The 55969-nt window shown below is 68.5% G+C and carries 56 protein-coding genes and 8 tRNA genes (2 of these 64 only partly in view); 34 read left to right on the forward strand and 30 right to left on the reverse strand.

Annotated elements, in window-relative coordinates:
* Positions 1-719, forward strand: the 3' portion of a protein-coding gene (locus tag B0293_RS08710) for a SigB/SigF/SigG family RNA polymerase sigma factor (RefSeq protein ID WP_005149757.1). Its footprint begins 55 nt before the window's first position; 719 of the gene's 774 nt are visible here — the last part of the coding sequence; the start codon falls outside the window, past its left edge; its stop codon occupies positions 717-719.
* Positions 720-798: 79 nt separating this feature from the next.
* The gene (locus tag B0293_RS08715) at positions 799-1224 is read left to right on the forward strand and encodes an ATP-binding protein (RefSeq protein WP_005149756.1); all 426 of its coding nucleotides are present in this window, start codon (positions 799-801) and stop codon (positions 1222-1224) included.
* On the opposite strand, the gene B0293_RS08720 is transcribed toward B0293_RS08715, so the two are convergent.
* Positions 1193-1669 (reverse strand): MarR family transcriptional regulator, encoded by a 477-nt coding sequence (locus tag B0293_RS08720; RefSeq protein ID WP_005149754.1) that lies wholly within the window; start codon positions 1667-1669, stop codon positions 1193-1195. The genes B0293_RS08715 and B0293_RS08720 overlap by 32 nt on opposite strands.
* Before the next feature lie 55 nt (positions 1670-1724).
* On the opposite strand from B0293_RS08720, the gene B0293_RS08725 reads away from it, so the two are divergent.
* Positions 1725-2360 (forward strand): nitroreductase family protein, encoded by a 636-nt coding sequence (locus B0293_RS08725; protein ID WP_005149753.1) that lies wholly within the window; start codon positions 1725-1727, stop codon positions 2358-2360.
* Here B0293_RS08725 and B0293_RS08730 read toward each other — a convergent pair.
* Positions 2338-2994 carry an alpha/beta fold hydrolase gene (locus B0293_RS08730; protein WP_005149752.1) on the reverse strand — a complete coding sequence of 219 codons (657 nt, stop codon included), beginning with the start codon at positions 2992-2994 and terminating at the stop codon, positions 2338-2340. The two genes, B0293_RS08725 and B0293_RS08730, sit on opposite strands and share 23 nt — an antisense overlap.
* A gap of 28 nt (positions 2995-3022) precedes the next feature.
* Complete coding sequence (locus tag B0293_RS08735) at positions 3023-3691, reverse strand: HNH endonuclease family protein (protein WP_005149750.1); 669 nt, start codon at positions 3689-3691, stop codon at positions 3023-3025.
* A 157-nt stretch (positions 3692-3848) separates the two neighbouring features.
* On the opposite strand from B0293_RS08735, the gene B0293_RS08740 reads away from it, so the two are divergent.
* A complete protein-coding gene (locus B0293_RS08740) occupies positions 3849-4856 on the forward strand; it encodes a tetratricopeptide repeat protein (RefSeq protein WP_005149746.1) in 1008 nt (335 codons plus the stop codon).
* Here the strand turns inward: B0293_RS08740 and B0293_RS08745 are convergent.
* Both B0293_RS08745 and B0293_RS08750 read right to left on the reverse strand, forming a co-directional pair.
* Complete coding sequence (locus B0293_RS08745; protein ID WP_005149742.1) at positions 4853-5746, reverse strand: SWIM zinc finger family protein; 894 nt, start codon at positions 5744-5746, stop codon at positions 4853-4855. The two genes, B0293_RS08740 and B0293_RS08745, sit on opposite strands and share 4 nt — an antisense overlap.
* A gap of 4 nt (positions 5747-5750) precedes the next feature.
* The gene (locus B0293_RS08750; protein ID WP_077241276.1) at positions 5751-6419 is read right to left on the reverse strand and encodes an SDR family oxidoreductase; all 669 of its coding nucleotides are present in this window, start codon (positions 6417-6419) and stop codon (positions 5751-5753) included.
* 36 nt (positions 6420-6455) lie between these two features.
* On the opposite strand from B0293_RS08750, the gene B0293_RS08755 reads away from it, so the two are divergent.
* The 3 genes from B0293_RS08755 (at position 6456) to B0293_RS08770 (ending at position 9520) form a co-directional block, all read left to right on the forward strand.
* Positions 6456-7019, forward strand: a complete 564-nt coding sequence (locus tag B0293_RS08755) for a TetR/AcrR family transcriptional regulator (RefSeq protein WP_039914918.1) — start codon at positions 6456-6458, stop codon at positions 7017-7019.
* 387 nt (positions 7020-7406) lie between these two features.
* Positions 7407-8759, forward strand: a complete 1353-nt coding sequence (locus tag B0293_RS08765; RefSeq protein ID WP_077241277.1) for a DNA cytosine methyltransferase — start codon at positions 7407-7409, stop codon at positions 8757-8759.
* Between the two features lie 392 nt (positions 8760-9151).
* Positions 9152-9520, forward strand: coding sequence for a very short patch repair endonuclease (locus B0293_RS08770; RefSeq protein ID WP_209437234.1), 369 nt, complete (start codon positions 9152-9154; stop codon positions 9518-9520).
* Positions 9521-9561: 41 nt separating this feature from the next.
* Here the strand turns inward: B0293_RS08770 and B0293_RS43010 are convergent, their stop codons facing one another.
* On the reverse strand, positions 9562-10428 hold the full coding sequence (locus tag B0293_RS43010; protein ID WP_157376410.1) for a GIY-YIG nuclease family protein: 867 nt from the start codon (positions 10426-10428) through the stop codon (positions 9562-9564).
* Between the two features lie 870 nt (positions 10429-11298).
* Here B0293_RS43010 and B0293_RS08780 point away from each other — a divergent pair.
* The 5 genes from B0293_RS08780 to B0293_RS43505 all read left to right on the forward strand — a co-directional run bounded on the left by B0293_RS08780 (position 11299) and on the right by B0293_RS43505 (position 11756).
* Positions 11299-11372, forward strand: a tRNA-Arg gene (locus B0293_RS08780).
* A 34-nt stretch (positions 11373-11406) separates the two neighbouring features.
* A tRNA-Pro gene (locus tag B0293_RS43500) sits at positions 11407-11480 on the forward strand.
* 16 nt (positions 11481-11496) lie between these two features.
* Positions 11497-11585: transfer RNA gene (locus B0293_RS08785), tRNA-Ser, on the forward strand.
* 3 nt (positions 11586-11588) lie between these two features.
* A tRNA-Arg gene (locus B0293_RS08790) sits at positions 11589-11660 on the forward strand.
* 21 nt (positions 11661-11681) lie between these two features.
* Positions 11682-11756: transfer RNA gene (locus B0293_RS43505), tRNA-Cys, on the forward strand.
* A gap of 70 nt (positions 11757-11826) precedes the next feature.
* Here the strand turns inward: B0293_RS43505 and B0293_RS08795 are convergent.
* The 8 genes from B0293_RS08795 to B0293_RS08830 all read right to left on the reverse strand — a co-directional run bounded on the left by B0293_RS08795 (position 11827) and on the right by B0293_RS08830 (position 18832).
* Positions 11827-11900, reverse strand: a tRNA-Arg gene (locus tag B0293_RS08795).
* A 42-nt stretch (positions 11901-11942) separates the two neighbouring features.
* Positions 11943-12032, reverse strand: a tRNA-Ser gene (locus B0293_RS08800).
* Between the two features lie 65 nt (positions 12033-12097).
* A complete protein-coding gene (locus B0293_RS08805; protein ID WP_005149734.1) occupies positions 12098-13753 on the reverse strand; it encodes a phosphatidylglycerol lysyltransferase domain-containing protein in 1656 nt (551 codons plus the stop codon).
* A 30-nt stretch (positions 13754-13783) separates the two neighbouring features.
* Positions 13784-15760, reverse strand: coding sequence for an acetoacetate--CoA ligase (locus B0293_RS08810; protein WP_005149732.1), 1977 nt, complete (start codon positions 15758-15760; stop codon positions 13784-13786).
* A 19-nt stretch (positions 15761-15779) separates the two neighbouring features.
* Entirely contained in the window at positions 15780-16541 is a 762-nt protein-coding gene (locus tag B0293_RS08815; protein WP_005149730.1) for an ESX secretion-associated protein EspG, read from the reverse strand.
* The gene (locus tag B0293_RS08820; RefSeq protein ID WP_005149726.1) at positions 16541-17674 is read right to left on the reverse strand and encodes a PPE domain-containing protein; all 1134 of its coding nucleotides are present in this window, start codon (positions 17672-17674) and stop codon (positions 16541-16543) included. The genes B0293_RS08815 and B0293_RS08820 overlap by 1 nt, the downstream gene beginning before the upstream one ends.
* Positions 17674-18153, reverse strand: a complete 480-nt coding sequence (locus B0293_RS08825) for a hypothetical protein (RefSeq protein WP_245191800.1) — start codon at positions 18151-18153, stop codon at positions 17674-17676. Before B0293_RS08825 ends, B0293_RS08820 begins: the two co-directional genes overlap by 1 nt.
* 46 nt (positions 18154-18199) lie before the next feature.
* Positions 18200-18832 carry a dienelactone hydrolase family protein gene (locus tag B0293_RS08830; RefSeq protein WP_005149722.1) on the reverse strand — a complete coding sequence of 211 codons (633 nt, stop codon included), beginning with the start codon at positions 18830-18832 and terminating at the stop codon, positions 18200-18202.
* A 97-nt stretch (positions 18833-18929) separates the two neighbouring features.
* Here B0293_RS08830 and hisC point away from each other — a divergent pair, with 97 nt between their 5' ends.
* The gene (gene hisC / locus B0293_RS08835; RefSeq protein ID WP_005149721.1) at positions 18930-19985 is read left to right on the forward strand and encodes a histidinol-phosphate transaminase; all 1056 of its coding nucleotides are present in this window, start codon (positions 18930-18932) and stop codon (positions 19983-19985) included.
* 48 nt (positions 19986-20033) lie between these two features.
* Here the strand turns inward: hisC and B0293_RS08840 are convergent, their stop codons facing one another.
* Both B0293_RS08840 and B0293_RS08845 read right to left on the reverse strand, forming a co-directional pair.
* Complete coding sequence (locus B0293_RS08840; RefSeq protein WP_039914914.1) at positions 20034-20795, reverse strand: sulfite exporter TauE/SafE family protein; 762 nt, start codon at positions 20793-20795, stop codon at positions 20034-20036.
* A gap of 142 nt (positions 20796-20937) precedes the next feature.
* Positions 20938-21564 (reverse strand): GNAT family N-acetyltransferase, encoded by a 627-nt coding sequence (locus tag B0293_RS08845; RefSeq protein ID WP_005149711.1) that lies wholly within the window; start codon positions 21562-21564, stop codon positions 20938-20940.
* A 74-nt stretch (positions 21565-21638) separates the two neighbouring features.
* Here B0293_RS08845 and B0293_RS08850 point away from each other — a divergent pair, with 74 nt between their 5' ends.
* Entirely contained in the window at positions 21639-22331 is a 693-nt protein-coding gene (locus tag B0293_RS08850) for a FadR/GntR family transcriptional regulator (protein ID WP_005149708.1), read from the forward strand.
* 77 nt (positions 22332-22408) lie between these two features.
* Positions 22409-23224, forward strand: a complete 816-nt coding sequence (locus B0293_RS08855) for a class I SAM-dependent methyltransferase (protein WP_005149706.1) — start codon at positions 22409-22411, stop codon at positions 23222-23224.
* Positions 23225-23421: 197 nt separating this feature from the next.
* Here the strand turns inward: B0293_RS08855 and B0293_RS08860 are convergent, their stop codons facing one another.
* Positions 23422-23922 carry an FBP domain-containing protein gene (locus B0293_RS08860; RefSeq protein ID WP_005149702.1) on the reverse strand — a complete coding sequence of 167 codons (501 nt, stop codon included), beginning with the start codon at positions 23920-23922 and terminating at the stop codon, positions 23422-23424.
* 84 nt (positions 23923-24006) lie between these two features.
* Here B0293_RS08860 and B0293_RS08865 point away from each other — a divergent pair, with 84 nt between their 5' ends.
* Complete coding sequence (locus tag B0293_RS08865) at positions 24007-25491, forward strand: adenylate/guanylate cyclase domain-containing protein (protein ID WP_039914989.1); 1485 nt, start codon at positions 24007-24009, stop codon at positions 25489-25491.
* Here B0293_RS08865 and B0293_RS08870 read toward each other — a convergent pair.
* Complete coding sequence (locus B0293_RS08870; RefSeq protein WP_005149696.1) at positions 25478-26476, reverse strand: beta-ketoacyl-ACP synthase III; 999 nt, start codon at positions 26474-26476, stop codon at positions 25478-25480. The two genes, B0293_RS08865 and B0293_RS08870, sit on opposite strands and share 14 nt — an antisense overlap.
* 193 nt (positions 26477-26669) lie before the next feature.
* Between B0293_RS08870 and B0293_RS08875 the strand changes: the two genes are divergently transcribed.
* Complete coding sequence (locus B0293_RS08875) at positions 26670-27143, forward strand: Lrp/AsnC family transcriptional regulator (protein WP_005149695.1); 474 nt, start codon at positions 26670-26672, stop codon at positions 27141-27143.
* Positions 27144-27361: 218 nt separating this feature from the next.
* Entirely contained in the window at positions 27362-27766 is a 405-nt protein-coding gene (locus tag B0293_RS08880) for an SsgA family sporulation/cell division regulator (RefSeq protein ID WP_005149694.1), read from the forward strand.
* 114 nt (positions 27767-27880) lie between these two features.
* Here the strand turns inward: B0293_RS08880 and B0293_RS08885 are convergent, their stop codons facing one another.
* Positions 27881-28984 carry a S1 family peptidase gene (locus tag B0293_RS08885; RefSeq protein WP_005149693.1) on the reverse strand — a complete coding sequence of 368 codons (1104 nt, stop codon included), beginning with the start codon at positions 28982-28984 and terminating at the stop codon, positions 27881-27883.
* Between the two features lie 473 nt (positions 28985-29457).
* Between B0293_RS08885 and B0293_RS08890 the strand changes: the two genes are divergently transcribed.
* From B0293_RS08890 to B0293_RS08915, 6 genes are all read left to right on the forward strand, one after another.
* Complete coding sequence (locus B0293_RS08890) at positions 29458-32397, forward strand: ATP-binding protein (RefSeq protein WP_005149692.1); 2940 nt, start codon at positions 29458-29460, stop codon at positions 32395-32397.
* 212 nt (positions 32398-32609) lie between these two features.
* Entirely contained in the window at positions 32610-33461 is an 852-nt protein-coding gene (locus B0293_RS08895) for an ESX secretion-associated protein EspG (protein ID WP_005149690.1), read from the forward strand.
* Positions 33462-33491: 30 nt separating this feature from the next.
* Complete coding sequence (locus B0293_RS08900; protein ID WP_005149689.1) at positions 33492-33935, forward strand: hypothetical protein; 444 nt, start codon at positions 33492-33494, stop codon at positions 33933-33935.
* A gap of 10 nt (positions 33936-33945) precedes the next feature.
* Entirely contained in the window at positions 33946-35964 is a 2019-nt protein-coding gene (locus B0293_RS43905; protein ID WP_005149687.1) for a hypothetical protein, read from the forward strand.
* A complete protein-coding gene (locus B0293_RS08910) occupies positions 35961-36293 on the forward strand; it encodes a type VII secretion target (protein WP_005149685.1) in 333 nt (110 codons plus the stop codon). Before B0293_RS43905 ends, B0293_RS08910 begins: the two co-directional genes overlap by 4 nt.
* Positions 36290-36820: a YbaB/EbfC family nucleoid-associated protein gene (locus B0293_RS08915; protein WP_039914905.1), complete on the forward strand. Its 531-nt coding sequence runs from the start codon at positions 36290-36292 to the stop codon at positions 36818-36820. The genes B0293_RS08910 and B0293_RS08915 overlap by 4 nt, the downstream gene beginning before the upstream one ends.
* A gap of 85 nt (positions 36821-36905) precedes the next feature.
* On the opposite strand, the gene B0293_RS08920 is transcribed toward B0293_RS08915, so the two are convergent.
* The 4 genes from B0293_RS08920 to B0293_RS08935 form a co-directional block, all read right to left on the reverse strand.
* Positions 36906-38042, reverse strand: a complete 1137-nt coding sequence (locus B0293_RS08920; protein ID WP_005149680.1) for a GGDEF domain-containing protein — start codon at positions 38040-38042, stop codon at positions 36906-36908.
* Between the two features lie 293 nt (positions 38043-38335).
* Positions 38336-39598 carry an MFS transporter gene (locus B0293_RS08925; protein WP_005149678.1) on the reverse strand — a complete coding sequence of 421 codons (1263 nt, stop codon included), beginning with the start codon at positions 39596-39598 and terminating at the stop codon, positions 38336-38338.
* Between the two features lie 106 nt (positions 39599-39704).
* Positions 39705-40394, reverse strand: a complete 690-nt coding sequence (locus tag B0293_RS08930) for a hypothetical protein (RefSeq protein WP_245191798.1) — start codon at positions 40392-40394, stop codon at positions 39705-39707.
* Positions 40395-40509: 115 nt separating this feature from the next.
* On the reverse strand, positions 40510-41334 hold the full coding sequence (locus B0293_RS08935) for an SDR family NAD(P)-dependent oxidoreductase (protein WP_005149674.1): 825 nt from the start codon (positions 41332-41334) through the stop codon (positions 40510-40512).
* A 142-nt stretch (positions 41335-41476) separates the two neighbouring features.
* On the opposite strand from B0293_RS08935, the gene B0293_RS08940 reads away from it, so the two are divergent.
* Together B0293_RS08940 and B0293_RS08945 are read left to right on the forward strand one after the other, a co-directional pair.
* On the forward strand, positions 41477-42238 hold the full coding sequence (locus B0293_RS08940) for a trypsin-like serine peptidase (RefSeq protein WP_005149667.1): 762 nt from the start codon (positions 41477-41479) through the stop codon (positions 42236-42238).
* Positions 42239-42245: 7 nt separating this feature from the next.
* Complete coding sequence (locus B0293_RS08945; RefSeq protein ID WP_005149665.1) at positions 42246-42464, forward strand: RNA-binding S4 domain-containing protein; 219 nt, start codon at positions 42246-42248, stop codon at positions 42462-42464.
* Here the strand turns inward: B0293_RS08945 and B0293_RS08950 are convergent.
* Positions 42461-43405, reverse strand: coding sequence for an Ldh family oxidoreductase (locus tag B0293_RS08950; RefSeq protein ID WP_039914900.1), 945 nt, complete (start codon positions 43403-43405; stop codon positions 42461-42463). The genes B0293_RS08945 and B0293_RS08950 overlap by 4 nt on opposite strands.
* A 113-nt stretch (positions 43406-43518) precedes the next feature.
* Between B0293_RS08950 and B0293_RS08955 the strand changes: the two genes are divergently transcribed.
* The 3 genes from B0293_RS08955 (at position 43519) to B0293_RS08965 (ending at position 44356) form a co-directional block, all read left to right on the forward strand.
* The gene (locus B0293_RS08955) at positions 43519-43806 is read left to right on the forward strand and encodes a DUF2277 domain-containing protein (protein ID WP_005149661.1); all 288 of its coding nucleotides are present in this window, start codon (positions 43519-43521) and stop codon (positions 43804-43806) included.
* Positions 43807-43834: 28 nt separating this feature from the next.
* Positions 43835-44209: a DUF4190 domain-containing protein gene (locus B0293_RS08960; RefSeq protein ID WP_005149659.1), complete on the forward strand. Its 375-nt coding sequence runs from the start codon at positions 43835-43837 to the stop codon at positions 44207-44209.
* A gap of 58 nt (positions 44210-44267) precedes the next feature.
* Positions 44268-44356 (forward strand) — tRNA-Ser (locus B0293_RS08965).
* Between the two features lie 71 nt (positions 44357-44427).
* On the opposite strand, the gene B0293_RS08970 is transcribed toward B0293_RS08965, so the two are convergent.
* The gene (locus B0293_RS08970) at positions 44428-46203 is read right to left on the reverse strand and encodes an RICIN domain-containing protein (RefSeq protein WP_005149657.1); all 1776 of its coding nucleotides are present in this window, start codon (positions 46201-46203) and stop codon (positions 44428-44430) included.
* 121 nt (positions 46204-46324) lie between these two features.
* On the opposite strand from B0293_RS08970, the gene B0293_RS08975 reads away from it, so the two are divergent.
* Together B0293_RS08975 and B0293_RS08980 are read left to right on the forward strand one after the other, a co-directional pair.
* Positions 46325-46732, forward strand: coding sequence for a YciI family protein (locus B0293_RS08975; protein WP_005149656.1), 408 nt, complete (start codon positions 46325-46327; stop codon positions 46730-46732).
* 8 nt (positions 46733-46740) lie between these two features.
* Entirely contained in the window at positions 46741-47883 is a 1143-nt protein-coding gene (locus B0293_RS08980; protein ID WP_039914985.1) for an RNA polymerase sigma factor, read from the forward strand.
* On the opposite strand, the gene B0293_RS08985 is transcribed toward B0293_RS08980, so the two are convergent.
* Positions 47873-48376: a MarR family winged helix-turn-helix transcriptional regulator gene (locus tag B0293_RS08985; protein ID WP_039914899.1), complete on the reverse strand. Its 504-nt coding sequence runs from the start codon at positions 48374-48376 to the stop codon at positions 47873-47875. The genes B0293_RS08980 and B0293_RS08985 overlap by 11 nt on opposite strands.
* A gap of 535 nt (positions 48377-48911) precedes the next feature.
* Here B0293_RS08985 and ypfJ point away from each other — a divergent pair.
* On the forward strand, positions 48912-49832 hold the full coding sequence (ypfJ, locus tag B0293_RS08990) for a KPN_02809 family neutral zinc metallopeptidase (protein ID WP_005149643.1): 921 nt from the start codon (positions 48912-48914) through the stop codon (positions 49830-49832).
* An 84-nt stretch (positions 49833-49916) separates the two neighbouring features.
* On the opposite strand, the gene B0293_RS08995 is transcribed toward ypfJ, so the two are convergent.
* Positions 49917-51464, reverse strand: coding sequence for a M28 family metallopeptidase (locus B0293_RS08995; protein WP_005149641.1), 1548 nt, complete (start codon positions 51462-51464; stop codon positions 49917-49919).
* Between the two features lie 80 nt (positions 51465-51544).
* Here B0293_RS08995 and B0293_RS09000 point away from each other — a divergent pair, with 80 nt between their 5' ends.
* Positions 51545-52522 (forward strand): NAD(P)H-quinone oxidoreductase, encoded by a 978-nt coding sequence (locus B0293_RS09000; RefSeq protein WP_005149640.1) that lies wholly within the window; start codon positions 51545-51547, stop codon positions 52520-52522.
* Here the strand turns inward: B0293_RS09000 and B0293_RS09005 are convergent.
* A complete protein-coding gene (locus tag B0293_RS09005; protein ID WP_005149639.1) occupies positions 52519-53718 on the reverse strand; it encodes a cysteine desulfurase-like protein in 1200 nt (399 codons plus the stop codon). The genes B0293_RS09000 and B0293_RS09005 overlap by 4 nt on opposite strands.
* A 134-nt stretch (positions 53719-53852) precedes the next feature.
* Between B0293_RS09005 and B0293_RS09010 the strand changes: the two genes are divergently transcribed.
* Positions 53853-54458, forward strand: a complete 606-nt coding sequence (locus tag B0293_RS09010; protein WP_005149638.1) for a bacterial proteasome activator family protein — start codon at positions 53853-53855, stop codon at positions 54456-54458.
* A gap of 6 nt (positions 54459-54464) precedes the next feature.
* Here B0293_RS09010 and B0293_RS09015 read toward each other — a convergent pair whose 3' ends face one another.
* Both B0293_RS09015 and B0293_RS09020 read right to left on the reverse strand, forming a co-directional pair.
* Positions 54465-55556 (reverse strand): epoxide hydrolase family protein, encoded by a 1092-nt coding sequence (locus B0293_RS09015; protein WP_039914894.1) that lies wholly within the window; start codon positions 55554-55556, stop codon positions 54465-54467.
* 64 nt (positions 55557-55620) lie between these two features.
* Positions 55621-55969, reverse strand: partial view of a polysaccharide pyruvyl transferase family protein gene (locus B0293_RS09020; RefSeq protein WP_005149636.1) — the 3' end only. It continues 893 nt past the right edge of the window; 349 of the gene's 1242 nt are visible here — the last part of the coding sequence; its start codon lies off the right edge, out of view; it ends in the stop codon at positions 55621-55623.

A 55969-nucleotide genomic window follows, 5' to 3' on the forward strand; every position in this document is an offset into this window, starting at 1 on the left:
TGCACGCGTTGCCCCCGAACGCCCCGGAACGGGAGCGGCTGAGGGACGAGCTGGTGCGCGCGCATCTGGAACTCGCGCGCAACCTGGCGCGGAAGTTCCGTAACCGGGACGAGTCGATGGAGGACCTGGTCCAGATCGCGACGATCGGGCTGATCCACGCCGTCGACCGGTTCGACCCCGGCCAGGGCAGCGACTTCCTGGCGTTCGCGGTCCCGACCATCTCCGGCGAGCTGCGGCACCACTTCCGCGACAACAGCTGGTCGGTCCGCGTCCCGCGGCGGCTCAAGGAGCTGAACGCGAACATCTCGGCCGTGCGCGAGGAGCTGACGGTCCGCCTCTCGCGCGCGCCGAAGCCCAGTGAGATCGCCGTCCATCTCGGCATCCCGATCGACGAGGTCTACGAGGGCCTCCGCGCGGGCCAGGGCCGGTACGGGGCTTCGCTGGACAACCTCCTGGAGAACTCGGCGCACACCCGCTTCGGCGAGGCGGACGCCAACCTGAGCCAGGCGGAGCTGCGCGAGGCGCTGCGGCCGATGCTGGAACGACTGCCCGACCGCGAACGCAAGATCGTCGCGCTGCGGTTCGGGTCCGGGATGAGCCAGTCGGACATCGCGCGCCGTGTCGGTGTTTCGCAGATGCAGGTGTCGCGGTTGCTGGCCTCCACGCTCAAGAAACTGCGGGAAGGATGGACCGAGACCGAACTCACCGACGGACCCTGATTCGACCTTGACCCTTGTGGGTATCTGGGAGACGGACAGCGGATCTGAGAGTCTCTCGCGTGAGGGGAGGTGCGGAACCATGACGATGTCCAAGACGCGATCGGAGGGCACGTTACCGGTGGTCTCCCTGCCCCTGCCGGTGGATGTGACGGCTCCCGCGGTCGCGCGGCAAGCGGTTCGGGCGACCCTGGCGAGCCTCGGCCTCGACGGCCCCGACGTCGACGACGTCCTGCTCGCCACCTCGGAACTGGTCACGAACGCTTTCGAACACGGTGAGAAGCCGGACAGGCTCGACGTCGAGTACGCCGATGGCAGGCTCACCTTGCGGGTCTACGACTCCGGCTCGAACCGGCCGAAGCTGAAGGAGCCGTCGCCGATGGCGGCGCGCAGCCGCGGCCTGCAGCTCGTGCACGCTCTGTCCGACGACTGGGGACACGAGCTGTGCGAAGGCGGTAAGTACGTCTGGGCTGTGTTCAGCCTTCGGCGGGCCGACGCGTCAGCCTGAGCGCGGCGTCCGTTTCGGCGATCCGGTCCCGGAGCGATTTGCGCTCCAACGCCTCGACGGCGGCGACCAGTACCTCCCTGAGCGGGTACGGCAGTTCGGCTTCCAGCTGTTCGGCCGCGGCGCTGGTCGCCGCCCACTCGGCTTCGAGCGTCGGCATCAGGCCGAGCGTCTTCTCGGTCAGTGACACGATCCTTTGCCGCGCGTCGCGTCCCGGCCTGAGCGAGACGAGGTCCTGACGCGCCATCTGCGCGATAGTCTGGCTGGCCGCGGAATGCGTCACGCCGACTTCGGCGGCGAGCTCGCGGATGGCCAGCGGCCCGTGCGCGACGATCGCGCGGACGAACGGGGTGAACCGCGGCCGGTAGTCCCCCAGCCCGATGTCCTCGAAGAACGCGGAGACGTCCGCTTCGGTCGTTTCGAGGACATGTCGCAGCAGAGTGCCCATCCCTCGTTCGCGCGGCGGCCTCCCCACCAGCGGATCATAACGACATAATCCTCGGATGACGCCCGAAGAGCTGCTGACGACCACCCGAACCGTCCGCAAACGCCTGGACCTGACCCGGCCGGTACCTCTCGAACTGGTGAAACACGCCCTGCAGGTCGCGCTGCAGGCGCCGAGCGGGTCCAACACGCAGCGCTGGCACTGGCTCGTGATCACCGACCCCGGCCAGCGGGCCGAACTCGGGAAGCTCTACCAGCGGGCGTGCCGCGAGTACCTGGATTCCCCACGGGCGGCGGGGAAACTGTTCGCGGACGACCCACAGCGCTCGAAGGTGCAGAAGCGCGTCGGCTCCAGTGTCGAGTACCTGGCCGACAAGATGGGCGAGGTCCCGGTGCACGTCGTCCCGTGCCTGGAGACGACGGAGGCCGAGCTGCCCGCCGGCAACCAGGCCGGGCTGTGGGGGAACCTGCTGCCCGCCGTGTGGAGCTACATGCTGGCGGCGCGGGCTGTCACGCTCGGCACGGCGTGGACGACGCTGCACCTCGCGTACGAGAAGGAGGCCGCCGAGATCCTCGGCCTGCCGGACAACGTGCACCAGGCCGCGCTCATCCCGACGGCGTTCTACACCGGCGACACCTTCAAGCCCGCCGCGCGTCAGCCGCTCGAAGAGGTCATGCGGCTGGACCGCTGGTGAGGTAGGACTCGAGCCGGTCCGCGAGAAGTTTGGGGTGGCTCAAGGGAACGGAGTGCGAACCGTCGATCTCGTCGGGCGCGATTCCGAGCCTGTCCTGGACGACCCGGCGCTGGAACTCGGGCGGGAAGAACTGGTCTTGCCGCGCGATGAGCACCTTCGTCGGGACGTCCGGCCACTTGTCCAGCGGCCACGGCTGGCCCCATTCGGCGCTGACCTGGTTCCGCGCGTGCGAACCGGCCTCCGCGACGATTTCCGCGGGGACGCCGTTGTAGAACTGCTCTTCCTCGCTGAGGCTCTCGTCGGACTTGAAGCCCGTGTTGCCCCACCAGTCCCCCGGTGACTCGCCCGGTTTCGGGATCATCGCGGTCAGCATCACGAGCAGCCGCGCCGAGAGCTTCCCGGCGACGATCGGCGCGGTGAAGCCGCCGTAGGAATGGCCCAGCACCACCAGGTCGTCGCGGTCGCCGATCGCGTTCACGACGGCGTCGACGTGTTCGGGGAAGCCCGCGTTCTCGTCTTCGATCGGCAGGTTCACCGCGACGACGTCGTGGCCGCGTCCGGTCAGTTCCGCCTCGAGGAGGTGGAAGTCCCAGGCGCTGCCGCCACCGCCATGGATCAGTACGAAGGTCGCCATCGCCCCACCTAAGCCGAAGCTCGGGAGATCAGCAACGACCGAGCATGTCGCTGAGCGCGGTTTTCTCGGCGGTGGTGATCGTGAGGCCGTAGTAGTGCTTCACGGTGATCCAGTCGGTGGCGTAGGTGCACCAGAACGAGACGAGCGGCGGCTTCCACTGGTCCGGCGCCTTGTCGCTCTTCTCCTGGTTGACGTTGTCGGTGACGGCGAACAGCTGTGGCCGGGTCAGGTCGTTCGCGAACTGGCGCCGCTTCTCGTCGGTCCATGATTTCGCGCCGGAGACCCAGCTTTGGGCGAGCGGGACCATGTGGTCGATGTCGACGTCGGTCGGCTTGGTCCAGGTCTCGCCGTCGTAGATGCTCGTCCAGCTGCCCGAGGTCGGGGCGCAGTCGGAACCGGCCTTGACGTCCTTGCCGTCCCGCTTGAGCACGAACTCGCGGGTGTTGCAGTTGTTCCCCTGGTTGTCCCAGTGCGGGTACTTCTTGCGGTCGTAGCCGTCCATCGAACCGCGTGGCGCGACGGTGAGTTCGTCGAGCTGCTTGCGCGCGTCCGCGGCGCTGGCGGTGTTCGCCGGCTTCGGTTGCAGCGCGTCGCCCTTGCCGCTGACGAACCAGAACACCGCGAGCACGACGGCGCCGAGGGTGATCAGCAGGAGCAGTCGCTGGGCCGTGGTCATCTGCCGGGTACGCGTGGCCACCGCGCGGTTCCTCTCGACGGGGATTGGGGAGTGTCCCAGTATCGCCGGGCCGCGCGGGGAAACCGGGAGCGACACGACGATGACGCCAGGTAGTTGTTGTCACATCGGGGTCCTGAGCAGCGACTACCCCTTGGACGCTGCCGGAAGGAGCGGGCTCGTGGGCGCCGAAAAACGTAAGTGGAACACCCGGATCGACGACTATCTGAACCGGAAGGCCGCGGAACGCGGACATGTGATCGCCATGGCACGGATGGGATCCACCGCGCTGGAGCGCGGGGATCTCGACGAGGCGGAGGCGTGGTTCCGGAAGGCCGCCGCGGGCGGGGACAGGGTCGCGATGGGCAACCTGGCGCACCTCCTGCGCGAACGCGGCGTACCCGAACAGGCCGAACGCTGGTACCGCGAAGCGGCGACGGCCGGTGATTCGCATGCCATGGCGCAGCTGGGAAATCTCTGTGCGCGACGCGGCGACACGGACGCCGCCGAGGACTGGTGGCGGCGGGCCGCCACCGAGGGCCGGGTCGAGGCGATGGCGGAACTCGGGCGGTCGCTGCACCGGCACGGCGAGGTCGAGGAGGCCGAACGCTGGGCGGGCGAGGCCGCGGAGGCGGGCAACCTCGAAGGGATGATCACGCTCGGCGCGCTGCTGTGCGACACCGGCCGGACGGACGAGGCGGAACCCTGGTGGCGCGAGGCCGCCGCCGAGGCCGACGCGCCGTCGCTGGTCAAACTCGGTCTGGAGGCGGAACGGCGGGAAGACCTGACGCGCGCGGAAAGCTGCTACCACGCGGCCGCGGCCGCCGGTGCCCCCGAAGCCGCCGTCCGGCTGGGGTTGGTGCTGCACCGGCGCGGCGAGCTCGACGCGGCCGAACGCTGGTATCTCAAGGCGGCCAAACGGGGCGACGCCGCGGCGATGACGAACCTGGGTGTGCTGGCCAACGACCGGAACGACCCCGGCGAGGCCACCGCCTGGTACCGGAAGGCCGCGGAACTCGGCAGCGTCCCCGCGTACACCAACCTCGGCAGGCTCGCCGCCGACCACGGCAACTTCCAGGAGGCCGAGCACTGGTTCCGCGCGGCCGCCGACACCGGGGACCAGGCGGGGCGACGGGATCTGGAGGAGCTGTACCGCAATTCGGGCGTCCGGCACCGGCGAGGGTATTAGCCCTGCCAGTTCCGCATCGCCGCGAATCCCTCGCGCAGCCGCTGGAGTTTGCGGCTGCGGTACGGGTCCTCGCCGTCGTCGAGCCGCCACCGTTCCTCGACGCCGGCGCGGAACACCGCGAGCCCCTCGAAACCGAGCCCGGCGGTGAAGTCCGCGATGCTCACGTCGACGCGCCCGGACCCGTCGAGATCCAGGCGTAGCAACCATTCCGCGAGTTCCTTGGGCTCCGGCGGCGTTTCGGCGCAGGCCTCGGCGTACAACGCGAGCGCCGCGCGGACTTCCGTTCCGAGCGCGCCGAACGAGTCCTCGACGAAGTCCAGCGCCTCGACGACGAGTTCGACGACGCGGCACAGCAGCGGCGCGTCCATGAGTTCCTTGGCGGTGGCGAGCACCTCGCGGACCTTCTCGGTGTACGCGAGCGTGCCCTGGAACCCGACGAAACCGCGCAACCGCAACGTTCCCTCGACGTGCCGTCGCAACGCGTCGAGGTCCTCGCGGCCCGCCTTGAGCGAGAGTTTGCGGAACAGGACCGGGTCCTCGTTCGCGTGCCCGACGAGCAGCTCGACCAGCTCGTCGCGGGTGAGCGTTTCGACGTACCCGCGGATGTCGGCCGCGCCGCCGTCCGCGACGCCTTCGAGGACCAACAGCCCGACGGCCACGCAGTGTTTGCAGAAGAAGCCGTCCGCCGCGTGCGGGCAGGAGCACTCGCCGACGAGTTCGCCGCCGACGTTGCGCAACCGGACCGTGTACCGGTCGGTGCCGCTGACCACCGCCGCGACCCCGCCCGCGACGTCGTCCAGCGCCTCGACCGACTCCAGGTACCTGGCCCCGCGCGCGAACGAGACGTCACCGGCCTGCCTGCGGAGTTCGTCCTCGCTGAACCACGTCACCGCCCTATTGAACCCCTTGCGCCGGAGGACCGAGGAACAACCCGCCGCTCGCCTCGATGACCTGCCCCGTCACCCAGCGGGCGTCGTCGGAGGCGAGGAACGCGACGACGTCCGCGATGTCGTCTTGGTCGCCCAGCCTTTGCTGCGCCGTGAAGGTCGTGATCGCGGTTGTTAATTCGGGCGTGAAGACGTCTTTGTTCGCTTCGGTCTTCGTGGCGCCGGGCGCGACGACGTTGACCGTGATCCCGCGGGGTCCGAGCTGGTGGGCGAGGGTGCGGCTCATCGTCTCGAGCGCGCCCTTGGTCATCGCGAAGGACGTCTGCGCCGGGTTGGCCATGCGCGTGGCGACCGAGGAGACGTTGATGATGCGGCCGCCGTCGTTGATCGGTGCCCGCTGGATGAGGAAGTACGGCGCTCTGACGTTGACCGCGAAGAGGTGGTCGAAGCTTTCGGGCGTGTCCGTCTCGATGGGCCCTGCCGGCTGGGCGGCCGCGTTGTTGACCAGGATGTCGAGGCTGTCTATGCCTTCGAGGGCTTTGTCGATGCCTTCCATCTGTGCCAGATCCGCTTGGCTGCTTGATCGTCTGATCGTTCGTATGCCGCCCCTCTCGAGCCTCCGCGCGATCGCCGCCCCGATCCCTTTGGACGCCCCGGTCACCAATGCCGTCTTCATACTGTTAGTTACTACCACTTTGATAGTGTCTACCACGTGAACCTCCGAGACCGCCAGCGCGCCGAGACCCGGCTTCAGGTGCAGACGCACGCCGTCCGCCTCTTCACCGACGTCGGCTACGACGCGACCACCGTCGCCGACGTCGCCGCGGCCGCCGGCGTCTCGGCGATGACGGTCTACCGGCACTTCCCCACGAAGGAGGACCTGGTCCTCTACGACGAATACGACCCGGTGACCGCTTCGGCCGTGCTTGAGGCGCCCGCTTCTCTTTCGCTGGCTGCGCGGATCAGGCGCGGTTTGGAGTCGACCGCGGCTCTGGGCACTTCCGAGGAGAAGGCGTTCCTGCTGGCGCGGCTACGGCTGATGATCTCGGTTCCGGCGCTGCGGGCGCGGCATCTGGACAGTCAGTACGCGACCGCTGATGCTCTCGTTGCCGCTCTCGGTTGCTCTTCGCCCGAGGAGGAGTTTCGGGTGCGGGCTACGACCATGGCCTGCCTTGGCGCCGCGCACGTTGCGCTGATCCGGTGGGCTGAGACGGACGGGGAGTCGGACCTGCCGACTTTGATCCGACAGGCCCTGACAGCCGTGTTCGAGAGCTGATCGGCCCGCTGCTACCGCTCGATCGAGCCTTCGCCCCCGCGCTTGCGCGTGTGGCAAAGTGGGCGGATGGCGAGAGTGACCGAGTTCTTCCAGGTGCGCGGCGACGCGAAGCCGCATCCCACCGAGGTCGAGTGTGGCTATAGGACCGTTAACACTCCCTCTGGGCCGTTGCTTCAGTTGAGCACGTACGGCTCCGACGACAGGCAGTCGGAGAAGAAGGTGAGCCAGACGTTGCAACTTGACCGCGAGGGTGCTCGGCGTCTCCTTGCGATTATCCGGGACACATTTCCCGAGCTGTGAGCACACGCCTACAGAACAGCGAACAGAAACAGCGCCCTACGGCGCGTCCGCCACTGTAGTCTCCAACCTCCGCGGTATGCTTCCGCAGTGTCTGAACTTGAAGAGTCTCACCGAACTTCCGTCGAGCTGTTCGCGGGCGGCGGTGGCCTCGCGATGGGCGTCGAGCGGGCCGGCTTCCGCCCCTTGTTGTTCAACGAGTTCGCGAAGTACGCGTGCGAGACACTCGACATGAATGTTTCGAAACGACACAAGGCAGACCGGATCCGCATCCCGGACGAGGACGCCGTAGCCGCAGATCCGTATGAGGTACCCCCTCCGGGGGCGGTTGTACCGATCGTCGAGGGCGACGTGCAGCGCATTGACATGGGCAGCCTGAATGGCCAGGTTGATGTCCTGGCAGGCGGTCCGCCGTGCCAGCCGTTCAGCCTTGGGGGCGTCGCTAAGGGCGACGAGGATAAGCGGAACATGTTCCCACAGATGTTCAGGGCGGTCCGGCAGATTCAGCCGAAGGCCGTGATCTGCGAAAACGTTCGCGGGCTTCTGAGACCGTCTTTTAAGCCATACTTTGACTACATCCTGCGCGAGCTTGAGTTCCCGTTCGTCGAGCGGAGGACGAACGCGACATGGCAGGAACACGACGATGTCTTGAGGGCGATGGAGAAGCGTCGCGTCGTCCGGCCCGACGAGCGCTATGACGTGGTCATGACACCCGTCAATGCCGCCGACTACGGTGTCCCTCAGATCCGAAATCGAATAATAATCGTCGCCTTTCGCTCCGATTTACACGTTGACTTGGACACTTTTCGTAAGCTCATAACACCACAGTACTCGGAAGGCGCCCTCTTCCGTTCGATACTGAACGGTGAGTACTGGAAGCGCCACAACAAGGTTCCAAAGCACGTTCAAAACCGCGTTATCGCGGGCGTGCCTAAGAACCTCCCTCTTGATGACGGCTCCAAACCTTGGCGTACGTTACGCGACGCTATCGAGGGTATTGAAGAAGGAGAGGACGGCAAGCTTCCCTCTCTGCCTCGAATCTCATGGGAAAAGCTTGATCGAGTGGATTATGAAATCAAGGGATTCAAATACCACGTCGGTTGGCCGGGAGCGCGCATCTACGACGGACATACACCCAACGAGTACGACCGCCCCGCGAAAACCGTAAAGGCCGGCGTCCATGGCGTCCCCGGCGGGGAATCAGTCATGCTCACAGATGACCGAGAGCCGGATTCCGGATCTCCGGGCGGCTTCCGGTACAAGCACCGCTACATGACCGTTCGGGAAACCGCGCGCGTGATGACGTTCCCAGACGAGTGGGAACTCGCGGGCCCCCGTGGAGAGCAGATGCGGCAGCTTGGGAACGCGGTTCCCGTGCTACTGGGGGAGGTCTTCGCGAAGGCGGTCGCGGCGACGCTCGACGAGGCCGAGTCTCGCGCATGACTTCGCCCAGCCGCGCACAACGCTCCTGGAAGGAGAAAGCTCCTCCGGACAGAGCGTGGAAAGGGCGCGCGGGACGAAGCCGGGATGCTCTGGCGGCGGAACAGGATCGCGCGGCCAAGGGCCGTCAACGCCGGTTTGTCGATCTGGGCGACGGGCGCTACGCTCGCGCCTCAGTCGAGCTTAAGGTCCTTCCTAACACCCGCCGTATTCGTGCTTACCTTCGCTGGTCAGATAAGGGAAAGTCTCCGACCAAGTACCTTGGACAAGTCGATCACGATACTCGATCGGAGAACTTGGTCGAAGCCTGGAAGATCGCCTGGCGGAAAGGGTTCGCATGCGAACAGGCCCTTCCCGACGACTCATGGGCCACGTCGCCAGCTGTTCGAGCCACGATGCGAGGGAACCGCAGCAAAGACACGAAGCCAGAGGTGCGCCTACGCAAATTGCTACACGCGCAAGGGCTTCGCTACCGAGTTTCCACCAGCCCGGTCCCAGGAGTAAGAAGAACAGCCGATGTGGTCTTTCCTAGAGCGCTAGTCGCCGTATTCGTCGACGGCTGCTACTGGCATGGTTGCCCGGCCCACTATCGGCCATCCACTGCAAATTCAGAATTCTGGGCGAATAAGATTCGTCGTAATCGTGAACGAGATGCTGAAACCACGAAGCTCCTAGAAGAAGCCGGCTGGCGAGTCATACGCGCCTGGGAACACGAGGACCCCGGGAAGGTGGCCAACAAGGTGATCGAATTGGTCAGAGGCTGACGTGTCGATCTGAACCCTCGCCCACGCCTTGTTCGAGACCACTATTCGTCGCCATCGTCAAGTTCTTCTTCGACCTCACCAGCGTCATCAAGTAGTCCTTGACCCTGCACTTCAATTACATTATTATCCTGCTTCCGCCAGATTATTTTAGCACTTTCATACGACATTTCTTCACGGTAAATGATGACATAACCCGGCAACGCTGTCGCCTGCCAACCCTCCGGAAGTGCGTCGATCACACCATGGACCACGTCGCGCAACCTAACGTCGCCGACAGGAAAATCGATTTTGACTTGCGCGAGCTGTTTCGCGTTTGCATTTTTCGTCTCGAAGCGCAGGTTGAAAGGCAGAGCTCGCTTCACTCTACCCAGCAAGCTGCTCACAGAACCGGCACCATGTGACGCCAGATCGATTTCAAAGTCAAGGTTTACCGGGAAGACAGCGTCGAAGTGATTCCTCTTGACCAGCGAGTCGTCACGCTTTCGACCTGGATCATTATTTCCAAATCCGTTCTTATTCCAGGGCGCGCCGCCTTCGCCATACTTTTTTATTAGCATTTTTTCGGGACCTGCGGCGTCCAGATCCTCTTCGACATACAGGCAGACGAACTTAACTTCACTCATGTCGATTCCCGATCGACCAGATAACTTTCGAAGATGCTTTCCTAATCTCTTTGGAAGACTGCTGCTCGCCTTGCCGACGTAGACTCGCTGTCCTTGGTACGACAGCTCGTACACTCCTGGCTCATTCTTGAGTTTCGCGAGAGCGGCCGCAGTGAGCGGGGCCGGATTCAGATCCTTAAGTGCCTCTGCCAGCTGATCAGCTAGCGCGCGTGTGATGCTTAGTTTGAACTCCGCGCTCGGCGCCTCGACCGCGGTGCTTTTCCGCTGGAATAGTTCGTTCTGCACAGGTGGAACATATCGCAATCTGGGCGCTGGTCAACCCATGATCGACATACCGTGTCTATCCGACAAGGACGAGGAAGGGGTCGTTCCGACGACGTGCCAGCTTGGAAGTTTCTAACCACTACCTACCGACCCGCAGAACAACGTTTTTCTTAGCTCACCCATCTTCATGCTGATGGATTCGTAGCGAACAGACGAGTCGGCGCGCTGCCCGACTAGAGGCAGCCCCGACTTGGGCAAGATGAAAGCTGCGCGCCAGAGTGCGGTCCTTGAACTGGGGGACTCAGCAGAATCACGGGTCGCGGCCTCGGAGGCGGGCCGTGCCGACACCGACCTGAAACTCTTCAGTTAACTCAATATCACTTCGAGCCAGACGTGTGCAGGAAAACATGTTGTGCTGCGACGCCCTCTGGGCCATAGTTAACGTACTCAACCAGCCACAGGAGCAGCCATGATGAACATGCACGAGCGAAAGACGCAGTGTCGGCATTCGGCCGTCGCGTCCATCGCCGCATGTCCGTCGCCCTGTTCCTGGCGACGCTCATACCGGCCTGACCAGCGGGTTCTGGCCGACGAGGGCTCCCCATCATGACGCCATAGCGCGCGTGATGCCAGGGAGCCGCCCATCGGGAAACCGATCCGGGCGGCTTCTCTTTTTGGCGTGCCCGAAAAGCAATTCTTTATCGGCGAGCTTGGGAAGCGGAACGGCCTCCAAAACCGTGTCCCGGGGGTTCGACTCCCTCCGCCGGTGCTCGACGTTGCCCATTTCAGCGTGAACCTTGATAACAGAAGGCTTTTCTCAAAAGCTCGCTCCCGTTGCCGAAGAGGCGGCCAGGGCGAGCGCCGGTGGAGGCGTGCACTCGTCTCCACCTCGCCCTTGTAGCTCAGGTGGACAGAGCGCCGCATTACGGATGCGGAGGTCCCAGGTTCGAGTCCTGGCAGGGGCACTGGTCGGCGTGTCCGAGGGGGATGCGCCGGCGACGGATGTGAGGGGCACTGGCGACCCCGCCTGATTTGGGATCAGGAGTCACCGCGTTCGACTCGCGGACGTCCGACTGAGCAGCGCGACAAGGAGGATTGGCCGAGCCCGGTAAGGCAACCGTCCCGAAAACGGTGGTCGGCGCGAGAGCGCCGCGCAGGTTCGAATCCTGCATCCTCCGCAAGCCCCTGTGGTCCAACGGATACGACGCCGGCGTCCGAAGCCGGGAACGCAGGTTCGACTCCTGCCGGGGGCACGGTGATCCACATCAAGCCTCGGCCCACTTCACGACGGTCGTGCGGCGGCCTGCAAAGCCGTTGGACTCCGGGTTCGACTCCCGGGTGGGTCTCCAAAGTCCATACAGGACAGACAAAAAGGCCCTCCCGCGAACGGGAGGGCCTTAGTGCTGTCTCAACCAGACGTGCGCCCGAAGGGATTCGAACCCCTGACCTTCTGATCCGTAGTCAGATGCTCTATCCAGCTGAGCTACGGGCGCTTGTTCAGTTGTTAATCTAGCACCTGCCGGAACAGGCACCAGCGGAGGCTCCGGGATTTGAACCCGGGAGGGGGGGTTACCCCCAACCGCATTAGCAGTGCGGCGCCATAGACCAGACTAGGCGAAGCCTCCTGGGCCCAACGACCACTGCTCAAATAGGTTACACACCCCGGGAACCCCCGCGAAAGGGACCCCCCTTAGATCCGCTGCAGCGCTCTGAGCAGGCCGGATGGGCGGCCGCCGAGACCTTCGGCCTCGAAGACGGCGATGCCGACGCGGGGTAGGTCTCGGGCCGCGGGGTAGGCCAGGTAGCGCGGGACCCAGCGGGGCTGGAACTTGGCGTTGAAGCGGTAGAGGGTCTCGATCTGGATCCAACGTGAGAAGAATCGCAGTGTCCGCGCGGACAGGCGGGCGACGGGGCCGGCGCCGATGCGTTGGCCTTGCTCAAGGACGGCGCGGAAGGCGGCGAAGTTCAGGGAGACGTGCCGCGCGGGGGTGGTGAGGAGGAGTTCGGAGATCATCAGCTCGTTGATGCCGTTGTCGGCGGTCCGGTCGCGGCGCATGACGTCCATGGACAGGTCCTTCTCGCCCCAGGGGACGAACTGGAGGACGCCGCGCACGCGACCCTCGTGTTCGGCGGTGACGAGGACCGAGCCCGGGTCGCCCATGCGGCCGAGGGCCATCGAGAAGCCGCGTTCGGTGTCGGTGCCGCGCCAGGTGGCGGCGAGGGCGCGGAGTTCGTCCAGCTCCCCCGAAGACAAGTCCTCGGCCTTGCGGACGCGCACGGAGTAGCCGGCGCGCTTCGTGCGTGAGACGGCTTGGCGGACTCCGCGCATGACGCGGCCTTCGAGGGTGAAGGTTTCGGTGTCGACGACGGCCTCGTCACCGATCTCGAGCACCTCCAGCCCGTAGCGGGCCCAGACGGTCGCGCCCAGTTCCGAACAGCCCATGGTCGCCGGGGTCCAGGCGTACCGGCGGCAGACGTCCAGGTACTCCTCGATCGCGCCCGGCCACGCTTCCGGGTCGCCGAGCGGGTCCGCCGAGCACAGCGCGACACCGGCGATCACGCGATAGGTCACCGCGGCCTTCCCCGACTTCGAGAAGACCACGAACTTGTCCCGGCGCAGGGCGAAGTACCCCAGCGAGTCCCGCTCGTCCAGCAGCGCCCGGAGCCGTTCGACCTCGTCGTCGGTCAGTCTCGGGGCGGGTTCGGCGGAACGGAGCAGGAAGTACGCCGCCGGCAGGACCGCGGCGATGCCGAACAACACCCCGACGGCCGCCGACAGGTCCTCCAGCCACAGCGCGCGGAACACGGCGGGGCCACTGACGCCGACCAGGGCCAGCACCGACTGCGCCAGCCGATCGCCGACGTCCAGGGGTTCCACCGCCCGCGCGACCGACAGCAGTACGAAGTTGATCGCGACCCCGGCCAGCGTCAGCTGCAGGAAGACCCGCACCGCGCGCCACCGGCCGGTCACCGGGTCGGGGAGCGCGATGAAGTACCGCCGTGTCGCGATCAGGGCGATCAGCAGCGCGAGCGACACGAGGCCCGCACCCAGCGCGTGCCGCAGCCCGAGGTGCGACACGGTCAGCAGCGCCGTGGCGGCGACCGCCAGTTGCCAGGCCCGGCGCTTGCGCCGTTTGAGGCCGGCGGCGAGCAGCACCAGCAGCACACCGGTCACCAGCGCGACCGTCGCCGCGCCGACCGTGGCCTCGTGCGGCAGTTCCAGCCATTCGGCGACGCGTCCGCGTATGGTGCGCCGCCCGGCCGGGACCAGCACCGAGACCAGGGCCAGCAGTCCGGCCAGCCGCGTCACCCAGGTGATCGCCACGACCGAGGTGGCACCGGCCACCCGCCAAACGCCCGCCAAGTTCCGCCCCCGTTAACTCCTTGCCAGCTCTACGAACGGTACAAGGGCGTCGGGGTTCAGCAGCGCATCCCGGCTGACGGCGCGGTCAGGTGAAACACCCGAAAGGATCTTCTTGACCGGGACCTCGCATTTCTTCCCGTTGAGCGTCCGGGGGACCTCGCTCACCTGGACGAACCGGTCGGGCACGTGCCGTGGCGAAAGGGCCCCTCGCAGCTCCTTGCGCAGGGCTGGCTCGACCTCGTCGAGCGACGCGCCGTCGGTCAGCACGAGGAAACACAGCAGCTGCCCGTCCTCGTTCCCCGCCGCCGACGTGTCGATCACGAGCGAGTCCGCGACCTGGTCGAACGCTTCGACGACCCGGTAGAACTCGGCCGTGCCCATCCGGACGCCGCCACGGTTGAGCGTCGAATCGCTGCGCCCGTAGATGACCGCGGAGCCGCGGCCGGTGATCCGGATCCAGTCGCCGTGCCGCCAGATCCCGGGGTACATCTCGAAGTACGCCTCGTGCAGCCGCGAGCCGTCCGGATCGTTCCAGAAGAACACCGGCATCGACGGCATCGGCTCGGTGATGACCAGTTCGCCGACCGTCTCCACCACCGGTTTCCCGTCCTCGTCGAACGCGGCGACGGCGGCGCCGAGCGCGCGCACCGAGAGCTCGCCCAGCCAGACCGGGACGTCCGGGGCCGCCGCGACGAACGCCGCGCACAGGTCCGTGCCGCCGGACACCGAGCAGATCTGGACGCGTTTGCCGACCTCGTCCACGATCCACCGGAACCCTTCGACGCTCAGCGGCGCGCCGGTGGATCCCAAGGCGCGCAACGCGGTGAGGTCGAACCGTTCCGCCGGTTTGATCCCGGCCTTCAGGCAGCTCTGGATGTACGGCGCGGACGTGCCGAAGAAGGTGACGCGGTGCTGTTCGGCCAAGTGCCACAACACGTTCAGGTCAGGGCTGCCGGGGCTGCCGTCGAACAGGACGATCGTGGTTCCGGTCAGCAGGCCGGAGATGAGGAAGTTCCACATCATCCAGCCGGTGGTGGTGAACCAGAAGAACCGGTCGCCGGGACCGAGATCGCTTTGCAGCGCGAGGGCTTTGAGGTGTTCGAGGGTGATCCCGCCGTGGCCGTGGACGATGCCCTTCGGCAGGCCGGTGGTCCCCGACGAGTACAGGACCCACAGCGGGTGGCCGAATTCGACGGGTTCGAAGGCCAGTTCCGCGCCCTCGTTGTCGGCGAGCAGCTTGTCCCAGTCGAGCGTGCCGTCGAGACGGCCGCCGGCGTAGTCGACGAGCACGGTCGCTTCGAGCGTGGAGATCTCGTCCCGCAACGAGTTCACCGTCGACCGACTGTCGAACCACCGTCCATTGTAGACGTATCCGTTGACCGCGATCAGGACCTTCGGCTCGATCTGCGCGAAGCGGTCGGTGATCGCGCGGACGCCGAAGTCCGGCGAGCACGACGACCAGATCGCGCCGAGGCTCGCGGTGGCGAGGAAGGCGATCAGCGTCTGCGGGCAGTTCGGCGCCAGCGCGACTACCCTGTCCCCTTTGGACACTCCCAGCTTCCGCAGTCCTTCCCGCGCCGAAGCGACAGCGGACCGCAGGGCGCCGTAGGTCAGCTGGGACGAGAGACCGTCTTCGCGATGGAAGATCACGGCGACCTCGTCGTCGGCCTTCGCGGCGCCCGCGACGCCGGGCATGAGCGAGTGCTCGGCGTAGTTCAGCGTGCCGCCCTCGAACCACCGAGCGTTCGGCATCTCGCCGGAGAGCACCTCACCGGGCTGGTCGTGCCAGCGCAGGCCGAGGAATTCGCCGACGGCGGACCAGAACTCCGGCCCGTGTTGCACGGAGAACTCCCACAACGCGTTGTAGTCGTCGACTTCCACGCCGCGTTCGGTGCGCAGCCACTGGCGGAACGCGTCGATCTTGGTGTCGGACAGGCGGCTCGGCTCGGGGCGCCAGAGCACTTCTGGGGCGTCGGCGGTGTGCGTCACCCCGCGATGTTAACCCTCGTTAACCGAACTGGCGAGCCCCCGTGAACAGCTCGTACGCCATCGTCTTGAGCCGCCCGGCGTCGAGCGGGGTGACCGTGAGCCAGCCCCGATCGCGACGAAGCCCGTAGCGGCCGTCGTGGGTGTCCACCCAGCTCAACGTACCCTCTCCGCGCACCCAGCGGCCCTCCCACGACTTCCTCGTCGCGCCGAGCCGCCCGCTGCCGATCCGCTGGGTCGCGATCCGCACCATCACGATGATCTCGGGTTCCCGCAGCCCGGCGTCGCGCAGGACGTCGGAGAACGCAGGCTGTCCGCCGCGCTCCCCCGCCTCGCACGCGGCCGTGTAGTCGTCGACGCGCAGGTTGACCGACAGGCCCCGCCCCTGCTCGCACGGCGGCAACGCCTGGAGCAGGGTCGCGGCGACGAGCGGTTCCCGCAGGGCCGACAGCTCGACATCGGTGCCGGAGACGCCGATCGCGACGGCGCCGCGATCGGACACGCAGCCGACGGCCCGGTACGCCGGATCGCCGTCGAGCCGCAGGTCCAGCGTCAGTTCACTGTTCGCGAGGGTGTGCAGCAGCGCCACCAGTTCGGGCGCGGGCGTCTCCACGGTGCCGAGGCCGCGTTCCGACAGCGTGCGGCCGGCCGTGGCCACCAGTTCCGCCCGGAATTCCGGCGTCCGCCCGACGTGCGGGACCTCCAGCACCGCGGGCAGTTCGTCGCGGCCGTGCGCCGACCAGAGCAGGAACAGCTCGCCGATGTGCAACCGGATCCAGTCCATCAGCGACCGCTCCTCGGGTCCTCGCCGATGACGGGCGGGGTCACCTGCCCGCTGAGCCCCCAGACGTCGGAGTCCTCGACGAGGTAGTCCGGCGCCTTGTGCCGGTCTTCTTCACCTTGCCGCCCTTGCGCACCCGCCATTCCCATCGGCATCCCGCCGAAGCCGCCCATGCCGGCGGCCGCGGCCCGGGTCCCGGCGACCTGGCCGGCCTGTCCCGAGGGCCCGAAGCCGCCGACGCCGGAGCGGTTGCCTTGTCCGAGCTGTTCCTGGGTTCCGCCCGCGGTGCCGAGCGGCGGCGGGACGTAAGTGCCGCTGCTCGCGCCCGGCGAGCGCGGTGCCTCGATCGGCTCCCGCACCTGGATCGGGGCGACGTCGTCGGTGCCGCTGCTGCGGGTCGAGTCGTCCGGCGGCGGGACCGGCACCGGTTCCGGCTCGGGTTTCGGTTCCGGCTTCGGTTCTTCGGGTGTCTTGAGGAGCTTCGGCTGCTTGCCGTACGAGGTGAACCGAGGGACGTTCTCGTAGACCTCGCCGGAGTTCCGCTGCATCCGCGTCATCACGTCGGCGGCCTGACGGTGCAGGTCCTGCGAGCTTTCGTCGGTGGGTTCGGCGACGATCCGCCCGGCTTCGGCGAAGCCGGATTTCGACGGCGACGCGGCCGACATGGCCTGCGTCGAATCGGAAACCGGGATCGGACGGCGTGGCGGCCGCTCCGGCGCCTTGGGCCGCGGGGTGGCTCCGGGCGGCTCGGGCATCGTGCGCCGAGCGGTGTCGGCGATGTCCGCCTGACGGCGCACGCAGTTCGCGACGTTTTCCGCGCGCCAGCTCGTCTCGCCCGCCCAGTCGACGAGTTTGATCGCGGCGTCACGCGCCCTGTCGGCGCCCTCGCCCGTCCAGCCGTCGGCGGTGGCGACGATGGCCGCCCTCAGTTCGGTACCCGCCCTGTCCAGGAACGCGCTGATCTTCGTCCACTGCGCGGCGACGGCTTCCGCACTCGCCAGGTCCAGCTCGTTGTGGACCATCTCGTAGAGCTCGCGGTGCGAGTAGCTCATCCAGTCGATGTCGGCGGTGAGGTGCTCGGGACCGGGCTGGGGCTCGGGTTCCGGCGGCGGCCACGGCGTGGGGAGGATCCGCATCAGTGCTCGTCCTTCCGCTCGTGCTCGACGATGTCCTGCATGTCGAACCGGCGGGCGACCCGTTCGAGCTCCTCCTGGCCTTCCTCGTCCGCGGCGACGTACATCTTCCGCGCCGCCATGACGGTCAGCTGGAGGTCCTTGAGCACCACGGCGAAGTCCTTGAGGACGGGCACGGCGGCTTCGGCTCCCACGGTCGCGGCGCCCTGGAACCGTTCGCTCATCGTGTGCCCGACGAAGTTGTCGCCCAATTTCAAGGGCGCCGTGAACTCCGTCGAGTCCTTGATCAGCGCGTTCAGCTCGTGACGCGCTTTGAGCAACGCGTCGACGAGCTTCTTGGCGGCGTCCTCGGTGACCTTGACGGTCCCCTTCTTGGCATCGGTCTTGGTGTCCCGGATCTGGCCCGCCACGGGAGCCAGGGCCGGGGCCGAAGCACCGAACGCGGCTTGTGGCGTCACGGGTACCTTGGGTGACTGTGCCATTCGACCCTCCCCTGTCACATTCAAGGGAGATGTTAGCGCGGATGGGTCAGCGTAGGTGGGCGTCGAACCAATTCAGCGTGCGCTGCCAGGCCTCCGCGGCCGCGTCCGGGTCGGCGTCGAAGCGGTGGTTGGCGCCCGGGTAGTGCACGACGTTCGTCGCGACCTTCGCCCTCGCCGCCGCGTCACGCAACTGTTCGACCTCGGCGCCTCCGGCCTCGTCGCCCGCGTCGCCGTACATGCCGAGCCACGGGCTGGTGAGCCGTCCCGCGATCTCGACGAGGACCGGCAGCCCGGTCACGCCCTGCCCGCCGACGCTGACCGCCGCGCCCAGCCTGCGGTTCGACGCCACGACCAGCGCGGCCGTCCCGCCGAGGTCGAAACCGACGACACCGACGAGATCCGCCTGGACGCCGCGCTCGGCGAGCCAGGACAGCGTCGCGTCGGTCGCTTCGAGCAGGTCCTGCTGCGTGAGGTTGTCCCGATCGAGGTGCGGGGTGACGGTGAGCCAGCCTTCACCGGCGAGACCGGCCAAGAGCAACCCCAGACCCTCTTCGACCTCTTCAGCTTCTTCGTGCAGCACCACGAGCCCGCCGCGGACGACGCCGTCCGGTTCGGCGAAGGTCAGGCTCAGCGTGTGGCCGTCGGCGTGCTGGTGTTCCACCGTGGTCGTCAGGGTCATTCCTCCATCAGACCACTCTTAGGTAAATATTCGGAGCTTGCGTCCGCGCGGGAAGATACGGTGTCGGAGCCGTCCCCCAGACGTAGGAGCGCCGAAGATGTCACCTGTTTCGCCGCGTGCGGATCTCGAATCGTTGCCCAAGTACGTCCCTGGCCGGACAATCCAGGGTGCGATCAAGCTGGCGAGCAACGAGGTCCCCGGTGGACCGCTGCCGAGTGTGGCGCAGGCCATAGCCGAGACCGCGCAGGGCATCAACCGATACCCGGACATCACGGCGTCCGCGCTCGTCGAGCGGCTGTCCCGTGAACTCGGCGAGCCGGTCGAGCGGATCGCCGTCGGCTGCGGTTCGGTTTCCCTTTGCCAGCAAATGATCCAGGCGCTGTGCGGCCCGGGCGACGAGGTCGTCTTCCCGTGGCGTTCGTTCGAGGCGTACCCGATCGTCACGCAGGTGGCGAACGCCGTCAGCGTGAAGGTGCCGCTCACCGCCGGGCACGCGTTGGACCTGGACGCGATGCTCGCCGCGATCACCCCGAAGACGCGGCTGGTGTTCGTGTGCAACCCCAACAACCCGACCGGGACCGTCCTGCGGCGCGCGGAACTGGAGCGCTTCCTCGACGCCGTCCCGTCGGACGTGCTCGTCGTGCTCGACGAGGCGTACAAGGAGTTCGTGACCGACGCCGAGGTGCCGGACGGCGTCGAACTGGCCCGCGGCAGGGACAACGTCGCGGTGCTGCGGACGTTCTCGAAGGCGTACGGCCTCGCCGGTCTCCGCGTGGGTTACGCGGTGGCGCCGGAAGCGATCACCGTCGCGCTGAAGCAGGTCTACGTCGCGTTCTCGGTGAACATGATCGCCCAGGCGGCGGCCATCGCCTCCCTCGACGCGGCCGGCGAACTGCTGGAGCGCTGCAAGGAGATCGTCTCGGAGCGGACCCGCGTGCGGGATGCCCTGGTGGCCCAGGGTTACGAGGTTCCGGAGACGCAGGCCAACTTCGTCTGGCTGCCCCTGGGCGAGCGGACGACGGAGTTCGCGGAGCACGCGCTGGAGCGGAAGCTGATCGTGCGCCCGTTCGCGGGCGAAGGCGCGCGAGTGACCATCGGGACGCCCGAGGAGAACGACCTCTTCCTCGAAGCGGCCGGGGATTTCCCGCGCTGACAGGCTCTTCCGGACGGCCCGCGCTTCGCAACGGAGTGCGGGCCGTTCCTATTTGAGGAGCAGCTGCACCATCGCGGCGAGGCCGACCACGACGATCACGCCGCGCAGCACCTTCGGCGGGAGCTTGCGGCCGATCTTCGCGCCGATCTGGCCGCCGATCGTCGACCCGACCGCGAGCAGCGCGACCACGGGCCAGCTGACCGGCGCGATGAAGGCATAGATCGCGCCCGCGACGATGTTCACGACGGCGGAGAGCGCGTTCTTGACGCCGTTGAGCCGTTGCAGCGACTCCGACATCAGCATCCCCATCACGGCCACCATCATCACGCCCTGCGCGGCCGTGAAGTATCCGCCGTAGATGCCGATCAGGAAGATCAGGAACAGCAGGAGCGGCCCGATCTTGTGGACCTTCCCGTTCTCCTCGCGGCGCTTCGCGACCCAGGCGGCCACTCGCGGCTGGACGATCACGAGCACCACCGCGAGCCCGACCAGCGCGGGCACGATGGTCTCGAAGGCGTCCTTCGGCAACGAAAGCAGCAGGATCGTCCCGCAGATCGCGCCGAAGAACGACGCCACCGCGAGCTTCGAGACCTCGGGCCAGTAGCCCTTGAGCTCTTCGCGGTAACCGATCGCCCCGCTGACCGTGCCGGGCGCGAGGCCGATCGCGTTGGACGTCGTCGCCGTCAGCGGCGAGTACCCGAGGGCGACCAGGACCGGGAAGGTCACCAGCGTGCCCGAGCCGACGACCGTGTTGATGGTGCCCGCCCAGAGCCCCGCGATGAAGATCACTACCGCGTGCCACCACGTCATAAAGCGCTCACTTGCGCACCCTAAGCACCGTTACCTCCTTTCGCGCTCTGGATGTGTCTAGTCGAACAATCAGCGGGCCCGTTATGTCTTGTTCGGCCGGCGGCGATCATTCGTGCCGCACCGGACGACACGGCGAGGCCGGTCAGTTCCCCTCCGGCAGATGGGCCGCCGTGATCTCCGCGGCCACCGTCCAGCCGAGCGTCAGGTACAGCGCCCGTCCCTCCTCCGTCGCGACCAGGACCGCGCGCTCCGCGCCTGCCGCGACCGCCACCTCGTCGAGCCTGCGCATGACGAACCGGCCGAGCCCGCGCCGCTGGTGCTCGGGCTCCGTCACGACCTGGTCGATCACCGCCGTGCCGCCGGCGATCGCGACCCGGCCGGTGGCCGCACGCGAGCCGTCGGGCGCGCGCACCACCACGTCGGTGACCACGCCGTCGCCGACCAGTTCCGCCCGGTACGGCTCGGGCGCGGCCATGACGGGCCGCATCGCGAGCGGGGCGCTCATCAGGTACTCCGGCGGTCCGACCTCCCAGGTCGACGGCACCGTCTTTTCCACCTCTTCACGTGAAGCGCTCACTTTCAGCCAAGTGCCGGGCTCCGTCAGCGCGCGGGCCCGGCTCTCGACCGCCCCGGCGTCGGACAGCACGTATCTCACGCGATGCCCCGGGCGCCCGACGTCGAGCCGGTATCCGTCCGGTTCGGCCACCGGAATTCCCACCCCACGGGAAAGCGCCCAGCCGTGCACCCAAGCCTTGATCAGCCCTGCCACCCCAGTCATCGTCAGATGATGACACCCCTCACCGACATTTCCGGGCGTTCCGCCGAACCTGCGAGGATGAGGCCGTGGCCGACGACGAGCGCGAGCAGGTGTGGAGTGCGACCGTCGATCATCTGCGCGCGATGATCGATTCGGGCAGGCTCCCCGCCGGGTCGAGACTGCCCGCCGAACGGGCGCTCTGCGAACAGCTCGGGATCAGCCGCGGTTCACTGCGGCAGGCGTTGCGGGTGCTGGACTCCATCGGCTACGTGCAGGTGCGGCCGGGTTCGGGCACGTACGTCCGCGAGACCGTCGACGAGCAGCCGCTCCGGAGCTGGTTCTCCGAGCACGAACAACTCGTCGAGAAGCTGTTCGATCTGCGGACCACCGTCGAGCCGACACTGGCCGAGCGACTCGCGCTCCAGCACACTCCACGCGTGCTGGAGCGGCTGGAGGGCACCGTCGAGGAGATGGACCGGGCCGCGGCCGACGGCGACATGCTGCGCGTGATCGCGGCCGACGCGGAGTTCCACCGGGTGATCGCGGGCAACGCGGGCAACGACGACGTCACCGATCTGCTGCGTTCGGTGCTCTCGCTGGTCGGCGAGGAGCGGCGGGCGGCGCTGCGGCTCCCGGGGCAGATCCGCAAGGCCGTCGACGAGCACCGCGCGATCCTCGAAGCGATCCGCCGTTCGGACGCGGCGGCCGCGCGGGACATCACCCGGCGGCATCTGCTCGACGCCAAGACCTACGTCCACGACTACACGACGCGGGATTAACGCTTCCTTGATGGCCAGGCCACCCCTGCCCGAGTATTGTTTTCAGAAGTTTGTGAAACTTCTGACGGGGGTGTGCGGTGGAGAAGGTCCGGTTCACCGAAGAGAAGGCGACCATGCTGGCCACGCTGTACGGCCGGGCGCTCGACGCCCGCAGCGCCCGGCCGGTCCTCGGCGACACGGCGGCCGACGAGGCCGTCAAGCAGATCGACTACGACTTCGATTCGCTCGGCGTCGACGGCCAGCTCGGGCTCACCGTCGCGCTGCGGGCCAAGCCGATGGACGACTGGGCGGCGGAGTTCCTGCGCGAGCACCCGGACGCGACCGTCGTCCAGCTCGGCTGCGGGATGGACAGCCGCGTGTACCGCCTCGACCCGCCGCCCACGGTGCGGTGGTTCGACGTCGACTACCCCGAGGTCGTCGACCTGCGCGCCCGGATCTACCCCGGACGGGACGGCTACCGGACCATCGGCTCGTCCGTGACGGACTTCGGCTGGATCGACGAGATCCCGTCGGACAAACCCGGTCTGGTGATCGCGGAGGGCCTGACGATGTACTTGCGGCCCTCGGAGGGCGAAGAGTTGCTTCGGCGGTTGATCGCGCATTTCCCGCAGGGCGGCGAAATGGTCTTCGACACTTTCAGCAAACTGGGGATCAAGCTGCAGAAGCTGAATCCCGTGGTCCGCAAGGCCAACGCGACGCTGTATTGGGGCATCGACGAGATTTCCGAACTGGAACGGCTCGGCTTGACGCTCGTGTCGAAACTCGACTCGACGGATTACGCGACGCCCGAGGTGAAGGACCGGCTTTCGACGTCACTGCGGGCGCAGTTGTGGGTCGCGGGGCTGTTCCCGGCGTTCAAGAAGATGGGGCGGATCCTGCGGTTCCGGTTCTGAGTTTGGGGGCGCCGGTGAGCAGTGGGTCGGGTGCTTGCTCACCTGCTGTACGTGAGGTGTGAAGGTCAAGTTTCCTCGGCTGAGCCGAGGGAAGGGGACCTTCACGCGCTACGGGTGGACGGTGTCGTGAGTGGTAAGTGACGTTCTAACGTCACTTACCACTCACGACCACCCCGACCGAGCGCTCCCCGCAGGCGTCAGCGTGACTCGAGGACCCGCTCCACGAACCGGTGCAGCTTGTCCTCCAGCCGGAACACGCGTTCCTCCAGCGACAGCGTTTCCGCCGGCTGCGGCACGTCCGGCTTCAGCTCGCCGCGGATGTACTGGCTGCACGCGAGGTTCGAGCACGCGTAGATGCCCAGCGTGTTCCCCTCCCGCCCGAGTTTCCCCGCGCGGCGCCCGGAGAACAGCGCGATGTCGGACAGCGGATGTGTCGTCGTGCACAGGCCGCACATGTTGCTCAGCAGGACACGGCCCTTCGGCCGGGGCGCGGCGCGGAGGGAAAGCCCGATGGTCTCGCCGCGGTACGGCAGCACGAGATACGCCCTGGCGGTCGCTTTCGGATCGCGCCAGCCGAGGAATTCCCTTTTCTCCCAAGGGATCTCGCTCGGCGGGGCGGGCAGCGTGACTCCCTTGGCCTCGCCACGCGTGCAGTTCACGAAGGACGCCCTGATCTCGTCCTGGCCCAGCGGTTCCATACCCGCACGGTAACCACCGCGGCCGAGAACTGGCGAACCGTTTTCCGGCGGAGGTCATACGATCACCGGGTGCGCGGGAAGACGATGTCGAGCCGGTTCCGGCTGGTGCTCAGGACCAGCCTGGGGTTCGCCGCGCTCGGCCTCGGGTCCAGTGTGTGCGGCGCCGGGGTGGTGGCGTTGCTGCTGCTCCTGCAGGGCCTGCCGAGCGAGGTCGGCGACGACGGCTGGATCCTCGGGGTCACCGCGGCCGGGATCGTGGCGCTGTCGCTGGTGGTCGGCACCGTGTGGACGGCGTGGCTGCAGCGGCGCACGGCGGTCTGGTTCGTCTTCGGCCGCCCGCCGACGAAGGCCGAGGCCGCGCGGGCGCTCCGGATCCCGGTCGACATGGGGATCGTCAGCGGGACGCTCTGGCTGATCGGCACCGTCGTGCTCGGCGCGCTGGCCCGGGTGCTCGGGTCCTGGATGGACGCGCTCGGGATGGCGCTGGTGATCGGGCTCGGCGGGCTGACCACGGTCGGTCTCACCTACCTCGCCGCGGAATGGGTCGCCCGCCCGGTGATGACGATCGCGCTCAAGGTGACGCCGCCGAAGGGGACGCTCAAGGTCACCGTGCGGACCAGGGTGATCATCACCTGGTCGCTGGCGAGCGGCGTCCCGTTCCTCGGCGTGCTGCTGGTGGCCACGCCGCCGGACCTCGGCCAGGGCGACCACGTCGCCAGCCTGATCATGCTTTCGGTGATCGGGCTGGGCGTCGGCGCGATCGGGACGGGCCTGCTCGCGAAGGCCGTCGCGACGCCGTTGCACCGGCTGCGGGTCGCGCTCGACGAGATCGCGCGCGGCAACAAGGAGATCGTGGTCGACGTCGACGACTCCAGTGAGATCGGCCTGCTGCAGACCTCGGTCAACGACCTCGCCGCCGGGCTCCGCGAGCAGGAGCGGATGCGGGACCTGTTCGGCAGGCACGTCGGGGACGAGGTCGCCCGGCACGCGCTCGAGTACGGCGCCTCCCTTTCGGGTGACGTGCGCGAGGTGACGGCCCTGTTCGTCGACGTCGTCGATTCGACGGCGCTGGCGAGCCGCACCCCGCCGGAAGACCTGGTGAAGATGCTCAACCGGTTCTTCACCAGCGTGGTGCTCGCGGTCGGGGCGCGCGGCGGGCTGGTCAACAAGTTCCAGGGTGACGCCGCGCTCTGCGTCTTCGGCGCCCCGACCCGGCTCTCGGACGCGCCGACGGCGGCGCTGGCGGCCGCGCGAGCGATCCGGGACGCGGTCCAGGAGACCGGCGAGCTGGACCTCGGCATCGGGGTCGCGAGCGGCCGGGTCTTCGCCGGTCAGCTCGGGACGAGCAGCCGCTTCGAGTACACCGTCATCGGCGACGCGGTGAACGAGGCCGCGCGCCTGACCGAGCACGCGAAGTCCGCCGACGGCCGGATCCTGGCGAGCGAGGCCGTGCTCAAGGCCGCGTTGGAGAGCGAGCGCTCACACTGGGAGCCGTACGTGGAACTGGAGCTTCGCGGGCGTCAGGAACCGACGCACGCCTGGGAGGCGAGCGCGCTCAGCCCGGAATGACGTCCGGCCAGCGCAGCAGCGTGGAACCCCAGGTCAGCCCGGCCCCGAAGGCGCCCATCACGACACGGTGCCCCGGCTGGAGCGTCCCGTCCTTGACCGCGTCGGCCAGCGCGATCGGGATCGACGCGGCACTGGTGTTGCCCACCTTCTCGATGTTCGAGTACATCACGTCCGCCGCGAGCCCGAGCTGCTTCGCGCAGGTCTGCAGGATGCGGATGTTGGCCTGGTGCCCGATGAACCGGTCGATGTCGCCGACCATCCAGCCCGCGGAATTCAGCACCGCGCGCGCCGATTCGGCCATCCGGGCACAGGCGTGCCGGAAGACGGTCTGACCCTGCATCACCAGGTAGTGGTCACGCGGGTCGTCCGAGCGGCGGTTCTTCGCGCCGCCGGCCTCGACCCAGAGCAGTTCGGCGAGCTCGCCCTCGCTGTGCAGGTCGAACGCGCCGATCGCGCCCAGCTCGCCGGCGTCACCCGCGCGCAGCAGGACCGCGCCCGCGCCGTCGCCGAAGATCGGCACCGTGCCGCGGTCCTCGGGGTCGACGAGCGAGGTGAAGGCGTCCGCCCCGATCACCAGCACGCGGCGGGCGATCCCGGCGGCGATCAGCCCGGCGCCGGTGGCCAGCCCGTAGATGAACCCGCTGCACACGGCGTTGACGTCGAACGCGGCGACACCGTTCAGCCCGAGCTTGGTCGCGACCTGCGGCGCGCTGGCCGGGCACAGCTGGTCGGCCGTCGACGTCGCGAGCACGACGGCGTCCGCCTCGGTCTCCCCCGCCGACGCCAGCGCCCGGCGGCCCGCCTCGACCGCGAGGTCCACAGTGGACGTCCCGGGGTCGACGACCCGGCGTTCGGCGATGCCGGTCCGCGTGCGGATCCACTCATCGGAGGTGTCCAGCCGCTGGGCGATCTCCTCGTTGCCCACCACGCGCGGAGGCAGCCAAGAGCCGAGACCGGCGAGAACGGCCGCCTGAGATGAGGGCACCAAGAAATCCTTTCGCGGGGGAAATGCGTGGTCTGCCATTCACTTGTAAGCGCTACCATTCAGTAGACCCGTCAGTTGTGTTCCGGGTCACAATTCAAAGAATTCTCACCTTCCCCGATGGCGTGATCCACGCCGCTCGATGGCGCGATCGAAGATCAGGCGCCCGGCGGAGTCGTCCGGTTAGCCTGGCCTGGTGCACACACCCGACCTCGACCGCCTGGACGTCGCCATCCTCGCCTGCCTGCAGTCGGACGCCCGCATGATCGCCGAGAACATCGGCGCCAAGGTGGGCCTGTCCGCGGCCGCCGTCCAGCGGCGGATCAAGCGGCTGCGCGAGACCGGGGTGATCGAACGCGAGGTCGCGGTGCTGTCGCCGCGGGCGCTCGGGCTGTCGATGACGTTCGTGGTGATGGTCGAGATGGAGCGGGAGAACCTCGCGGTCCTCGACGGGTTCCGGCGGCAGGTGCTCGCGGACGACAACGTCCAGCAGTGTTACTACGTCACCGGCAACGCGGACTTCGTGCTCGTCGTGACCTGCCGGGACATGGCGGACTTCGAGGCGTTCACGCGACGGATGTTCTTCGACAACCCGAACGTGCGGCACTTCACGACGTCGGTGGCGATGGACCGGGTCAAGACGGGGCTGACCCTGCCGCTCGACCCCTGAGCGCTCCCGAGCGGTCCAAAAAGGACTCCCCGGCCTCGTGACCACGGGTATCGGCCCGAACGCAAGGGGTCTGTGCCCGGCGTTACACCACTATGGACATGTGCAGCCGATAGCGTGAACGTGGCGACATTCGCGTCATCCGCCGCGTGCCCGGCCATCTCCTCCCCGAGACCGAAAAGTTCGCGCCGCGCGAACCACGAGAGCACCGAGGAGTGGCCGTGCACACCGACGCAATTCACCAGAGCCAGTTCGTTCTGCTGAACAACAGCAGCACGCCCGTTCTCTCCCGCCTGTCCTTCCACGCCGGTGAGCCGTTCGCGGTCACCGTGTCGTTCCGGACCGAGCGCGGCCGGTGGGTCGAGTGGACCTTCGCGCGTGAGCTGCTCGCCACCGGTCTCACCGACCCGTCCGGGCTCGGCGACGTCCGCGTCCGCCCCGACCTCTCCGAGGACGAGGACATGCTGACGCTGGAGATCGAGTCACCCGACGGTTACGCGTCGTTCGAGCTCGAGCGCGAGGACGTCGAGACGTTCCTCGAGTCCACCTACGAACTGGTCCCGCTCGGCTCCGAAAGCGAGCACTTCGACGTCGAGGCGCTGATCGAAGAGATCAGCAACGTCTGACCCCAAAGCCACCGCTCCCGCGGTACGAAAAGGCGAAGGGCGGCCCGAGTGCGCTGGAGGCACTCGGCCCGCCCTTCGTCTTTTTCAGGTGGTTCTCGGTGACCGGGGACGGTGTCAGCCGAGGACCAGGGAGGTCCCGGTCGCGGACAACGCCGGCCGGACCGGGAAGAAGTACGTCACCGAGCTGTTGCCGCCGGACAACATGCCCTGCGCCTGGTTGCCCGCGATGAACGAGCCGCCGGAGTCGCCCGCCTGCGAGCGCACGTTGGTGGCGGTCATGCCGTAGACCGTGCCCTCGGAGTAGCGGACGGTCTGGTTCTTGGCGCCGACGGTGCCGCAGGTCCAGCCGGTGGTCGAGCCCGACTTGCAGACCGAGGCGCCGGTGGCCGCCTCGTTCGAGCCGCTGACGCGGGTGCCGTTGTTGATGACGCCGCGCGGCGTCCAGTTGCTGTTGACCCGGACGCTGGCGTAGTCGTTGTTCGGGAAACTGACGCGGGAGAACGAGCCCATCGCGACCCGGTTGGAGCCGGTCACGGTGCCGGGGCCGCAGTGTCCGGCGGTGAGGAAGCCGCCGTTGACCGAGAAGCCGATCGAGCAGCGCGAAGAGTTGTTGATGTAGTAGGCGTCACCACCGCGGACGTCGTACTTCAGGGTCGGCGCCGAAGAGGTCTCGACCACCGAGACGGCGGTCTTGTCCACTCCGGTCTTCTCCAGGTACGAGTCGACGACGCCGCTCTTGCCCGGCAGGACGTTCAGCGTCACGCGGTTGGTCTTGGTGTCGACACCCCAGCCGGTGATCGCGCCGTCCGCCGCGCGCTCACCCGCGTTCAGTTTGTCCACAGTGGAATCGAGCTGGGCGGCCGAGAACCGCACGAGTTCCGCTTCCGCGCCGCTCGCGAGGACCTGCCCCAGTTTCGCGGCGTCCGTGACGCCGACGCGGAGTTTGCCGGTCGCCTCGTTGTAGCTCGCGCCGCCGAAGCTTCCGGCGAGCGCGGAGGCGAGTGACTGTTCGAGTGTGCCCGCGGCGGTCTCGCTCTGGATCCGGGCGAGCGCCTGGTCCGCGGTCAGGCCGAGGTCCCGTTGCAGGGCGGGGACCATCTCGGTGTTGAGCAAGCCGATCGAAGACACAGAGGACGCCGCCGCGGGGGTTCCCGTGACGAGCGCGCCGGTGGCCAGTGCTGCCGTGGCGGCCACACCGAGGAGCTTCGTGATCTTCATGCTTCTCCCTCGTCATCACGCACGGCTCCGGTTCGCCATGCGATAGCCCTCCCCTGACGGGTGAGGGTTCTGGACTCCGGGGAAGCCCGCAATCCGGGTCGGCGCGGGATAGGTATACCCATTCTTCGGGAACCGAATCCGCTGCTCCGGTGACGATCACTGAGCGCTGGCACCCGTACGGTCACGTCCTTAAGTAGGGTTTCGAAGCGAATACCTTGCGTAGTCGTAGCCACCCCCTGAACGTGGGATGAATCGCTAGATCGGGTTCTTCGCCGACGTTTCGGGTGCCTGGTGATTTTCCAACCGACGATCCGTGGTCCAACCGGTGACGGTGCGTTGGCGGACGGCCTAGCGAGATGCCCGCGGTGTCCGTGTTGGGTGGTTTACGACCCGGTAGGCAGTGCTTAGGCTCCGCAGGACAACGCACAAGATCGTGTCGGGCTCACCGGGAACTCCCTACCGAGGAGCGCATGATGTGGCTTGCCACCCCTCGCCCGACCTCGGTCTCGGTCCGCGCCGGATCGACGGCACTCGTGGGCCGCGACGTCGAGGTCTCGGCGATCGTGAAGATCCTGCTGCGCCGTCCCGCCGCCGTGCTGATCGAAGGCGAACCCGGGATGGGCCGCAGCAGGCTGCTCGAAGAGCTGGCCGGACGCCGCGAGTTCGCGGCCACCCGGGTGCTCTCGGGTGCCTGCCAGCCGATGCGCGAACCGTTCCCGTTCGGACCGGTGCTCGAAGCGCTGCGTTCGGCGGGCGACCGGCCGCTCGGCCCGCTCAGCCCGGTCGCCGGGGTACTGAGACCCTTGCTGCCCGAACTCGCGGAAAGCCTTCCACCCCAACCGGAACCACTCGCCGATCGGTGCGCCGAACGACACCGTCAGTTCCGCGCCGTCCGGGAACTCCTGATCGCCTGCGGGCCCGCGCTCGTCCTGATCGACGACCTCCAGTGGGCCGACGAGGGCACCCGTGACCTGATGCGTTTCCTCGCCTCGGCCATGCCCGCCGAACTGGCCGTCGTCGCGGCCTACCGGACCGGTTCGCCCTCCGGGCCCGGCGCCGGGATCCCGTTCCGCACCCCGCCGAACGTCCAGACCGCCCGCGTGACGCTGGGCCCGCTCGATGTCGAGGCCGTCGGGAAGCTCGCGGAGGAACTGCTGGACCTGCCGCGGGTTTCCGCGGCGTTCACCGCGAAACTGCACGAAAGCACCGCCGGGATCCCGTTCGTGGTCGAGGAGACCCTGCGGGCGCTGCGGGACGCCGCCGGACGGCTGCCGATCGGCGAAGTGCTCTCGGATCGGGTCCTGGAGAGCCTCGAAGTCCCGATCTCCCTGCGTGAGGCCATCACCGAACGGCTCGAAGGGCTGCCCGAACCCGCGGTCCGGCTGGCCCGCGCGGCGGCGGTGCTCGCCGTCCCGTCCGAACCGTCGGTGATCGGCGAACTCGCCTGCCTCACCGGCGACGCGCTCCGGTCGGCACTTCTGTCCACTTTGGATGGCGGGGTACTCGGCGAACTCGGCGGCGACCGCTACGGCTTCCGGCATCCCTTGGCGCGCAAGGCCGTCTACGACACCGTCAGCGGTCCGGAAAGGACCTTGCTGCATTCGCGCGCCATCCAGGTGCTCGCCGCCCAGCAGGTGCCGCCGCTGACCCTGCTGGCGAACCACTCGCGCGCGGCGGGGCGGGCCGAACAGTGGCGCCACTACGCCGAAGCGGCCGCCGACGAGGCGATCGCCCAGGGCGACACGTCACGCGCGATCGACCTGCTCCAGTCCGTGCTGGCCGAGGCGGGACTCGGCGAGGACGACGTCGCCCGGCTGGCCACGAAACTCAGCCAGGTCGCGCTGCGCGGCTTCCGCCCGGACGTCATCGAAACACTGGAGCGGATCCTCGAAGACCTCACCGACCTGCGCCCGAGCGTGCGCGGGACGATCCGGCTCAGCCTCGGGATGCTGCTGGTCCGCACGATCGGGCGGCTCGGCCGGGGCCGGGTCGAGGTGGAGAAGGCGATCGCCGAACTGGTCGACGAGCCGGAGCTGGCCGCCCGCGGGATCAACCTGCTCGCCCAGCCGATCGACGGGCTGACCCCGTTGTCCTGGCACGAGGTCTGGATGGACCGGGCCCGCGACGTGTTCGACCGGCTCGAAGACCCGGAACTGCGGATCGCGCTCCTCGGCGACCGGATCGCCACCCGGGCGCACATCGGCGACGGCTCGGCCTGGACCGAGTTCACCGAACTGCCGGACCAGGGCAACGCCGTCGCCGAACGCGTCCAGCTCGCGCGGCTGTGGTGCAACCTCGCCGACGCGCAATCCTGGGCCGGGCACCTGGCCAGGGCGGAAAAGCTGGTCACGGAAGGGATCCGCCGCGCGACCGACGCCGGAGCGCTCTACGCCGCCGGGCTCGCGCAGGGCACCCAGGTCCGGCTGGACTGGGTGCGCGGCGACTGGTCCGGGCTCGCGGAGACCACCGAACAGCTCCGCGACGGCTATCCCGACCTCGGTCCCATCGTCATGGAGTGCTCGCTCGTCCTCGGTGGGCTGGCCGCCGTCCGCGGGGAATTCGCCGCCGCGCAACGACACCTGACCGCGGCGAGCGTGCACTCGCCGGAGCACGGGCCCATGCCGGTCGTCCTTTCGGCGGCGGGGATCCTGATCCGGGTCCTCCTCGCGACGGACGACGTCGACGGCGCTTGCGCGGCGGCCGACAACGCCGTCGCGGCGGCCCGGCGCAAGGGCGTCTGGGTGTGGGCGGCGGGGCTGGTCCCCGCCGCGGCCGAGGCCTACACGCGCGCCGGACGCTGGTCGGAGGCGGACGCGGTGGTCGAGGAGTTCGCCCGCGGCGTCGAGGGCAAGGACTCGCCGGTCTCCCGGGTCGCGCTGCTGGCGGGCCAGGCGATCCTGCTCGACGCGCGCGGCAAACATCCCGCCGCCGCAACGGTTTTCGACGAGGCGGCGGCGGGCTACGAGGCGCTGCCGATGCCGTATCAGGCCATCGGCGCCCGGGAGCGGGCCGCGCTGTGCCGTCTCACCGCGGGCCGCCTCGACGCGGGACGGCTCACCGCGGGCGACCGCAAGGCGATCGAGGAACTCGCGGCGGCCGCGGAGGCTTACGAGCGGCTCGGCGCGACCAGGGACGCGGGCCGGTGCCGCCACCAGCTCCGGGAGCACGGCGCGTGGGCGCCCTCGCAACGCGGGCGGCGCGGCTACGGTCAGGAACTCTCGCCCCGGGAGCTCGAAGTCGCGCGCATGCTTTCCGACGGGCGGACGAACCGGGAGATAGCGGACGGACTGTTCCTTTCCCCGCGCACCGTGGAACAACACGTCGCGAAGGTCCTGCGGAAACTCGGGGCCCGGTCACGGACCGACGTGGCCCGCCGGATGACGAATTACGCCCCCGCGGCGAGCACCCGGTAGCATCGCCGTGAACGACCGTTATTCCTTTAGGGGCAAGAAAAGTGCCCGATCGGGCATTGTGATCCATTCCATCGGGTTCAGCGCCGTCGGTGTGGTTCCGTACGGTCATGCGCTGTGCTAGTTTGTTTTGGCCATTAACAAAGTCGGCCCCCTCTCCGCAGGTCAGCCGATCGTGACGGGGTACGGCCCCCGTGAGGGAGTAGCGCAGAAGCATGGCTGAGCGAGCCGATTTCGCGCTGGGGACGATCGAGGCGACGGTGGTCGGGCGGGCGCTTGGCGTCGATGCCCGGTTGTTTCCCTTGCGTGTCCAGAACACCTCGATCGTCCCGGAGCGGTACACCGCGATCGTCCGGAAGGTCTACACCGATCTCGAGCAGCGCCGCCTGTCGATCAACGGCGAGCTGAGCCCGGCGGTCCGCACCGCGTTCGCGCTGCTGGGCAACCACCGGATCACCGTCTCGATCAACGGCATCGACGGTCTCGGCCAGGACATCGCCGTCCTCGCCCTCACCGACGGCAGGCAGGCGCTCGGCATCACGCAGGCCCACGGTGAAGACGACCTGCAGTTCGCGTTGTTCTCCGACGACGAGCTGGTCGAGGTCCTCTCCGGGGTGCTGCCGCGGATGCGCCCCGCGTCGACCGGCCGCCGCACCATCGTGCAGCAGGAGGAGCGCGCCGTCTCCGCGATGACCGCGCGCCGTCAGGCCGAAGCCGAGTTCGACGAGGAGGAGACCGACGCGTTCGGCAACCTCCAGTTCACCGGCGTCGTCCGCGCCCGGCCGGAGGCCCCGGCCCCGCGCAACGACGAGAGCGACCTCGAAGTCCTGGAGCAGGTGCTGGCCGGGCCCCGTCTCGGCGGCGGGTACATCATCGTGAGCGGGATCGGCCGCCGCGGCGAGCGGCTCCGGTCGACGCCGTTGAGCTGGCTCGACACCGAAGACGGCCGGTACCTAGTCTGGACCGAGACCGACGAAGCCTCGGGCGCCGTGATCGGTCACTACGACCCGGCCAGTCAGTCGGGCGTGGCGAACGCGATCCGGGACGCCATCGCTGACATCTACTGACCTTCCTGAACCCGGCGAGAGGACCCTCCGTTGACCGAGGAAGCACAAGAACTACAGCCGACAGCGAAGTTCGAGGCGGTGCAGGACCTGCGGCCCACGGCCGCGTTCAAGCCGGCCCTCCAAGGCATGGCGCTGAAGCGTATGGCGATGCAGGGCGGCTTCGCCGTCGACGAGACCACCGGCCAAGAGATGATCCGTTCACTCCAAGGTGTGATCGACAGCCTCGAAGAGCGCTGGAGCGCGCTGACCAAGCTGCAGAAGTCGCCGCCGATGAGCTCCACCGCGACCGCGCAGTGGGTGTCGCAGCACATGCACGGCACCGCGACGGACGCGCAAGGCCTGCTCACCCAGCTCCAGGCCGCTCGCGCCGAGTTCCCGACCTACGTCGAGGCGATCGAACTCGCCAAGCGGAACTACCGCGAACGCGACCACGAGAACCAGCGCAACCTGAAGCAGATCGACACCGAGATCTGAGGAGAGACCCGTGACCGAATCCGAGGAGAAGACGGCGAAGGTCTCCGACCCGAACTCGCCCGACTACGACAAGCTCGACTCGTTCTACGACCCGACGGCCGACTCGTCGTCCGACTACTACGTCGGGCCGCTGGCGGACAAGGCCGCCTCGGGCGACGAGATCCGGGCCGGGGCCTCGGCCGGAACGGACCTCCTCTTCAACCTGTTCGGCTGGGGGAAGACGCCGCTCGCCGGCATGAAGGACCAGTTCACTCAGAAGATGTACGAGGGGCAGCTGGAGAAGGCGCGCGAGGGTCTCGACAAGGACCTGGACATGCGCAAGCCCGGCGACCCGCCGTCCACGGTCTGGGCCAACGCCACCCACGAGCAGATGCAGTCCGCGATCGCGGAGAACGCGGACCCGGCCGCGGTCGGCGAGACCTCCGAAGAATGGGTCCGGGCGGGCAACGACCTGGCCGGTCACCAGCGCAATCTGGCGAAGGCGATCAGCGCGAGCACGGCCAACTGGGAGGGCGAGGGCGGCGACGCGGCCCGCGAACACCTCGCCGGTGTCGGCAAGTGGCTCGGCGCGACGGCGAACGGCGCGACGCTGACCGGGCGGCAGCAGCAGATCCACTCGCAGACCCTCAACGAGACCCAGAAGCTCATGAACGCGAACCCGCCGGTGGCGTTCAGTGTGCAGGAGGCCAACGCCAACCTGCAGACGATCAAAGACCCGCAGCTGTACATGGCGCAGCTCGGGAAGGACCTCGGCACCTTCAAGAAGCAGCAGGACGCGCGCGACCAGGCCGCGAAGGTGATGACCGACTTCGACAGCACGGTCGGCTCGGCGATCGCCACCCCGGCGTTCCCGGCTCCGCCGAAGTTGAAGACGGCCCAGGCGACCCAGCAGTTGCGGGGCACCCCCATGTCCGGCGGCGGCGCGGGCGGTGGCGCGGACCAACCCGCGACGCTTCGCGACCAGATGGCGCCCAACGGCATTGACGGCACGCAGAACCCCAGCCCGTTCAACGTCGGCTCGGACGGTACGCGTCCGGAGGGCATCGCCGCTTCGCTCGACGGGAACCCGCAGGGCGGACCCGGCGGCACGGGCGGTGGCCCCGGCGGCATGAGCCCCTTCTCCTCGCCGAACGGCGGCCCGGCCGGGGGCAATCCCGGCGGCAACCCGGGTGGCGGCTTCCCCGGCGGCGGTTTCCCGGGTGGAGGCGGCCCTGGTGGCGGTCCCGGCGGCGGCCCCGTCACGAACCCGGTCATGCCCAACATCCCGAACGGGCCGAGCGGCGAGAACTACCGCCCGCCGTCGTCGCCGAACATCAGCATGCCCAAGATCGACGACGGGACGCACACCACGGGCTACACCCCGCCGTCCGTCTCACCGCCGTCGTTCACCCCGCCGAACATCCCCTTCCCCGAAAGCGGTGGCCCGCGTCCGGGCGGCGGTCTCCCGTACAACCCGCCGAACATCCCGCTGCCGAACATCCCGGGACCCACCAGCGGCGGACCGAACTCGGTCCCGCCGAGGATCCCGCCGATCAGCCCCCCGAAGATCCCCAACTTCCCGGAGCCCGGCTCCTCCTACAAGCCCACGCCGTACACCCCGCCCAAGATGCCGAACATCCCCGGTATCCCCGGTGGGGGCACCGGCGGCAGCGGCTTCGGCGGCGGCAGTGGCGGCCTCGGTGGCAGCGGCATCGGCGGTAGCGGTGCCGGTGGCTCGGGCGCCAGCGGTCTCGGTGGTGCCGGAAGGTCGACGGGTTCGCTCGGCATGGGCGGCGCCGCGGGCGCGATGGACGCCGAAGCGGCGGCGGCCCGTGCGGCCGGCGCCGGCGGTACCGGCGGCAAGCCCGGCTCCACCGGCATGGGCCCGATGGGCGGCATGGCACCCGGTGGCGCCAAGGGACAGGGCCAGGACGACAAGGAACACAAGGCCGCCGGATACCTCGAATCCGACGACCCGTCGTTCTTCGCGGCCGACGAGGTCGTGGCGCCCCCGGTGATCGGTGACTGGAAGAACAAGGACTGGAAGTGACAGCAGCTTCGTTCGAGGTCGACCCGGACGACCTGACCGCGCACGCGAGCCATCTCGACGGGCTCGTGGACCGGCTGAACACCGCGCACGGCGCGACCGGTTCGGCGATGTCGGCGGACGCGTACGGCCTGCTGTGCGCGTTCCTGCCGCCGATCGTCAACCCGACGGGCGAACGCGCGGCGGAGGCGATCAAGGCGGCGGGCGAAGGGGTCCAGGCGACGGCGGACAACGTCCGCACCGCCGCCAAGTCCTATGTGGATGGTGACAAGACCAACGCGGAACCGTTCAAGGCAGACTTCAAGGCCTTGGACATCGGAGGAAAGAAGTGACGAGGGGTAACGAGCTCGGCGAGCTCATGCTGGATCCCGACGAGGCCCAGCGCAAAATGGACCAGTGGGCCGCGGGCCTGGAGGAGAAGGCCCAGCGCTACGCGGCCGCCCAGGAGCGGACCGAGCAGCTGCGGCTGACCGCCACCAGCTCCGACGGCGCCGTCAAGGTGACCGTCGGAGCGGACGGCGGTGTGACGGCCATCGACTTCGGGAACAAGGCCAGGACGTACCCGATGGAGGAACTGTCGCGGCAGATCCTCGCGACCATGCACCAGGCGCAGGCCGGGATCGCGAACCAGGTCGCCGAGGTCATGCAGGAGTCGCTCGGCGACGAGGACCAGGAGACCAGGGAGCTGATGATCGGCACCCTGCGCAGCCGCTTCCCCGAGATCGAAGAGGAAGAGCCGCCGGGGTCCGAGCCCGCGCCGCCTCCGCCTCCGCCGCCTTCGGACTCCACTCCGCCGGCGCAGGCTCCTCGCGATAGGCGCCACGAAGCTCCGGAGGACGAGGGCAACTCGCCCTGGTAAGACCTTTTCAGTACATGAAGGCCCCCTTCCTTGCGCCTGGCGCAAGGAAGGGGGCCTTCATGTACTTGTGGGCCGGGCGAGCGGGTCAGGCGGCCGCCAGCGAGACGACGCGGTTCCGCCCGCTCCGCTTCGCCTGGTAGAGCGCGGAGTCGGCGACGTGCAGCAGCCGTTCCAGCACGGTCCCGCCGGACGGGTAGACCGCGACGCCGATCGACACCGAAAGCCCTCGCACGGTCCGCGGTCCCGACGCCGTCCCGACCTCGACCTCGATCGCCATCACCGCCTGCCGGACCCGCTCGGCCACCGGGATCACCTCGGTCTCCGTCGCACCGGGCAGCAGCACGACGAACTCTTCGCCGCCGAAGCGCCCGACGGAGTCGTAGTCGCGGACGTGCTGGGAGATCGTCGTCGCGACGACCTTAAGCACGGCGTCGCCCGCGAGGTGCCCGTAGACGTCGTTGACCTGCTTGAAGTGGTCGAGGTCGAGCATCAGCACCCCGAGTTTGCTCTTCGCCCTGGCCGCCGACGAAAGCTCCCGCTCGCTCAGCACGTGCCACGCGTGCGCGTTCAGCACGCCGGTCTTGCCGTCGATGTTCGCCGCGATCTCCAGCTGCCGCACCAGCACACTGCGGTGCAGCACCAGCACGGGCAGCAGGACGAACGGGACCAGCGCGGGCGCGTGCACGATGCCCAGCGCGGTCGAGGTCCCGAGCACCAGGGTGGTGACCTCCAGCAGGTTGTCGTCGCCGGAGCCGAACAGCGAACGCGGCGACCGGGCCCCGGTGTGCAGGTAGACCGAGAACGCCACGATGAACGCGTTGGCCACGGTGAACACCGCCGCCGCCTCGACCATCCGCAGCGAGCCGGAGAACCCGACCGGCAGGCCGTTCCAGCCGGCCACGACCGCTCCCGAGGCCAGGCACGAGAGCACGATGGCCGCCGCGCAGTACACGACGCGGTACGCCGGGCGGTGGCTCATCCCCCGCCACACCCGGAGCCAAAGATGCAGGTAGATGAGCAATCCGAGGGCCAGCGCGAGGCCGGCGGGCAGGACGAGCACCCCCGCGAACGTCCACACCGAAGTCATGTTGATGTGCGGCCGGTCACACAGCGTCCGCCGCAACCGTTCCACCGAACGGGAAAGCTCGGCTTGCAGGAAAGCAAGGCCGAGCAGTGATCCAAATCGGACGAATTCCGTAATCTCGTAGTTCGATCGGAGCAAGGCTATTACGGCGACTGTAGCCGCAAGTCCTTCCACCACAAGAAAAATCGCAGGTACACCACGTGGTCCGGACCATAACTCCCAGTGTCGGACCCAGGCTCTCAGACGTGTACCGGCCCCTTCTCCGGCGAGTTCCACATCCCCCATAATCATCGTCACCGGTCCCCCTTCCGTACATAATTCAATGTATCCGAGGTAGTACTGAGGGTGGCTCGAGTCATTTCCGGAACACACAGATGGAGCAGTGGGAGGGAGGACCATCATGAACGGTCGCGAGGACTGATCCCACCAATTCAGCCGGTTCGGCTCCCGGCCGGGAGCCAGACATCGGGCCCGGTGGCGATGGCGCGTTTCCACGCCATCACCATCGGGCCCGCCGCGGCGACGGCGACCGCGGCGGCCACCCCGACGGCCACGAACGGACCGGTCAACTGGGCGAGACCGCCCGCGAGCATGATCCCGATTCCCTGCACCGTCACCAAACTCGTCGAGGTCAGGCCCATCACCTGTGCCCGGACGCCGTCCGGCACCGCGCGGGCCATCAGCGCGACGGCCTGCAAGTGGTACGGCGCCGCGAAGGCGCCACTGAGCCCGATCAGCGCGAGACAGACCGGTAGTGGAGGGCGAAAGAAGACAAAAAGCAAAGGAACGACGGATGCGATGGCGAGAATGCCGACCATTCGCGTTTTCCGTCGCGCCGGAACCCATTTCGTGAAGATCCACGATCCTATTACCGAACCCACCGGATCCGCCGCGAGAATGAGCCCGACCGCGAAACTCCCCGCCCCGAGCCCGTTGGCGAGCGGTGCGGCGAGCCCTTCCGGCGCGATGGCGAAACCGGCGAGCATCTTCAACCCGAACAGCACACGGATTCCCTTGCCCCGCCACAGTTCTCTGGCGCCTTCGCCGCTGAAAGCCCGTGCCACACGACTTTTCACCGATGATTCCGTGACGGCGGGACCCCGGCGACGCACCCCTGTGGACACGAGCAGCGCGGAGACCACAAAGGTCACCGCGTCGATCACCAGTCCCCAGTAGGGCGTCACGAGCCCGATCACCAGTCCGCCGCCGCCGAATCCGGCCAGCTGTGCCGTTTGGATGGTGATCGTGCGGATCGCGAGCCCGGCGACGTACCGCTCTCCTTCGAGGACGTCCGGGAGCAACGCCAGTTGCGCCGCCCGGAACGGTCCGCCCGCCGTCGTCAGGACCACCAGAAGTACCGCCAGTACCGGCAAAGGCGTCCCCGGCACGGCCATCAGCACCGCGAGCGCCGCGCGCACCAGGTCGCAGACGATCATCACCGTCCGCCGTGGATAGCGGTCCGCCAAACCGGCGAACAAGGTGCCGCCGATCAGCGTCGGCAGATACGTCAGTCCATAGGTGAGCCCGGTCAGCCCTGCCGACGACGTTCTTTCCCAGACCAGCACGGACAACGCGACCCTGGCCAGCTGGTCACCGGCCTGTGAAAGCGCTTCGGCCGCCCACAACGCGCGGAACTCGCCGACCGCGAACGCGGCCTTGAACCCGGTGTCCCGCGCGGAATCCTCCTTCTCCATGAGCCCCTCCCCTTGGCTCACGGTAATGGATCACCTCCGCACTGTCAGCGGCCATCCGGCCGACGACCTGCGGTACTGTCCACTGTGGAGAGATGATTCCCGATGGTCAGCGGCCCTCGCCGTACCCCATCATGCCCTCCGCCATTTCCATCGCCAGCGAACTCGCCACGACGGGATCCATCATGCTCCGAAGGTCCCGGGTGGCCCTGTTCTGCGCCGTGATGTCGGAACGCGGTTCCTCCGTCGGCCGGGTCTCGGCGGGCGGCAGCGCGACCGCCTCCTCCTTGGCGGGCTTCTTCTTCGTCGTCGCGGGCACTCGCTGCTTCACGGTGACCGGGACATAGACGGTCACCGGGGCGGCCTGCGGGGCGGGCTGCGTGGGCTGGACCGCCGGCGGCGCGACCTGCTGGGTCGAGACGGTGGGCAGCGGCCGCTCGGGCAAGGCGGTGTCGTCGACCGGCGCGAGGGTGAACGTGCCGGCGAACCAGCCGATCGCGAGCAGCGCCGCCCCGGCTCCACCGACCAACCAGGACCTGGCCCGGCGATGGATGACGACCGCTTTGGGCCGCAGGTCCTTGTCGACGACCGGCTCGCAGACCGGGGCCCGGACCGGCGCCGGCTCGGGCTCGATCTCGTTCTCCGGGCTGCGCCGTCGTTTCGGCAGGCTCGCCGCGATGATCCCCGTCCGGTCCAGCAACTCGGCTGTCTCGATGGGCACGCTCGCACCGAGCACGGCATCGGTCGGCGTACGGCGCTGGGCGGCGCGCGGCATGGGGACCTCCGGAAGCGGAATCACGAACTTGAGCATTGTGGTGCATTTCCGACGCCGCCGTAAGTAACGCACCCCGATCGAGTTATCCCGAGCCGTCCGGACCACGGAGGGTTACTCCGTTCAGTGGCTTTCCCTTCTGTCAGAGGCGCTTCATTCCCAGGCGCCCCAGCAGCGCGAGCGGCCGCTGGTAAAAGGAGCCGAGCACCCGGGGAATCGCGTCGATGGCATACGCGTCCGGTCCGATGAGGATGCGCGCCGTCCCCCGTTCGATACCCCGCACGATGGTCTGCGCGGCCTTCTCCGGCGTCGTCCTCGCGATCTTTTCGAATCCCTCGGCGGCTTTGTCGATGTCCCGCTCGACGCCGCCCCGCGCGTCGCGGGCGATATTCGTCTTGATGCCACCGGGATGCACGCAGCTGACCTTGACCGGATGCCGGGCGATCAGCATTTCCTGCCGCAGCGCCTCGGTGAACCCCCGCACCGCGAATTTCGCCGCGTTGTAGGCGCTCTGCGTGGGCACGCCGATGAAGCCGAACACGCTCGAAAGGTTGACGATGTGCCCGTCACCGGAGGCGATCACCTGCGGCAGAAAGGCTTTCGTGCCGTTGACCACCCCGCCGAGATTGATCCCCATCAGCCAGTCGTAGTCGTCCCAGGTCATTTCCTCGACCGTCGCGCCGAGCGCGACCCCGGCGTTGTTCACCACGAGGTTGGCGCCCCCGAAATCGACGGCGACCTCCTCGGCGTGCGCGAGAACGGCCTCACGATCGGCGACGTCCAGTTCGTACGCCTTCGCGGTCGCGCCCGCTTTCTCGCACAACGCGACGGTGCCCGCCGCCCGGACGGCGTCGACGTCGGAAAGGGCCAGCCTCGCCCCGCGTCCCGCCAGTTCGATCGCGAGCGCCTTGCCGATTCCCGAGCCCGCGCCCGTGATCACCGCGACCTTGTCCGTGAACGACTTCATACCCGCTCCCAAGTTCGACTGTTACCGGAGGTAACACATACTACGGCTGTGAGCTTGCTGTGCGTTGATCGATTCGGGCTGTGTTCGTGGACCGCTTATGGTGATCTGTAACCAAGAGCCGTGGACGACCGGAAGGAAGGCGATGCGTCGCGCCCTGTTGCTCGTGCTCTGTGTCGTTCTGACCGGTTGTTCCGCCGCGTCCGAGCCCGCCCCGGCCGATCCCGCGGCCCCGACCGCGACGGTGGCGGTCACCCCGGCCGGGCCGCCGATCAACCCGTCGATCGGCGCGCTCTTCCTCGAAGGCACGCATTTCTGCACGGCCAGCGTCATCCACAGCGGTCCGGGAGACCTCCTGCTCACGGCGGCGCACTGCCTCCACGACGGCGAAGGCGGCGAGTACGCGACGGGGATCTCGTTCGCGCCCGGCTACCACGACGGTGTCGCGCCCTACGGCTACTGGGACGTCTCCGATCCGCAGGTTCCCGACGGCTGGGCCAGTTCGTCCGATCCGGACCTGGATGTCGGCTTCGCGACGGCCCGCCAGGCGGGCAGCACGAAAACCCTCGAAAGCGTCACCGGCGCCAACACCCTGCTGACCGGCGGCGGGTTCGCCCACCCGATCACCCTGACCGGCTATCCGGACGAGCGGGAGGCGCCGGTCGTCTGCCACGGCACCAGCAGCCAGGCCGACACCTATCAGATGCGCGTCGGCTGTCCCGGCTTCACGACCGGCACCAGCGGCGGGCCGTGGGTGGTCGACCCCGACCCGGAGACCGAACTCGGCACCGTCGTCGGCGTGATCGGCGGCTATCTGTACGGCGGGGACGATCCGGACACGTCCTACAGCAGCTACTTCGACACCGACGTCGCCACCTTGTACCGGAAGATGGACGCGCGGGGATGATCTCCCCATGAGCATCCACGACGTCCCGATCACCGGTGAGCCGATCCGCCTCGGCCAGTTCCTCAAACTGGCCAACCTGGCCGAAGACGGTTCGCACGCCAAAGACCTCCTCGACGCCGAAGAGGTCACGGTCAACGGCGAGGTGGAGGTCCGGCGCGGACGTCAGCTGACGAACGGCGACGTCGTGGAGGTCGGCGGCGAAGGCGGCCGCGTGGTACTGGCCTAGCGCCCCTGCAACGGGGCCAGGCGCAGCGCCTTCGCGAGGTCTTCGAGTTCGCGGTGCACCGGCTCGTTCAGCGGGACACCCAGCGCCTGGCACTGTTCGAGGTACTGCGCCTCGCGCCAGCCGGGATAACGGACCGGGTTCCCGCCCTCCCAGCCGAGCAGGCTGCCGAACAACGCGCTCGCGGCCTTGTAGAACCCGTCGGCGCTGCGCAGCGTCGTCGGCGCGATGGCCATCACCATCAGCCCGGTGTCGTGATCGTGGTCGCCGACGCCCGAAAGCACCCCGGCGAAGATCTCGACCAGCAGCGCGAAACCGGCGACGGCGGAACTGTCGACGTCCGCCAGGGTGTCCATGTCGAGCACGAACTCCGGGTACGCGCCGGCGGGAGCGGCCATGCCGAGCGGGTTCGCGGCGGTCCCGCGTTCCCCGCCCGCGGCCATGACCAGCCCGATCATGGTGTGCGGCAGCGCCCTCGCGGCGTGGTGCCCGGCGCGGCCAAACGGCCCGACACCGCGGACCGACATGAGCCCGACGCCGTAGCGGCCCGCCCGGGACACCGCCCGGTCCATCGCGTCGCCGACGGCCCACAGGCCCGGCGCGCGGCGGTAGTCGATCAGGGCGGCGGCACCGCGGTCGGCGATCATCAGCGGTTCGGCCCTCGGCCGCACCAGGCCGTTGACCAGCATCGGCAGATGCAGCCGGGTCAGTTCGGCGACCCCCGATTCCGGGGTTCCGGTGAGATCGCCGTGGCACAGCGCCTCGGCGGCCATCCGGGCACGGGACCACGGCAGGTCGTGCGCGGTGAAGACTTCGGTGACGAGGTCGATCAGGGCGTCGATCGGGACGCGCTGCCACACCTGTTCCGGGATCGGGGAAGGCTCGGCCGGTTCGGGGATCGGCTCGACGGGCGCACGGCGAAGAGAGCGGGGTCTGAGGGGCACTCCGCCGAGGGTGCCTTCGCACGTTTTTCGGCGTCAACGAACCAGGGCAGCTTCTAACCGACAGTGTGATCGAAGCGCCCGGAAGCGTCGGTGGGCGGACGTACCATCGGGGCATGTGCCGGAACATCACCACCCTTCGAGGCCTGGAGCCGGCGGCGACGCCGGACGAGATCGAGGCCGCCGCCCGCCAGTACGTCCGCAAGGTGTCCGGGGTGCAGAGCCTGTCCGACGCCACCCGCGAGCCGTTCGAGGCCGCCGTCGCCGAGATCACCGAGATCACCAGGCGGCTGCTGTCCGAACTCCCCGCCCGCCGTCAGCCGCCGACGACGGTGCCGCCGTTGCGCCGTCCTGAGGTTCAGGCGCGAATCGCCGCGAAGGCCGCGAAGAGTCAGGCGTCCTGAACGAAGTGCCGGCGGTTACGGTGAGCCGGTGACATACCCGCAAGACCCCTACGGTCAGCAGCAGCCCTACGGCCAGCAACCCCCGTACGGGCAGCCGTACCAGCAGCCGGGTTACGGATACGGTTACGGCTACGGCGCGCCGCAGCAGCCGCAGGAGCAGGGCCTGGCGATCGCGGCGCTCGTCGTGTCGATCGCCAGCCTGGTCGTCTGCACCGGGCTGCTGTCGCTCATCGGCGTGATCATGGGGCACATCGCGCACTCGAAGGCCAAACGCGGCGAGGCCGGCGGCCAGGGCATGGCGCTCGCGGCGATCATCATCGGCTACATCGGCGTCGCGATCATTCTCGGTCTCGCGCTGTTGTTGGTGATCATCGGCATCTCGACAGACTGGGACTTCGACTAGCGGACTTCGACCACATCCGAAGCGTTCCGGCAAAGCCCCGTCGGATACCCTCGACAGCGGTAGCGTGTCCGAGCGGCCGAAGGAACATGTCTTGAAAACATGCGAGGGCTCTGTCCTCCGTGGGTTCGAATCCCACCGCTACCGCCAGTCTTGACGAACGAAAGCGCCCCAGGTCCGCGGACCTGGGGCGTTTTCGTTCGTGGATCACGGCTTTCGGATCAAGCGGGCACGAGGGCCCAGACGGTCTCGTCGCTACGGCCGCCCGAGAAGGGCCGCTGTTCCAGGATCGAGGCCGTGCCATTGTTGACCTGCCGGACCGCCAGCGAGCTGGCCCGGTTCACCAGTCCGTAGCGCATGTCGGCGCTGCGGAGCAGCTTCCACTGCTGATTCGTGGCCGAGCCGCAGTGCGTCTGTTCGAGCTGCGCGCCGTCCGCGGTGCTGCCGGACACCGGCCGCAGACACTGACCGCTCCGCTCGTTGCTGATCTTCCAGTACCCACCGCCCGCGTCGGTGAGCCTCCACTTCTGGCCGTTGTCGTCCTGCCTGGCCACGTGGGTGATCTTCGCGCCCGCGGACGACGAGCCGTCGACCACGGCCGCGCTGTTGCCGTTGGTGGCGACGGAGAGGTAGTACTTCTTGCCCGCCTGCGGGCCGGGGTCGGCGATGGCGTTCAGCGTCCACTGCTGGTTGGCCGCCCCGGTGTAGGGCTGCTGGACGAGCGGCGCCGGGTACGCGCCACCGTCGGTGACCGCGAAGCCCGTCAGATAGTTGAAGATCGCCACCTTGCCGTTGCCCAGCGGCTGGAACACCCACCGCATGCCGTTCTGGCCGTTGCAGTTGTACTGGAGGATCTGCGTGCCGGGCGCCGTCCCGCTCTGGGCGCTGTCGGCGCACAGCTGGCTGTTGGCGTTGACGAGCTGCAGGCCGGTGTTGTAGCCGAGGATCCACTTCTGGCTCATGGAGTCGGTCCGGGCCCGCTTGCTGAGGTTGACGAGGCCGCCGGTCGCCGAACCGATGACGTCGATGGCGTCACCGTTCGCACCGGTGATGACGTAGGTCTTCCCGCCCCGTGCGTGGCCGTCGTCGTTGTCGGGCGTGTCCTTCTTGATCAGGAAGGCGCTGTTGGCGACGTTCCAGTGCGTGGCGAGCCAGCTGCCGGGGACCGGGTTCGTGCTGAAGTAGTCGTCGTTGCCGCAGTCCAGCAGCCGGTCGGAATCGCGCTGCGGGCAGTCGAAGGACTGGGTGTCGCCGTAACACATCAGATCCCATTCCTGGGAGCAGTGCCCGCCGCCCTGATAGTGCGGAGCCCCCGGCAGGACCGCGCCGAGCATGTGGCCGAGCTCGTGGCCCGCGGCGTTGGCGCCCCAGCAGGGCACGGCGATCTCCGTGTAGTGCCTGCCGTTGTTGAACGCGTTGGCGGGGCCGGGCTGGTCGTCGCTGTCACCCCAGGTGCCGGCGCAGGTGAGCGGGTTGTCGGAGAACAGGATGTAGTCGCGGTCGGCGTTGTAATGCCCCGCCTGGATGGCGCGATCGCGGATCGCGCCGGTCTGGTAGGTGCCGTCCGGCACCACGAGGTTCGCGACGGCGACCTGGCAGCCCGTGCCCGCGGTCGTCACGTACCGGATGTGCCTGCTGGCGCCCGTCACGGCGGCGCTGTCGTTGAACGAGTCGTCCATCCCGGACGCGTAGGCGCGCAGGGACGGCACGACGGTCGCGTACCGGTCAGGCTGGCTCGCCTCACGGACGTAGACCAGCTCGATGCGCTTGCCGGAGACACCGTCGCCTTCGCAGATCACCGGGTTGGCGGCGATCTGCGCTTGGGCGACGGCGGGAGCGAGCGGGGCCACCGGGGTCGCGCCGGGCGGCAACGACTCGGCGGTGAAGTTGACGGAATCGTCGGAGGCCGCCGCTCCCGCGGTCTCACCCGCGAGCAAGCCGCAGATGAGACCGGCGGTCACCAGCACCCCGGCGTAGCGCCGTCTTGTTCTGGACAAGTGCTCTTCCTTTCGCGATGAAGAAACGCACACTTCTCAAACTGTCGCGAGGAAAAGGCTAGAGATCGGATGTATAGACCACCAGGAAGAAAGACCGGCAGACTGCCACTACTCTTCCGGCATGCCCAAGTATCTGCTGCTCAAGCACTACCGCGGCGCTCCGGCGGCGGTGAACGACATCCCGATGGACCAGTGGGCTCCGGAGGAGGTCACGGCGCACATGAACTACATGAAGGACTTCGCGGCCCGGCTCGTCGAGACCGGCGAGTTCGTCGACGAGCGCGCGCTCGCCCCCGAAGGCACCTTCGTCCGGTACGACGGCGAGGGCAAGCCACCGGTCACCGACGGTCCCTTCGCCGAGACCAAGGACCTCATCGCCGGCTGGATGATGATCGACGTCGACAGCTACGAGCGGGCGCTCGAACTGGCGGGCGAGCTGTCGGCCGCTCCGGGAGCGGGCGGGAAACCGATCCACGAGTGGCTCGAACTGCGTCCACTGTTCGCCGCACAGCTCACCGTCACGGAGTGACCGCCGAACTGGACGAGGCACTGCTGCGGAGCCTCACCCCGAACGTCCTCGGGATCCTCTGCCGCCGCGGAGCCGATTTCGCGGCGGCGGAGGACGCCGTGCAGGAAGCGCTGATCGAGGCCGTCCGCGTCTGGCCCGGTGACCGGCCGAAGGACCCGAAGGGCTGGCTCGTCACCGTCGCCTGGCGCAAGTTCCTCGACATGGCCCGGTCGGACGCCGCCCGGCGCCGTCGTGAGGACCTCGTCGACGACGAGCCGGAGCCCGGACCCGCTCCCGCGGTGGACGACACGCTGCAGCTCTACTTCCTGTGCGCGCACCCGTCGCTGACGCCGTCTTCGGCGGTCGCGCTCACCCTGCGCGCCGTCGGCGGGCTGACCACCCGTCAGATCGCCGAGGCGTATCTGGTGCCCGAGGCGACCATGGCGCAGCGCATCAGCCGGGCCAAGCGCACCGTGTCCGGGGTGCGCTTCGACCAGGCGGGCGACGTCGCCACCGTGCTCCGCGTGCTCTACCTGGTCTTCAACGAGGGCTACTCCGGCGATGTCGACCTCGCCGCCGAAGCCATCCGGCTCACCCGGGGGCTCGCGGCCGCGATCGACCATCCCGAGGTCGCGGGCCTGCTCGCGCTCATGCTGCTCCACCACGCCCGGCGCGCGGCCCGGACGGCGCCCGACGGCGACCTCGTGCCGCTGGCCGAGCAGGACCGCGGCGAGTGGGACACGCGCCTGATCGCCGAGGGCGTCGACATCCTGCAAGCGGCGCTGGCCCGCGACAGCCTGGGCGAGTTCCAGGCCCAGGCCGCCATCGCGGCGCTCCACGCCGACGCGCCCACCGCCGAGGAGACCGACTGGAAGCAGATCGTCGAGTGGTACGACGAACTCGCGCGGCTGACCGGCAGCCCGATCGTGCGGCTGAACCGCGCGGTGGCCGTCGGCGAGGCGGACGGACCGCGCGCGGGACTGGCCGCGCTCGCGGAACTGGACGGCTCGCTGCCCCGGCACGCGGCGGTGGCGGCGTACCTCCACGAGCGCGACGGCGATCTGGCGACGGCGGCGCGGCTCTACGTCGAGGCCGCCGGGAAGGCGGCCAACGTCGCCGAGCGCACCCACCTGACGCGGCAGGCCGCGCGGATCAACGCCCTCAGGAAGTGACCGGCGGCAGGCGCGGGAGCCCGTCGATCTCCGACAGGTGGTCGAGCACCCGCCCGAAAGCCTGGCCCAGCACCTGCTGCTCCTCGGGTTTCAGCAGGTCGATCAGATGTTCCCGGACGCCTTCGACGTGCGTCGGCGCCGCGCCCGCCAGCAGTTCCGCGCCGCGTCCGGTCAGCTCGGCGACGACACCGCGTTTGTCCGCCGGGTCGCGGGTACGGCGGATGAAGCCCTCGGCCTCCAGCCGGACCATCTGGTGCGAAAGCCTGCTCTTGGTCGAACCGAGCATGCTCGCCAGCTCCGTCATCCGCATCCGGTCGTCGGGCTGGCTCGACAGGCAGACCAGGACCTCGTAGTCGGCGAGGGTGACGTCGTGCCGCTCGGAGAGCTCACGGTGCAGCCGTTGTCGCAGCCGCATGGTGGCGACGATGTACGAACGCCAGGCGGTCATCTCGGACTCGGACAGCCAGCGTGTTTCCTTCTGCTCCACCGCCATCCACGCAGGGTAGAACGTTGATCGCACAAGGCGCATACCCACCGGTCACTTTTCGGTCCTGAAAAAACCTGGGGAACATTCGCCCGAAGGAGGGTTACGAAAAGGTTGAGACTCGGCGCGAAAAGGCGCATTCTGCTTGTCAGCGGATGGTCGGGCAAGTATCGGGCGCACCGTAGGAAGGTCGCCGGACCTGCTCCCAGCCGGGAAGGGTCAGGTGGTGGTATGGCGGGTGATTCTCGCGGTTGACCGCCTGCTGTGTCCCCGCGACCGGAACGGAAAGGACCGGGTCGGTCGCGACTGCGAACAGCGACGAGCGCGGGTATCTCAGATGCGCTCGACCATTCTCGCGCATTCGGCGTCACTCCGGCCTGTTTCGGGTTCGCGGCCTCAACGACCGCCTCGGCAGTGCCCGGCGCCGGCCCGGTGATCGCGGCCAACCGGCGATCAGAACAAGACAACCTCGGTAGACCTGGGTGCGGCCGCTCTGCGTGGCCGCACCCAGGCATATCCGGGTCCGTCCGGCTACGCTTCCCCCGTGCGATTCGACGAAGGCGCGGGCCTGGACACCTCCGAAGTCGAGGACCTGCGAGGCGGCGGTGGCGGTATCGGCGGCCGGGTGGCACTCGGCGGCGGCGGGCTCGGCGTGGTCGGACTCGTCATCTATTTCCTCATCTCCCAGTTCGGCGGCGTGAGCCTGGGCCCGTCCGCGGGCGGGATCGGCAGCCTCGGCGGCGTGGGCTCCGGGCAGCAGGTGGACAACACGTCGCTGCAACAGGAGTGCAAGACCGGCGCGGACGCGAACCGGAAGCACGACTGCGCGATCGTCGGGATCATCAACTCGATCCAGGACTACTGGGGCCAGGAATTCCAGCGGTCCGGATCGACCTACCGCAAGGCCGTCACCAAGTTCTTCAACGGCGGCGTGAACACGGGCTGCGGCAGCGCCACTTCGGACGTCGGGCCGTTCTACTGCCCCGGCGACTCCAACGTGTACATCGATCTCGGGTTCTTCAATGAACTCCGCACGAAGTTCGGCGCGGAGGGCGGACCGTTCGCGGAGGCTTACGTGCTGGCCCACGAATACGGGCACCACGTGCAGAACCTCACCGGAGTGTCCAAAAAGGGCACCGGGAGCGGGCCGACGTCGGGTTCGGTGCGGCTCGAACTGCAGGCCGACTGCTACGCCGGGGTCTGGGCGAACCACGCGACGACCACGCCGATCGAGACCGGGCGGCCGCTGCTCACCGAGGTCAGCCAGCAGGACATCAATTCCGCGCTGGACACCGCTTCGCGGATCGGTGACGACTACATCCAGTCCAAGCTCGGCGGGGGCCGGGTCGACGAGTCGAAGTTCAGCCACGGCACCTCGGCGCAGCGGAAGAAGTGGTTCACCACCGGCTTCCAGACCGGGCAGCCCGCACGGTGCGACACCTTCGCGACCAACAACCTGGGCTGAAGGGGACTTTCCCCGCATAAGACGCAGTGAAGGGGCCTTTCCTCGCATCGCATGCGAGGAAAGGCCCCTTCAGCTTTTCGTGGATCAGGCGGCGACGGCGCCGTGGTGATCGTCGGCGTGGATGGACGCCTTCATGCTCTTCTGCTTGGACCGCTCGGCCGCGCGAAGCGACTTCGCCTTCGCGGCCTTGCCACCCGGGACACCGTTGATGTTCTCGGTGCTGGTCGCGTACACGCCCAGCGCCCACGCGACGGCGTCGGAGTTGCGGTCGAGCGCGACGCGGTCGATGTTGCCGAGGTTGTCGCACTTCTGGTGGTAGCACTTGTCGTAAGGAACGTTGGCACTACCGCCCCACTTGGCGGCCTGCGCCGCGGTCTTCACGCCTTCGGCGCCGGTGAACAGGCCACCGGCCGGGATGCCGACCGCGATGAACTGGCCGTAGTCGGAACGACCGGTGAAGTCCGTGCCCTCGACCGGGACACCCTTGCCGTTCTGGAGGTAGTCCACCAGGGTCTTCTCGAGTTCGCCGGAACCGTACGGGCCGGCGCCCGCGCCGACACCGTCGGAGTTGTCACCGTCGTAGGCGAAGTACCCCGTGTTCGGCGAGGCGATCATGTCGTAGTTGTAGTACAGCGCGATGTCGAGCTGCTGCTCGAAGGTCAGCGAGTTGACGTAGTACGTCGAGCCGACGAGCCCGAACTCCTCGGCGCTCCACCAGCCGAAGCGGACGGCGTTGTTGGCCTTGGGCTTGCTGCCCAGCTGCAGCGCGGTCTCCAGCAGCGCGGCCGAACCGGAGCCGTTGTCGTTGATACCGGGGCCTTCGGTGACGCTGTCGAGGTGCGAGCCGAGCATCACGACGTTGTCCTTGCGACCGGTCTTGGTCTCGGCGATGACGTTGTAGCTGGTCCGCGCCTCCTGGAAGGCGCGCAGGTCGAGGGTGACCGACGCGCCCGGCTTGGCGGCGAGCGCCTGGCCGTCGGCCTGGGTGATGCCACCGGTCGGGATCTTGCCCGCGGCCGGGTCGCCCAGGGTGCCGTTGACCGGGCCGGGGACGTTGTTGTAGACGATCGCGCCGACGGCGCCCGCCGCGGCGGCGGTCGCCTGCTTCTGCGCGAAGGAACAGCCACCGCGCTGGATCAGCGCGATCTTGCCGGTGACCCCGCCGGCGTAGTCGGCGGCCTCGCAGCCGCTGGTGTCGTCGACCGGGACCACGGCGAGCGGGGCGGTGATTCCCCCGGTGGGCGTGGACGGGCTGTAGGACATGATGATGATCGGGACGTCGGCGCCCGCGACCGTCAGCTTCTCCGCGAGGGTTTCCGCGTAGGTGAACGGGAACTCCTGGCGCGTGACCGTGAAGCCCGCCTGCTCCAGCTTCGTGGCGACGTACTCGGCGGACTTCTTGTGTCCCTCGGTGCTGGCGGCGCGGCGGCCGCCGTTCGCGTCCGAGATCCGCTGCAGGGCGATCAGGTGCCGGTTCACTCCTGCGCCGTCGACCTTGTTGACGAGCTGCTTGGCAAGCGCGGGTCCGTCGATCGCCGGCGCGGCTGTCGCAGCGGGAGCCATTCCGACCGTGAGCGCGGCGGTGGCCATCACCACGATCGAGGGAACAATGCTTCTTCGCGAATATGACATGGGCGTCACCTTTGTGTGGTTTGCGTCATAGGTCAACCGACGTTCGGCGGACTTACCTTCACCGTTATAGGGTCGCCTGTATGTACGCGATCACCATCCGTGAGCCCGGCGATCCCGATGTTCTCGAATGGGCCGAGGTCCCCGATCCGGTGGCGGGTGAAGGCGAAGTCGTCATCGAGGTCGCCGCGAGCGCCGTCAACCGGGCTGACCTGCTGCAACGTCAGGGCAACTATCCGCCTCCGCCGGGCGCGAGCGACATTCTCGGACTCGAATGTTCGGGCACGATCGCCGAAATCGGCGAAGGCGTCGAGGGGTGGCGAATCGGCGACGAGGTTTGTGCTTTGCTCGCCGGTGGTGGCTATGGGGAAAAGGTCGCCGTCCCGGCCGGACAACTGCTTCCGCTGCCCGCCGAAGTCGAATTGCTCGCGGCCGCCGGACTGCCCGAAGTCGCGTGCACGGTTTGGGCGAATGTCGTCATGCACGCCGGCTTGTCCGAGGGCGAGGTCCTGCTCGTCCACGGCGGTGCCGGTGGGATCGGCACGCACGCGATCCAGGTCGCCAAGGCGCTCGGCGCGACGGTCGCGGTGACCGCGGGTTCGGCCGCGCGGCTGGAGAGCTGCCGCCAGCTCGGCGCCGACATCACGATCAACTACAAGGAGCAGGATTTCGTCGAGGTCCTGCGCGCCGAGACCGGCGGCGCGGACGTCATCCTCGACAACATGGGCGCCAAGTACCTCGACCGCAACATCGACGCGCTGAAGGCCGACGGCAGGCTCGTGGTCATCGGCATGCAGGGCGGGGTCAAGGGCGAGCTCAACATCGGCAAGCTGCTGGGCAAACGCGTGAGCGTGTACGCCGCGGGCCTGCGTTCGCGGCCGCTGGCCCAGAAGGCGGCGATCGTCGCCGACGTCCGCGAGCGGCTGTGGCCGTTGGTCGAGCAGGGTTCGGTGAAGCCGATCGTCGGCCAGGTCGTCCCGATGGCCGAGGCATCCTCCGCGCACCGCGCGCTCGAAGAAGGCACCGTTTTCGGCAAGGTCCTCCTCGCCGCGAAGTCCTAGCGGATTTCTTCCAGCACCCGGACGAGCTGATTGACCTCGAAGACGTTCGAGTAATGCGCGAGTCCGATGCGGACGGCGCCGCCGACTTCGGCGGCGCCCAGTGAACCGAAGACCCCGCTCGTGCCGTCGTCGGCGAAGGCGCAGAGCCCCTGGGACGCGAGATACTCCGCGACCTCGGGCGACTTCTTGCCCGCGACGGCGAAGGCCAGCGCGGGGATCCGGCGCATGGCGTCGCCGATGACCATCACGTGCCGCAGCGAACGCAGCTCTGTGGACAGTTGCGCCAGCAGTCCCGCGTGATACGACTTCGCCGAACCCAGCGACGTCACCAGCTTCTCGCGCCGCGAACCGATCGCCGCGTCGTCCAAACCGGCCAGATAGTCGATCGACGCGATCAGGCCGGCGAGCAGCGGGTACGCGTGCGGGCCCAGTTCCATCCGGGCCGGGCCGCGCGCGGCCGGGTCGAGCGAGACCGACGGCAGGCGTTCGAGCAGTTCGGGATCGCGGAAGACCAGCGCCCCCACCGACGGCCCGCCCCAGGCCTGCGCCGAAACCACCATCACGTCGGCGCCGAGCGCGTTGAGGTCCAGCGGCACGAACGGCGCCGCGTACGTCGCGTCGACGACCACCAGCGCGCCGACGCGTTTGGCGAACTCGATCACCGTCGGGACGTCGGGCCGGGTGCCGACCGAACCGGACGCGAGCGTGACCGCGACGGCCTTGGTGCGCGCGGAGACGAGGTTCTCGTACTGCCAGGCGGGCAGCTCGCAGGTCTCGATGTCGATCTCGCCCCAGCGCACGACCGCGCCGACGCGTTTCGCGGCGCGGCGCCACGGCGCGAGGTTGGCCTCTTCGTCCAACCGGGACACGACGACCTCGTCGCCGATCGTCCAGCGGTCGGCCATCGCGTCGACGAGACGGCGGATGAGGTCGGGCGCGTTGGGTCCGAGCACGACTCCGGCCGGGTCGGCGCCGACCAGGTCGGCGACCGCCCGGCGAGCGGCCGTGACAATGCTTTCCGCACGCTGGGAGGCCGGAAACGCTCCACCCGGCCCGGACACCGGAGCGCGCATGGCCGTGGATACGGCCGAAGCGACCTGTTCAGGTACGAGCATTCCGGCGGCGCCGTCGAAGTGAATCCAGCCGTCACCCAGCGCGGGAAACAACCCACGGATACGAGCGACGTCGAACGCCATGGGGACACCGTACGGACGTGCGGTTTGGCGCTTTACCCGGGGTTGGCCAGCCGACCACGGGGCGCGACGATTCCCGCTACGCTCGGAGACGGCGTCGAAAACCACACTGCGCTTCGCGCCCGACGTAGGCCAGGATGGAGCACATGACCGACCCAGTTTCCCGCGAATCGAACACCCCCGGTGACGGCGGCGGAGACTCCTCGCCCCACGTGGTGGTCGTCGGGCCCGACGGCGTTCCGGTCGGCACCGCGCGGCTCGGCTCGTCCGGTGACCACGGCGAGGGCGAGCAGCAGGAGGAATCGCTCGGCGACCTCGTCGAAGAGCCCGCCAAGGTGATGCGGATCGGCACGATGATCAAGCAGCTGCTGGAAGAGGTCCGCGCCGCGCCGCTGGACGACGCCAGCCGCACGCGCGTGCGCGAGATCCACCAGACCTCGATCCGGGAGCTGGAGCAGGCGCTCGCGCCGGAACTGCAGGACGAGCTGGAGCGGCTGGTGCGGCCGTTCACCGAGAACTCGACGCCGTCCGATGCCGAGCTGCGGATCGCGCAGGCCCAGCTGGTCGGCTGGCTGGAAGGGCTGTTCAGCGGCATCCAGACCGCGCTGTTCGCGCAGCAGATGGCCGCGCGGGTGCAGCTGGAGCAGATGCGGCGGGGGCTCCCGGCGGGTCCGTCCGCGGGCGGTGCCCTGGGCGGACACGCGGCGGGCGGCGACTCGCACGGGCCCGGCCAGTACCTCTGAGCAGGGTCAGCGCAGCGGGCGGAAGAACGTCCGCAGGTCGTCGATGAGCAGATCCGGCACCTCCAGCCCCGGGAAGTGACCCCCGCGGTCCGGAGTGGACCAGTGCACGATGTGGTCGGTGCGCTCGGCGAGGTGCCGGAGCGGCCGGCCGGTGTCCTTCGGGAACACGGCCACCCCGGTGGGCACAGTGGACTTCGGCGGCTCCTCGCCCCAGGCCCCGCCCTGCGCGGCGTAGATCCGCGAAGACGAGTTCGCCGTGCCGGTGAGCCAGTAGAGCATCACGGTGGTGAGCAGATCGTCGCGGTCGATCGCGTCCTCGGGAACGTCGCGCGAGTCCGAAAAGGACTTGAACTTCTCCGCCAGCCACCCGAGCTGCCCTGCCGGTGAGTCGGTGAGCCCGTAGGCAAGCGTTTGCGGCTTGGTCGCCTGGATCATCGCGTAGCCCAGCTCGCCGTCCTCGAACTCACGCTCGGGCACCGCGTGCGGCAGCATCGTCAGATGCGCGCCGAGCACCCGCTCCGGGCACCGGACGCCCACCTGCCGCGAAACGATCGCGCCCCAGTCGCCGCCGTGCAGCCCGAACCGTTCGTACCCGAGCCGCGACATCAGCACCGGCCACGCGCCGGCGATCCGGCCGGGACCCCAGTCCGCCTCGGTCGTCGGCCCGGAGAACCCGAACCCCGGCAGCGACGGCACCACGACGTGGAACGCGTCCTCGGGGTCGCCACCGTACGCACGCGGGTCGGACAGGGGCCCGACGACGTCGAGGAATTCCACAATGGACCCCGGCCAGCCGTGCGTGAGCACCAGCGGGATCGCGTCCGGCTCCGGTGACCGCGCGTGCAGGAAGTGGACGTTCGCGCCGTCGATGTTCGTGAGGAAGCCGGGGAAGCCGTTGAGGCGCTCCTCGTGGGTGCGCCAGTCATAGCGGAGACGCCAGTACTCGGCGAGGTCCTGGAGATACCCGAGCGGTGTCCCGAGCCCCCAGCCGACACCGTCGATCTCGTCGGGCCAGCGCGTGTTCGCCAGCCGGGCGGCGAGGTCGTCGAGGTCGCGCTGCGGGACGGCGATCGTGAACGGCGTGATTTCGTCGGTCATGAGCACGACGGTAGGAAGGATCGAGGACAGGAACGGCCCTCGAAACCTCGCTGTCGGCTATCGATCAGATGCGGATGATGCGAGCCCACCGCCTGCGCAGTGGGGTCACCTGGGCATCCGGAGGCTCGTCAGCCTCCGGGACTGGGCGATCCACGGGCGCGTAGACGGCCTTCGCCAGATCGTGTTTCGCCTTCTTGAACCCGGCCAGCACTTCGGGTGCGTATCCGCCCGCCTCCGGCCGATCGGGCACCTGGCCCAGATCCTCCAGCAGCGTCCAGTGGGACCCGAGCGCCGCCAGGGAACGATGTTTCGTCGCGTAGTAGTCGGGGTGGATCGAAACCGCCACTCCCGAAGCACCCGCCGCCGCGGCCAGCATGTGCAGATGGAACCTGGTGGAGATCCAGGTCTGCCCA

This window comes from Amycolatopsis azurea DSM 43854 (genome assembly GCF_001995215.1).
GTDB classification, from domain to species: domain Bacteria; phylum Actinomycetota; class Actinomycetes; order Mycobacteriales; family Pseudonocardiaceae; genus Amycolatopsis; species Amycolatopsis azurea.

Excerpts from the sequence above, each read along its gene's own strand:
- B0293_RS08895 (WP_005149690.1), top strand. The coding sequence starts at position 32,610 with ATGGCTGAGCGAGCCGATTTCGCGCTGGGGACGATCGAGGCGACGGTG.
- B0293_RS08885 (WP_005149693.1), bottom strand. The coding sequence starts at position 28,984 with ATGAAGATCACGAAGCTCCTCGGTGTGGCCGCCACGGCAGCACTGGCC.
- B0293_RS08830 (WP_005149722.1), bottom strand. The coding sequence starts at position 18,832 with ATGACCCTGACGACCACGGTGGAACACCAGCACGCCGACGGCCACACG.
- B0293_RS08720 (WP_005149754.1), bottom strand. The coding sequence starts at position 1,669 with ATGGGCACTCTGCTGCGACATGTCCTCGAAACGACCGAAGCGGACGTC.
- B0293_RS08840 (WP_039914914.1), bottom strand. The coding sequence starts at position 20,795 with ATGACGTGGTGGCACGCGGTAGTGATCTTCATCGCGGGGCTCTGGGCG.
- B0293_RS09015 (WP_039914894.1), bottom strand. The coding sequence starts at position 55,556 with ATGACCGACGAAATCACGCCGTTCACGATCGCCGTCCCGCAGCGCGAC.
- B0293_RS08865 (WP_039914989.1), top strand. The coding sequence starts at position 24,007 with ATGTCGAGCCGGTTCCGGCTGGTGCTCAGGACCAGCCTGGGGTTCGCC.
- B0293_RS09005 (WP_005149639.1), bottom strand. The coding sequence starts at position 53,718 with ATGGCGTTCGACGTCGCTCGTATCCGTGGGTTGTTTCCCGCGCTGGGT.
- B0293_RS08715 (WP_005149756.1), top strand. The coding sequence starts at position 799 with ATGACGATGTCCAAGACGCGATCGGAGGGCACGTTACCGGTGGTCTCC.
- B0293_RS08770 (WP_209437234.1), top strand. The coding sequence starts at position 9,152 with ATGCGAGGGAACCGCAGCAAAGACACGAAGCCAGAGGTGCGCCTACGC.
- B0293_RS09000 (WP_005149640.1), top strand. The coding sequence starts at position 51,545 with ATGTACGCGATCACCATCCGTGAGCCCGGCGATCCCGATGTTCTCGAA.
- B0293_RS08955 (WP_005149661.1), top strand. The coding sequence starts at position 43,519 with ATGTGCCGGAACATCACCACCCTTCGAGGCCTGGAGCCGGCGGCGACG.
- B0293_RS08825 (WP_245191800.1), bottom strand. The coding sequence starts at position 18,153 with ATGGCACAGTCACCCAAGGTACCCGTGACGCCACAAGCCGCGTTCGGT.
- B0293_RS08945 (WP_005149665.1), top strand. The coding sequence starts at position 42,246 with ATGAGCATCCACGACGTCCCGATCACCGGTGAGCCGATCCGCCTCGGC.
- B0293_RS08820 (WP_005149726.1), bottom strand. The coding sequence starts at position 17,674 with ATGCGGATCCTCCCCACGCCGTGGCCGCCGCCGGAACCCGAGCCCCAG.
- B0293_RS08725 (WP_005149753.1), top strand. The coding sequence starts at position 1,725 with ATGACGCCCGAAGAGCTGCTGACGACCACCCGAACCGTCCGCAAACGC.
- B0293_RS08860 (WP_005149702.1), bottom strand. The coding sequence starts at position 23,922 with ATGGAACCGCTGGGCCAGGACGAGATCAGGGCGTCCTTCGTGAACTGC.
- B0293_RS08925 (WP_005149678.1), bottom strand. The coding sequence starts at position 39,598 with ATGGAGAAGGAGGATTCCGCGCGGGACACCGGGTTCAAGGCCGCGTTC.
- B0293_RS08940 (WP_005149667.1), top strand. The coding sequence starts at position 41,477 with ATGCGTCGCGCCCTGTTGCTCGTGCTCTGTGTCGTTCTGACCGGTTGT.
- B0293_RS08890 (WP_005149692.1), top strand. The coding sequence starts at position 29,458 with ATGTGGCTTGCCACCCCTCGCCCGACCTCGGTCTCGGTCCGCGCCGGA.
- B0293_RS08935 (WP_005149674.1), bottom strand. The coding sequence starts at position 41,334 with ATGAAGTCGTTCACGGACAAGGTCGCGGTGATCACGGGCGCGGGCTCG.
- B0293_RS08975 (WP_005149656.1), top strand. The coding sequence starts at position 46,325 with ATGCCCAAGTATCTGCTGCTCAAGCACTACCGCGGCGCTCCGGCGGCG.
- hisC (WP_005149721.1), top strand. The coding sequence starts at position 18,930 with ATGTCACCTGTTTCGCCGCGTGCGGATCTCGAATCGTTGCCCAAGTAC.
- B0293_RS08730 (WP_005149752.1), bottom strand. The coding sequence starts at position 2,994 with ATGGCGACCTTCGTACTGATCCATGGCGGTGGCGGCAGCGCCTGGGAC.
- B0293_RS08995 (WP_005149641.1), bottom strand. The coding sequence starts at position 51,464 with ATGTCATATTCGCGAAGAAGCATTGTTCCCTCGATCGTGGTGATGGCC.
- B0293_RS08750 (WP_077241276.1), bottom strand. The coding sequence starts at position 6,419 with ATGAAGACGGCATTGGTGACCGGGGCGTCCAAAGGGATCGGGGCGGCG.
- B0293_RS08815 (WP_005149730.1), bottom strand. The coding sequence starts at position 16,541 with ATGGACTGGATCCGGTTGCACATCGGCGAGCTGTTCCTGCTCTGGTCG.
- B0293_RS08985 (WP_039914899.1), bottom strand. The coding sequence starts at position 48,376 with ATGGCGGTGGAGCAGAAGGAAACACGCTGGCTGTCCGAGTCCGAGATG.
- B0293_RS09010 (WP_005149638.1), top strand. The coding sequence starts at position 53,853 with ATGGAGCACATGACCGACCCAGTTTCCCGCGAATCGAACACCCCCGGT.